At 59.8% G+C, this 57,671-nt stretch carries 49 protein-coding genes, 1 tRNA gene, 2 rRNA genes and 2 riboswitches (2 of these 54 cut by a window edge); of the genes, 22 read left to right on the top strand and 30 right to left on the bottom strand.

The genetic code is table 11. The features are described 5' to 3' along the window. From H4W29_RS11825 to H4W29_RS11810, 4 genes are all read right to left on the bottom strand, one after another. Window positions 1–383, bottom strand: the 5' portion of a protein-coding gene (locus H4W29_RS11825; RefSeq protein ID WP_192729071.1) for an efflux RND transporter permease subunit. Its footprint begins 2,767 nt before the window's first position; only the first 383 of its 3,150 coding nucleotides appear in the window; it begins with the start codon at window positions 381–383; the stop codon falls past the left edge of the window. 25 nt (window positions 384–408) lie between these two features. Then, on the bottom strand, window positions 409–1,548 hold the full coding sequence (locus H4W29_RS11820; protein ID WP_183735410.1) for an efflux RND transporter periplasmic adaptor subunit: 1,140 nt from the start codon (window positions 1,546–1,548) through the stop codon (window positions 409–411). A gap of 49 nt (window positions 1,549–1,597) precedes the next feature. Further along, a complete protein-coding gene (locus H4W29_RS11815) occupies window positions 1,598–2,206 on the bottom strand; it encodes a TetR/AcrR family transcriptional regulator (protein ID WP_183735411.1) in 609 nt (202 codons plus the stop codon). 149 nt (window positions 2,207–2,355) lie between these two features. Then, complete coding sequence (locus H4W29_RS11810) at window positions 2,356–2,787, bottom strand: OsmC family protein (protein ID WP_007820406.1); 432 nt, start codon at window positions 2,785–2,787, stop codon at window positions 2,356–2,358. A gap of 189 nt (window positions 2,788–2,976) precedes the next feature. Between H4W29_RS11810 and H4W29_RS11805 the strand changes: the two genes are divergently transcribed. From H4W29_RS11805 to H4W29_RS11790, 4 genes are all read left to right on the top strand, one after another. Next, the gene (locus H4W29_RS11805) at window positions 2,977–3,717 is read left to right on the top strand and encodes a FadR/GntR family transcriptional regulator (RefSeq protein ID WP_183735412.1); all 741 of its coding nucleotides are present in this window, start codon (window positions 2,977–2,979) and stop codon (window positions 3,715–3,717) included. Window positions 3,718–3,787: 70 nt separating this feature from the next. Continuing rightward, the gene (gene dgoD / locus H4W29_RS11800; protein ID WP_183735413.1) at window positions 3,788–4,936 is read left to right on the top strand and encodes a galactonate dehydratase; all 1,149 of its coding nucleotides are present in this window, start codon (window positions 3,788–3,790) and stop codon (window positions 4,934–4,936) included. 94 nt (window positions 4,937–5,030) lie between these two features. Continuing rightward, entirely contained in the window at window positions 5,031–5,426 is a 396-nt protein-coding gene (locus H4W29_RS11795) for a DoxX family protein (protein ID WP_183735414.1), read from the top strand. A 77-nt stretch (window positions 5,427–5,503) separates the two neighbouring features. Then, window positions 5,504–6,283 (top strand): SDR family oxidoreductase, encoded by a 780-nt coding sequence (locus H4W29_RS11790; RefSeq protein WP_192729070.1) that lies wholly within the window; start codon window positions 5,504–5,506, stop codon window positions 6,281–6,283. Window positions 6,284–6,624: 341 nt separating this feature from the next. Here H4W29_RS11790 and H4W29_RS11785 read toward each other — a convergent pair whose 3' ends face one another. Next, window positions 6,625–7,842 carry an adenylate/guanylate cyclase domain-containing protein gene (locus H4W29_RS11785; RefSeq protein WP_183735416.1) on the bottom strand — a complete coding sequence of 406 codons (1,218 nt, stop codon included), beginning with the start codon at window positions 7,840–7,842 and terminating at the stop codon, window positions 6,625–6,627. A gap of 71 nt (window positions 7,843–7,913) precedes the next feature. Further along, the gene (locus tag H4W29_RS11780) at window positions 7,914–8,936 is read right to left on the bottom strand and encodes a LacI family DNA-binding transcriptional regulator (protein WP_183735417.1); all 1,023 of its coding nucleotides are present in this window, start codon (window positions 8,934–8,936) and stop codon (window positions 7,914–7,916) included. A 107-nt stretch (window positions 8,937–9,043) separates the two neighbouring features. Between H4W29_RS11780 and H4W29_RS11775 the strand changes: the two genes are divergently transcribed. The 3 genes from H4W29_RS11775 to H4W29_RS11765 all read left to right on the top strand — a co-directional run bounded on the left by H4W29_RS11775 (window position 9,044) and on the right by H4W29_RS11765 (window position 12,154). Then, window positions 9,044–10,231 (top strand): phytanoyl-CoA dioxygenase family protein, encoded by a 1,188-nt coding sequence (locus H4W29_RS11775; RefSeq protein WP_192729069.1) that lies wholly within the window; start codon window positions 9,044–9,046, stop codon window positions 10,229–10,231. Between the two features lie 82 nt (window positions 10,232–10,313). Then, entirely contained in the window at window positions 10,314–11,135 is an 822-nt protein-coding gene (locus tag H4W29_RS11770) for an SDR family oxidoreductase (protein ID WP_192729068.1), read from the top strand. Between the two features lie 107 nt (window positions 11,136–11,242). Further along, entirely contained in the window at window positions 11,243–12,154 is a 912-nt protein-coding gene (locus H4W29_RS11765) for an SMP-30/gluconolactonase/LRE family protein (protein WP_192729067.1), read from the top strand. A gap of 10 nt (window positions 12,155–12,164) precedes the next feature. Here H4W29_RS11765 and H4W29_RS11760 read toward each other — a convergent pair whose 3' ends face one another. From H4W29_RS11760 to H4W29_RS11735, 6 genes are all read right to left on the bottom strand, one after another. Further along, window positions 12,165–12,443, bottom strand: coding sequence for a MurR/RpiR family transcriptional regulator (locus H4W29_RS11760; RefSeq protein WP_183735421.1), 279 nt, complete (start codon window positions 12,441–12,443; stop codon window positions 12,165–12,167). Window positions 12,444–12,512: 69 nt separating this feature from the next. Then, on the bottom strand, window positions 12,513–13,262 hold the full coding sequence (locus H4W29_RS11755; RefSeq protein WP_192729066.1) for a ThuA domain-containing protein: 750 nt from the start codon (window positions 13,260–13,262) through the stop codon (window positions 12,513–12,515). Between the two features lie 16 nt (window positions 13,263–13,278). Then, the gene (locus H4W29_RS11750) at window positions 13,279–14,361 is read right to left on the bottom strand and encodes an ABC transporter ATP-binding protein (RefSeq protein ID WP_183735423.1); all 1,083 of its coding nucleotides are present in this window, start codon (window positions 14,359–14,361) and stop codon (window positions 13,279–13,281) included. Window positions 14,362–14,380: 19 nt separating this feature from the next. Further along, complete coding sequence (locus H4W29_RS11745) at window positions 14,381–15,292, bottom strand: carbohydrate ABC transporter permease (protein ID WP_192729065.1); 912 nt, start codon at window positions 15,290–15,292, stop codon at window positions 14,381–14,383. A gap of 1 nt (window position 15,293) precedes the next feature. Then, window positions 15,294–16,181, bottom strand: coding sequence for a carbohydrate ABC transporter permease (locus H4W29_RS11740; RefSeq protein WP_192729064.1), 888 nt, complete (start codon window positions 16,179–16,181; stop codon window positions 15,294–15,296). Window positions 16,182–16,286: 105 nt separating this feature from the next. Continuing rightward, window positions 16,287–17,579 carry an ABC transporter substrate-binding protein gene (locus tag H4W29_RS11735; protein ID WP_192729063.1) on the bottom strand — a complete coding sequence of 431 codons (1,293 nt, stop codon included), beginning with the start codon at window positions 17,577–17,579 and terminating at the stop codon, window positions 16,287–16,289. A gap of 202 nt (window positions 17,580–17,781) precedes the next feature. Here H4W29_RS11735 and H4W29_RS11730 point away from each other — a divergent pair, with 202 nt between their 5' ends. From H4W29_RS11730 to H4W29_RS11720, 3 genes are all read left to right on the top strand, one after another. Continuing rightward, window positions 17,782–18,786 carry a Gfo/Idh/MocA family protein gene (locus H4W29_RS11730; protein ID WP_192729062.1) on the top strand — a complete coding sequence of 335 codons (1,005 nt, stop codon included), beginning with the start codon at window positions 17,782–17,784 and terminating at the stop codon, window positions 18,784–18,786. A gap of 10 nt (window positions 18,787–18,796) precedes the next feature. Then, the gene (locus H4W29_RS11725) at window positions 18,797–19,795 is read left to right on the top strand and encodes a LacI family DNA-binding transcriptional regulator (protein ID WP_192729061.1); all 999 of its coding nucleotides are present in this window, start codon (window positions 18,797–18,799) and stop codon (window positions 19,793–19,795) included. A gap of 103 nt (window positions 19,796–19,898) precedes the next feature. Next, window positions 19,899–22,142: a glycoside hydrolase family 2 protein gene (locus H4W29_RS11720; protein WP_192729060.1), complete on the top strand. Its 2,244-nt coding sequence runs from the start codon at window positions 19,899–19,901 to the stop codon at window positions 22,140–22,142. Window positions 22,143–22,148: 6 nt separating this feature from the next. On the opposite strand, the gene H4W29_RS11715 is transcribed toward H4W29_RS11720, so the two are convergent. The 4 genes from H4W29_RS11715 to H4W29_RS11700 all read right to left on the bottom strand — a co-directional run bounded on the left by H4W29_RS11715 (window position 22,149) and on the right by H4W29_RS11700 (window position 26,499). Then, entirely contained in the window at window positions 22,149–23,264 is a 1,116-nt protein-coding gene (locus H4W29_RS11715) for an ABC transporter ATP-binding protein (RefSeq protein WP_192729059.1), read from the bottom strand. Between the two features lie 3 nt (window positions 23,265–23,267). Then, window positions 23,268–24,215, bottom strand: coding sequence for a carbohydrate ABC transporter permease (locus tag H4W29_RS11710; protein ID WP_192729058.1), 948 nt, complete (start codon window positions 24,213–24,215; stop codon window positions 23,268–23,270). Further along, complete coding sequence (locus H4W29_RS11705; protein ID WP_192729057.1) at window positions 24,212–25,165, bottom strand: carbohydrate ABC transporter permease; 954 nt, start codon at window positions 25,163–25,165, stop codon at window positions 24,212–24,214. Before H4W29_RS11705 ends, H4W29_RS11710 begins: the two co-directional genes overlap by 4 nt. Window positions 25,166–25,239: 74 nt before the next feature. Next, window positions 25,240–26,499, bottom strand: coding sequence for an ABC transporter substrate-binding protein (locus H4W29_RS11700; RefSeq protein ID WP_192729056.1), 1,260 nt, complete (start codon window positions 26,497–26,499; stop codon window positions 25,240–25,242). A gap of 313 nt (window positions 26,500–26,812) precedes the next feature. Between H4W29_RS11700 and H4W29_RS11695 the strand changes: the two genes are divergently transcribed. Continuing rightward, entirely contained in the window at window positions 26,813–27,865 is a 1,053-nt protein-coding gene (locus tag H4W29_RS11695; RefSeq protein WP_192729055.1) for a LacI family transcriptional regulator, read from the top strand. On the opposite strand, the gene H4W29_RS11690 is transcribed toward H4W29_RS11695, so the two are convergent. The 7 genes from H4W29_RS11690 to H4W29_RS11660 form a co-directional block, all read right to left on the bottom strand. Next, entirely contained in the window at window positions 27,862–29,109 is a 1,248-nt protein-coding gene (locus H4W29_RS11690; RefSeq protein ID WP_192729054.1) for an adenylate/guanylate cyclase domain-containing protein, read from the bottom strand. The genes H4W29_RS11695 and H4W29_RS11690 overlap by 4 nt on opposite strands. 93 nt (window positions 29,110–29,202) lie before the next feature. Beyond that, a complete protein-coding gene (nrdF, locus tag H4W29_RS11685; protein ID WP_192729053.1) occupies window positions 29,203–30,177 on the bottom strand; it encodes a class 1b ribonucleoside-diphosphate reductase subunit beta in 975 nt (324 codons plus the stop codon). Between the two features lie 179 nt (window positions 30,178–30,356). Beyond that, a complete protein-coding gene (nrdE, locus tag H4W29_RS11680) occupies window positions 30,357–32,525 on the bottom strand; it encodes a class 1b ribonucleoside-diphosphate reductase subunit alpha (RefSeq protein ID WP_192729052.1) in 2,169 nt (722 codons plus the stop codon). Next, a complete protein-coding gene (nrdI, locus tag H4W29_RS11675) occupies window positions 32,504–32,905 on the bottom strand; it encodes a class Ib ribonucleoside-diphosphate reductase assembly flavoprotein NrdI (protein WP_192729051.1) in 402 nt (133 codons plus the stop codon). The genes nrdE and nrdI overlap by 22 nt, the downstream gene beginning before the upstream one ends. A 13-nt stretch (window positions 32,906–32,918) precedes the next feature. Beyond that, window positions 32,919–33,140: a glutaredoxin-like protein NrdH gene (gene nrdH / locus H4W29_RS11670; protein ID WP_113296768.1), complete on the bottom strand. Its 222-nt coding sequence runs from the start codon at window positions 33,138–33,140 to the stop codon at window positions 32,919–32,921. A 262-nt stretch (window positions 33,141–33,402) separates the two neighbouring features. After that, a riboswitch (cobalamin riboswitch) is annotated at window positions 33,403–33,629 on the bottom strand. 157 nt (window positions 33,630–33,786) lie between these two features. Next, window positions 33,787–36,108, bottom strand: coding sequence for a 5-methyltetrahydropteroyltriglutamate--homocysteine S-methyltransferase (gene metE / locus H4W29_RS11665; RefSeq protein WP_192729050.1), 2,322 nt, complete (start codon window positions 36,106–36,108; stop codon window positions 33,787–33,789). A gap of 107 nt (window positions 36,109–36,215) precedes the next feature. Further along, a riboswitch (cobalamin riboswitch) is annotated at window positions 36,216–36,421 on the bottom strand. Between the two features lie 40 nt (window positions 36,422–36,461). Beyond that, window positions 36,462–38,747, bottom strand: a complete 2,286-nt coding sequence (locus H4W29_RS11660) for a heavy metal translocating P-type ATPase (protein ID WP_192729049.1) — start codon at window positions 38,745–38,747, stop codon at window positions 36,462–36,464. Between the two features lie 71 nt (window positions 38,748–38,818). Here H4W29_RS11660 and H4W29_RS11655 point away from each other — a divergent pair, with 71 nt between their 5' ends. From H4W29_RS11655 to H4W29_RS11645, 3 genes are all read left to right on the top strand, one after another. Further along, complete coding sequence (locus H4W29_RS11655) at window positions 38,819–39,241, top strand: MerR family transcriptional regulator (RefSeq protein WP_192729048.1); 423 nt, start codon at window positions 38,819–38,821, stop codon at window positions 39,239–39,241. A 38-nt stretch (window positions 39,242–39,279) separates the two neighbouring features. Further along, window positions 39,280–40,491 carry a TIGR03862 family flavoprotein gene (locus H4W29_RS11650; RefSeq protein ID WP_192729047.1) on the top strand — a complete coding sequence of 404 codons (1,212 nt, stop codon included), beginning with the start codon at window positions 39,280–39,282 and terminating at the stop codon, window positions 40,489–40,491. Between the two features lie 256 nt (window positions 40,492–40,747). Continuing rightward, window positions 40,748–41,221, top strand: coding sequence for a P-loop nucleotide/nucleoside kinase family protein (locus tag H4W29_RS11645; protein ID WP_192729046.1), 474 nt, complete (start codon window positions 40,748–40,750; stop codon window positions 41,219–41,221). Window positions 41,222–41,419: 198 nt separating this feature from the next. Here H4W29_RS11645 and msrB read toward each other — a convergent pair whose 3' ends face one another. After that, on the bottom strand, window positions 41,420–41,908 hold the full coding sequence (gene msrB / locus H4W29_RS11640) for a peptide-methionine (R)-S-oxide reductase MsrB (RefSeq protein ID WP_192729045.1): 489 nt from the start codon (window positions 41,906–41,908) through the stop codon (window positions 41,420–41,422). A 411-nt stretch (window positions 41,909–42,319) separates the two neighbouring features. On the opposite strand from msrB, the gene H4W29_RS11635 reads away from it, so the two are divergent. The 8 genes from H4W29_RS11635 to H4W29_RS11600 all read left to right on the top strand — a co-directional run bounded on the left by H4W29_RS11635 (window position 42,320) and on the right by H4W29_RS11600 (window position 52,437). Next, window positions 42,320–43,279, top strand: coding sequence for a helix-turn-helix domain-containing protein (locus H4W29_RS11635; protein WP_192729044.1), 960 nt, complete (start codon window positions 42,320–42,322; stop codon window positions 43,277–43,279). Window positions 43,280–43,448: 169 nt separating this feature from the next. After that, entirely contained in the window at window positions 43,449–44,957 is a 1,509-nt protein-coding gene (gene adh, locus H4W29_RS11630; RefSeq protein ID WP_192729043.1) for an aldehyde dehydrogenase, read from the top strand. Window positions 44,958–45,030: 73 nt separating this feature from the next. Continuing rightward, a complete protein-coding gene (locus H4W29_RS11625; protein ID WP_192729042.1) occupies window positions 45,031–45,426 on the top strand; it encodes a DUF779 domain-containing protein in 396 nt (131 codons plus the stop codon). 86 nt (window positions 45,427–45,512) lie between these two features. Then, a complete protein-coding gene (locus H4W29_RS11620; RefSeq protein WP_192729041.1) occupies window positions 45,513–46,109 on the top strand; it encodes a DJ-1/PfpI family protein in 597 nt (198 codons plus the stop codon). 22 nt (window positions 46,110–46,131) lie between these two features. Then, on the top strand, window positions 46,132–46,482 hold the full coding sequence (locus H4W29_RS11615) for a ribbon-helix-helix domain-containing protein (protein ID WP_007820318.1): 351 nt from the start codon (window positions 46,132–46,134) through the stop codon (window positions 46,480–46,482). Window positions 46,483–46,656: 174 nt separating this feature from the next. Then, window positions 46,657–47,790, top strand: a complete 1,134-nt coding sequence (locus H4W29_RS11610; RefSeq protein WP_192729040.1) for a calcium:cation antiporter — start codon at window positions 46,657–46,659, stop codon at window positions 47,788–47,790. Between the two features lie 241 nt (window positions 47,791–48,031). Beyond that, the gene (locus H4W29_RS11605) at window positions 48,032–49,228 is read left to right on the top strand and encodes an efflux RND transporter periplasmic adaptor subunit (protein WP_192729039.1); all 1,197 of its coding nucleotides are present in this window, start codon (window positions 48,032–48,034) and stop codon (window positions 49,226–49,228) included. 41 nt (window positions 49,229–49,269) lie between these two features. After that, a complete protein-coding gene (locus tag H4W29_RS11600; protein WP_192729038.1) occupies window positions 49,270–52,437 on the top strand; it encodes an efflux RND transporter permease subunit in 3,168 nt (1,055 codons plus the stop codon). Between the two features lie 114 nt (window positions 52,438–52,551). On the opposite strand, the gene H4W29_RS11595 is transcribed toward H4W29_RS11600, so the two are convergent. The 6 genes from H4W29_RS11595 to H4W29_RS11570 form a co-directional block, all read right to left on the bottom strand. Next, window positions 52,552–52,881 (bottom strand): hypothetical protein, encoded by a 330-nt coding sequence (locus H4W29_RS11595; protein ID WP_192729037.1) that lies wholly within the window; start codon window positions 52,879–52,881, stop codon window positions 52,552–52,554. Continuing rightward, window positions 52,878–53,669, bottom strand: a complete 792-nt coding sequence (locus tag H4W29_RS11590; protein WP_192729036.1) for a DUF2092 domain-containing protein — start codon at window positions 53,667–53,669, stop codon at window positions 52,878–52,880. Before H4W29_RS11590 ends, H4W29_RS11595 begins: the two co-directional genes overlap by 4 nt. Before the next feature lie 154 nt (window positions 53,670–53,823). Continuing rightward, the gene (locus tag H4W29_RS11585; RefSeq protein ID WP_192729035.1) at window positions 53,824–54,624 is read right to left on the bottom strand and encodes a cysteine rich repeat-containing protein; all 801 of its coding nucleotides are present in this window, start codon (window positions 54,622–54,624) and stop codon (window positions 53,824–53,826) included. A gap of 499 nt (window positions 54,625–55,123) precedes the next feature. Beyond that, a tRNA-Met gene (locus tag H4W29_RS11580) sits at window positions 55,124–55,200 on the bottom strand. Window positions 55,201–55,502: 302 nt separating this feature from the next. Further along, window positions 55,503–55,617, bottom strand: a 5S ribosomal RNA gene (rrf, locus tag H4W29_RS11575). A gap of 240 nt (window positions 55,618–55,857) precedes the next feature. Then, window positions 55,858–57,671, bottom strand: a 23S ribosomal RNA gene (locus H4W29_RS11570); it runs 985 nt beyond the window's last position.

Genomic DNA, 57,671 nt, shown 5'->3' with positions numbered 1-57,671 from the left:
ATATCGCCGACCTTCTTGCGCACCTGGTAGAAGGCGTCTGCCACCTGGGCGGAATCCGTATCACCCTTTACCTGCACGGTGATGATTGTGCTGCCGGCACGCGTATAGGACTTCACCCAGTCGAGATGCGGGGTTTCCTGCAGCTTGCGCTCGATCTTGTTGGTGACCTGGTCTTCCATGTCCTGAAGGGAGGCCCCCGGCCAGAGCGCCTGGACGACCATGACGCGGAAGGTAAAGTCCGGATCTTCCTTCTGGCCCATGCGTGTCAGGCCGAGCACGCCGGTGATCAGGATCAGCCCGAACAGGAAGCGTGCGATGCCCGGATGGCCGATCGCCCAGCGCGAAAGATTGAAGGGCCGCTTTTCAGTGGTGTTGGCGTCCATGATCCTGTTCCCTCTCCCTATTCTTTCAGCGGACGGTTGCGTCCGTATCGGCCGAAGCCGATTGCTGATCGGGAAGCTTGACCTTCAGGTTTTCGCTCATGAATTGGGTACCGGCGGCAACGACGAGATCGCCATTGTCGAGCCCCTTGGTTACGCGCACGCCATCGCCGGTGAAATCGGCGACCTCGATGCCGCGGGAATGCACGGTTGCCGTTCCGCGATCGACGGTCCAGACGACCTTCCTGCCGTCCTTCTGCGCCAGCGCGCTGAGCGGGATGGAAACGTAGGTATCCATATTGCTGACATCGGCCTCGATCGTCGCCGTCATGCCGAGCAGCACACGCGGATCGTTCGGCAGGCTGACACGCACGGCGAAGGTACGCGACTGCTGATCGGCGCTGCCTGCGACCTCGCGAACGGTGCCGTCAAGCACAAGCTTGTCATCGGACCAAAAGCTCGCCTTCACTGTCTTGCCGGGCTTGAACTGGGCGATATCGTTTTCGGGCACCGCGATCTGTACTTCCTTCTCGCCATCGACGGCAACGGCAACGACGGGCGTGCCGGATCCCACGACCTGTCCGACATCGGCATTGATGGTGGTCACGATACCGCGGTGGTCAGCCTTGAGTTCCGTATAGCTCACCTGGTTCTTCGCCTGATCGAGCGCGGAAGCGGCAGCGTCGCGGCTCGAAATTGCCTGATCATGGCTGAGAGAAGCCTGCTCGACCTGTGATTTCGGCGCGACATTCTTGTCGAACAGCTGCTCGGCGCGGCGGTTGGCGATATCGGCCGTCTCGACGGCCTTTTCGGCAGCGGCGAGGTTGGCCTCGGCAGTCTTCACCGCAAGCTGATAGTCGGTCGAGTCGATCCGCGCGAGAACGTCACCCGGCTTCACCTGCTCGCCGATATCGACGAGACGCTCGGTGATCTTGCCGGCGACGCGGAAGCCGAGGTTCATTTCGGTGCGCGCCCTCACGGATCCGGAATAATCCAGTGTACGGGTATCGCTAGCCTTGGCGATCTCGACGACCTTGACTGGCCGGATAACGTCCTTGACCTCCGCCTTTTCTTCCGTGCAGCCGGCGACGCCAAGCGCGACTGCGCTTACGAGCGCGAGGCTCATGACGGACGGCATGCGGTTGCTGAAGGTCTTGAGCGAAAACATCTTTCGCACTCCTGATCGTTTCGGGTTTTCTTGACGGTTTTTGCCGCGCTTATTTTCTGAGTGCCCTGATCGCAAATTCGATCAGTTCGTCCACGGCCGCCCGGTTTGTCTTGGCAAGACATTGGGCAACCATTTGCGGGTGGCAGAGATTGATGGTCGCCGCTCCGAAGCAGCGGGAGGCGACCTCGGGGTCCTGGTCGGCGAATTCACCGGCAGCGATGCCGTCGCGGATAACGTCGGCAATCAATGCGTGAATGGAGTCGATGTGCTTCTCGATAACATGCCAGTCGCGTTCGATCGCGACGATCACCATCTCATGTACTTTCTGCTGATCGAGCATCATGTCGAGCGTCAGCTGGTACTGGCTGCGCACGTACTGGCGCAGCCGGTCGGAAGCGCTGATCTTCTGATGGCAGATATTGGCCGCAAGCTCATAGCTCATCGCCAGCATGCGTCCGCAGATCGCCTGGTGGATCTCAACCTTGGAGGCGAAGAAACGGTAGATATTGGCAGGCGACATGCCGAGGTCGCGGGCCACATCCGCGACGGTCGTCTTGGAATAGCCGTAGTGGCGGAAAAGCCGCTCGGCCGCATCCAAGATGCGGGTGATATTTTCCTGCCGTGTGACGTCCAGAGTGGTTTCCGCGATGTCATTCATGGTTTCAGGCCTGATATTTTACGACTGACGAATTTTGAATTTCGTCAGTCGTAAAATATCATCCTTCACTTGTCAATGATTTTGCGATGCAAATAAAATGCCGCAGCCTGGGCAGGCTGCGGCATCGGAACGAAAACAGGCTTGAAAGATCAGACGAGCTTAACGTCGAGCGTGATCGGAACGGCGGACAGCGCCTTGGAAACCGGGCAGCCGGCTTTCGCCATCCCGGCGAGCTCTTCGAACTTCGCCTGGTCGGCGCCTGGAATGCTGCCCGACAGCGACAGGTGGATAGCGGTAATGGCAAAGCCGCCTTCGACGCTTTCCAGCGTCACCTTGGCCGAGGTTTCCATATGGTCGGCCTTGAGGCCGGCTTCGCCGAGGATCAGCGACAGCGCCATGGTGAAGCAGCCTGCATGGGCAGCGCCGATAAGCTCCTCAGGGTTCGTGCCGGCAATGCCTTCGAAGCGGCTTGCAAAGCCGTAGGGATAATTGCTCAGCGCGCCGCTCTGGGTCGAGATCTGCCCCTTGCCGTCCTTGAGACCACCCGACCAATGGGCCGAAGCTGTACGATTGATCTGCATGCCGTCCTCCTGTTTCGATTGATTTTCGAAGCGTTGCGCCGCTCCACCGCGAAGGACACTCTGCCCTTACGACCGGCAATATAGTCCTCTATCCGCGGAAGACGACACCAGATTGAATGACAATCATCATACAAGAAGATTGCCTGTGTATGATGATTGCTTTAGAAGACGGGTCACGAGGAATTTCCGATGCAATCAGCACCGAGACGCGATGAAAAAGCCTCGGCGCCCGAGCGCCGGCCGCGCGTCCGCCGTAACGTCACGGCGGCGATCGCCGGCGATATCTGCGCCAATCGCTATCCCGCCGGCACGCTGCTGCCGCGCGAAAACGATCTCTGCGACCTCTATGGCGTTAGCCGCACCGTCATCCGCGAATCCCTGAAGGTTCTGGAATCCAAGGGGCTGGTGCGCGGCAGGCCGCGCATCGGCACTACCGTCTGCGACAAGGACGAATGGAACATCCTCGATCAGGATGTGCTGGAATGGATGGGACCGCATCTCGGCGATTTCGACCTGCTTGCCAGCATCCTCGAAGCCCGCCGCACCATCGAGCCGGCTGCCGCCGAATATGCTGCAAGCCGCGCCAGCACGCAGGAAATCGCCGATCTCGAAGAGGCCTGGCAGCGCATGCAATCGGCGAGCGACGATTCCGAGGCCTTCACCGAGGCTGATCTGCTCTTTCATACGGTGCTTCTGAAGGCGAGCCACAACCAGGTCTTCCACCGCCTCTCCAGCGCCATCCATGCCGCCCTGAAATTTGCGCTCCATGCCTCGAATGTCGCGATGCCCGATCACCGCGAGGCACTTGCCCTGCATGGCAAGGTGGTCGAGGCACTGCGCCTGCGGGATGCGTCGGGCGCGCGCGATTGCGTCAACCGAATCCTCGACCTCGCCAAACGCGACCTCACCGCCGCCGGCCGGACGAAATAACCGAACTCAGAACAATATCGGCGGCTCGGCCGCTGATGGGAACACGAAGCGAAACGAAAGCACGATTTCCATGAAGATCACCAAACTGACCACCTATATCGTCCCGCCGCGCTGGTTGTTTCTGAAGATCGAAACCGACGAGGGTATTGTCGGCTGGGGCGAACCTGTCGTCGAAGGCCGGGCGCTGACTGTCGAGGCGGCCGTCCACGAACTCGCCGACTATCTTGTTGGCAAGGATCCCTTCCTGATCGAAGACCATTGGACAGTGATGTATCGCGGCGGCTTCTATCGCGGCGGCGCCATCCATATGTCGGCGATATCGGGCATCGACCAGGCGCTCTGGGACATCAAGGGCAAGGCGCTCGGCCAGCCGATCCATTCGCTGCTCGGCGGCCAGGTGCGCGACCGCATCAAGGTCTACTCCTGGATCGGCGGCGACCGCCCCTCCGACGTCGCCCGCAATGCCAAGGACGTCGTCGCCCGCGGCTTCAAGGCCATCAAGCTCAACGGCTGCGAGGAAATGCAGATCGTCGATACCAACGAGAAGATCGATAAGGCGGTGGAAACCATCGCCACGATCCGCGAGGCGATCGGCCCGCATGTCGGTATCGGTGTCGATTTCCACGGCCGCGTCCACAAACCCATGGCAAAGGTTCTTGCCAAGGAACTCGAACCCTACAAACTGATGTTCATCGAGGAGCCGGTTCTCTCCGAACACCGCGAAACCCTGAAGGAAATCGCCAACCATTGCTCGACACCGATCGCGCTCGGCGAACGCCTCTTTTCCCGCTGGGACTTCAAGTCGGTTCTCTCCGACGGCTATGTCGATATCATTCAGCCGGATCTGTCGCATGCCGGCGGCATCACCGAATGCCGCAAGATCGCTGCCATGGCCGAAGCCTATGACGTGGCGCTCGCCCCGCATTGCCCGCTCGGTCCGATCGCGCTTGCCGCCTGCCTGCAGGTCGATGCCGTCTCTTACAATGCCTTCATTCAGGAACAGAGCCTCGGCATCCACTACAACAAGGGCAACGACATCCTGGATTACATCTCCAACAAGGAAGTCTTCCAGTATGCCGACGGTTTCGTCTCCATCCCGCAAGGCCCCGGCCTCGGCGTCGAAGTGGACGAAGCCTATGTCATCGAGCGCGCCAAGGAAGGCCACCGCTGGCGCAACCCGATCTGGCGCCACGAGGACGGCAGTTTCGCCGAATGGTAAGCGAAAGGGCCGCAAAAGCGGCCCTTTTTCATTCGCCCTGTCGGATAACGGACAGCTTGTCCGTCATAGTGGAAACTCAAAGAGGAGATTTCACATGTCCAGAGCAATCGCAATCCTTATTGCCCGCATCATCTTCAGCTTCATCTTCTTCATGGCGGCCGGCTTCAAATTCGCCGACATCGGCGCGACGGCAGCCTATATCACCGCGGCCGGCTTTCCGGCGGCGACATTCTTCACCTGGATCGCTGCTTTCTTCGAGACCGCGCTGGCGCTCGCCTTCATATCAGGCGCCTTCTTCAGCGAGGCCAGCCTGCTTGCCGGCATCTACGTGATCTTCCTCGCCTTTTCCTTCCATGGTCCGTCGCTCTGGCAGCAGAACCAGGCCGAGTTCGGCTTTTTCGTCGATCACTTCAGTTTCCTGGCGGGCCTGCTCTTTGCCGCCGTTCACGGACCGGAGAAATGGGCGCTGCGTCACAGCGTTCTGAAATAGCCGCCATCGCCCCGAAGTACGGAACCAAGAGCCGCCCTGATCATTGCCTTACCGGCAACCGCAAATAGGAGCGGCTCATGGAGTTGCAGGGAAAGACCGCATTGGTGACCGGCGCGGGCTCCGGCATCGGCAAGGCAACCGCATTGAAGCTCGCGGCCGAAGGCGCAAAGGTTGCGGTGCTGAGCCGCACCGAGAGCGAGGTGCGACAGACCTGCAAGGAGATCATCGCCGCCGGCGGCCAGTCGATCGAGCTGACCGCCGATACCAGTGACGAAACCCAGATGCGCACCGCCATCGGAAAAATGACCGAGACTTTCGGCGGCATCGACATCGTCATCGCCAATGCCGGTATCAATGGCGTCTGGGCGCCGATCGATGACCTCAAGCCCGACGAATGGGATCGGACCATGGCCGTCAACCTGCGCGGCACTTACATGACCCTGCATCTCACCGTGCCCTATCTGAAGATGAACGGCGGCTCGATCGTCGTGGTCTCCTCCATCAATGGCACACGTACCTTCACCACGCCGGGCGCCACCGCCTATACCGCAACCAAAGCCGGTCAGGTCGCAATGGTCCAGCAACTCGCGCTCGAACTCGGCAAACATGGCATCCGCGTCAATGCCGTCTGCCCCGGAGCAATCGAGACCAGCATCGCCGCCAACACCACCACACGTCATCGCGAAGAAACCGAAGTACCCGTCATCTGGCCGGAAGGCGAAATCCCGATCACCGGCGGCAAGGCGGGGTCGAGCGACGATGTCGCCGAAACGATCCTCTTCCTGGCCTCCGAGCGTGCCCGGCATATTACCGGCACGCCCGTCTGGATCGATGGCGGACAAGGATTACTGCGCTAGGAGCAATTCCAAGCAAAACTGCGCAGCGATTTTACGTCCGGAATTGCGTTAAAACAAGAAGATAGAGCCATTCTGGCGAGCAGCGAACATTGCTTGGCTCAAACGGATCAGTCCATCGCTCAGGCAATGAATTCGAGCCGCTGGGCATACCTCTGGCCAACAGGATCATCGGCAGAGTGCATAGGATGCATGGCTTGCATAGTTTTTTTATTACCTACGCGGAGAAATGTCAGACATCCATATGACACACAACGAATCTGACATTTCCCAGTAAGCGTAGAAAACTGCCTATGCACCCCCTGCACCCTATGCAGGCCCTGAAACTGAATGGGTCTTGCTGGTCAGCCGTTCAACCGCGCGCTTTCCAGCGTATAGAGCAGCTGCGGGCGCTTGACCCCACGCAGTGCATAGCGGCCGATACAGGCGAGAAGATTGCGCTCCGACTCGGGGATCGCCGCCTCGAAATCCGACGACATCAGCACGTTGAGATCGACCGACCGGCAGATCGAGGCAATGCGGCTCACCTCGTTGACGGCCGGGCCGATGACCGTGAAGTCCAGGCGGTCCTGGCTGCCGATATTGCCGTAGAAGACATCGCCGATATGCAGGCCGATATAGACATCCGTCGTCGGCCGCCGGTCCACTTCGCGTACGGCGTTGAGTGCTGCAAGCTTCTGCCGAAGCAGGCGCTCTGCCTTCAGTGCCGCAGAACAGCTTTCTGCCGGCTCCTCGCCCTTGAAGATAGCAAGCACCCCGTCGCCGATCAGCTTCAGCACGTTGCCGCCGGCCTCATGGATCGCGGTGATCACGGCCTCGCTATATTCGTTGAGCAGCGGAATGATCTCTTCCGGCGGAGAATTGTCCGAGATCTTCGTGTAGTTCAAAAGGTCGGAGAACCAGAGGGCTGCCGAAATGCGCTCGGTCTTGCCGCGCGAGATCTTGCCGTCCATCACCTGGCGCGCCGCATCCTCGCCGAGATAGACCTCGGCGATCGTGCGGGCGATACGGGCGAGCGCCACGCATTTGATTGCCAGCCCCAGCACCGGCACCAGTTTGCGCAGGATCGCAAGATCCTGATCGGAAAAGCCTTCCGGATGTTTGGTCGAGAAATGCGAGAAGAAGCAATCCATCTCGCCGATCGTGCCGGCCTCGGCAAAGCGATGCGCCATGGCGACGTAATCGGTATGACCGAGCTTATAGATCTGATCCAGCATGATGAAATCGGTCGGATCACCGAAGCCGATCCTGCGCCGCACCTCTCGATCTCCGCTGGTCCAGAGATGGTAGAAGGCCGACCGACGCCAGGTATCCAGCCCCTGACCCTCGCTCGAAGGGCCATATTCGAATTCGCCCTCGAAATCCTCGACACTATCCCAGCGAAAGGCGCGGCCTTCATGCACGGGGTGAAGCGTGTCCATCAGCGCCATGGCGCGATCGAGCCGCATGCCGGCATTGCGGCAGGCTTCGCAGAAGCCGGCAAGCAACTCAGCTTCGGTCGCACCGTTCAGCCCCTGTTCCGTCACCCATGCTGCGATTGTGCCGACGTCGCTGTGATCCATGCGCTCTCCTCGCTGTCCGCAAGCTGTAGCGTGAATCTGCCGCAGATGGAAAGACAATCAACCCGAACAGACTATTGGCTCGTCGGCATATTATAGGGCGTAACGATTTCGACGGCTGAAAATGACGCCGGCGCCGTCCGGATGACAGGGGTTACGCGGGCCATGATCGCGCGGAAAGCCGAACGCGCATCGGTTCTGAGATCGTGATGCAGCACGAAATCGATCCGCCGTTCCCCAAGCAAGACGCGATTATCAGCATCGAGATCATGCGCCACGAAGACCGAGATAGGCCGGCCTGCAGCCTCGAAGGCGGCGAGCACCGCGCGATTCCCGCCGCCGACCGAATAGACGGCGTTGATCGAGGGATCATCGGCAAGGGCTGCGGCAACGAGCGTGCCCGTCGCCGCATCGGTGCCATGCCCCTCGCTGACTTCGATGATGCCGATCAAGGGATAATGGGCGCGGATCACCCGGCGAAAGCCGATCTCCCGCTCTTCCTCGCCCCTGAACCGGCCGCTTGAGAGCGTCACCAGCGCCTTGCCGCCGGAAGCGCCGAGCAGCCGGCCGATGAGATAGGCCGCCGTCTCCCCCGCCGCCCTGTTGTCAGCGCCGGCATAGGCTGACCGCGCAGAATTCGGCAGGTCGGTGACAAGGGTGACAACAGGGATATCGGCAACATCGAGTCTTGCAACGGCTGCGACAATCTCAGGCACATCAGGCGCCTTCAGCACGATGCCATGCGTGCCGCGTAGCCGGATCCGGTCGAGAAGCTGCACCAGTTCCGCCGCCCGCATCACTTCCGCGAAATGGAAGCGGCAACGGAAAACCGTCGGCAGGAAAGTCGCAACCTCCGTTTCGAAGGCAGCCCGCACCGCCGTGCTGAACCTGTCAGGCGTCTCCATGACGATATCGATCGTAAGCTTGCGGCCGGCTACGTCGGCGCCCGCCTGCTTTTCCAACTCGGCAATAGCTGCCTTTACCCGCATCTCCGTCTGCCGCCGCACGCCGGGCCGGCCATTCAGCACCCGGTCGACGGTCGCCGTACTGAGGCCGGCCTGGAAAGCGATATCCTTGACGAGGAAGGGATGGGCCATGGCCGTCGTTACATCTTGGTGTTCTGATGGATTTTTGATGGATTCCTGATCTACATCAGGATCGCCGTCGGCGTATAGTCTCTTCATCGGACATGGAGGAGCACCCGATGAAATCAGACAACCAGCAGAAACTGCGCGCCGACCGTGTCTGGCTGACCGAAGACGCCTGCGACCTCAGCGATTTCCGCGCGCTTGCCGAAAAGACCACTGTACTGGCCGATTATCCGACGGCCGCAGCCGTCGAAAAGAACGTACTGATCTATGACAGCCGCAAAGTGATCGAGGCGGCCTCGACGCTGGAAGGCCGTCGCGCCGTTCTTGCCGAAATCTGCGAAGCCTTCGGCGTCGGCCCCGGCGTCGTCGTCTTCAAGCACGCCTATGAGGATACCGGCATCATCGACCGGGCGAGTGCGATCTTCGACGAGATCATCGAGGAGCAGCACCGTACCTCGACCGGCGGCGGCGATCATTTCGCCAAGCCGGGCGCCAATGACCGCATCTGGAACTCGCTGGAAAAGCATTGCCTTGCCGACCCCGAGAATTTCGCCCGCTACTACGGCAATGCCATCGTGGCGCTGGCAAGCGAGGCATGGCTCGGCCCGCACTACCAGATGACGGCGCAGGTCAACCGCGTGAACCCGGGCGGTGCGGCGCAATCGGCTCACCGCGACTATCACCTCGGCTTCCAGTCCTCCAAGGTGATTGAGCAATTCCCGGCCCATGTGCACCGCCTCTCGCCGGTGCTGACCCTGCAGGGCGCCGTTGCCCATTGCAACATGCCGCTTGAAAGCGGCCCGACGCTTTTCCTGCCGCACAGCCAGACCTACGAGCCGGGCTACCTCGCCCTCAAGCGCCAGGAATTCAAGGATTATTTCGAGCAGAACCATATCCAGCTGCCGCTGGAAAAGGGTGATGTCGTCTTCTTCAATCCCGCTCTCTTCCACGCCGCCGGCACCAACCGCTCGAAGGATATCAAGCGCGTGGCGAACCTCTTGCAGGTCTCCTCGGCTTTCGGCCGGGCGATGGAAACGGTCGATCGCGAGCGCATGAGCGCAAAACTCTTCCCCGCCCTCAAGGCCCTGAAAGCGAAGCTTTCGGCCGGCGAGATCGCCAATGCGGTGGCCTCCTGCGCGGAAGGCTATTCCTTCCCGACCAATCTCGACCGCGACCCGCCCCTCGGCGGCCTTGCGCCGAAGACCCAGGCGCAGCTTATGCATGAAGCGCTTTCGGAAAACTGGAGCGACGAGGCGTTCACCAAAGCCCTGGCCGAACAGGCAGCCAGGAAGCTGAGCTGACGCCGCCATCACCACGCCATCATCCCAGAGCCCCTTACCGCCGGTAAGGGGCCATTCGCATGTCATCAGGAGGAAAAGACATATGAGCACGGATTACGCCCGCCTCGACGGCAAGATTGCCATCGTCACTGGCGGCACACAGGGCCTCGGCGCCACCATCGCCCGCCTCTTCGCCGAACGCGGCGCCAAGGGCATCGTCATCTGCGGCCGCAACGAGGCCAAAGGCAAGGCCAAGGCCGAGGAGATTTCGTCCAGGACCAGCGCGAAGGTGGTCTACGTCAAGGCCGATCTCGCCAAGGTCGAGGATGCGCAGAAGGTCGTCCATGTCTGCGATCAGACCTTCGGCCGCGTCGATGCGCTGGTCAATGCCGCCGCCATCACAGACCGGGGCACGATCCTCGACACCAGCCCCGAACTCTTCGACGCCATGTTCGCCATCAACGTCCGCGCCCCCTTCTTCCTCATGCAGGAGGTGGTGAAGGTCATGCGTCGCGAAAAGATCGAGGGCACCATCGTCAATATCGGCTCCATGTCCGCCAAGGCCGGCCAGCCTTTCATATCAGCCTATTGCGCCTCCAAGGGTGCCTTGGAAACGCTGACCAAGAACACCGCCTACGCGCTCCTGCGCAACCGCATCCGCGTCAATGGCCTGAATATCGGCTGGATGGCCTCCGAGGGCGAAGACCGCATCCAGAGGGAATTTCACAGGGCCGACGATGACTGGCTCGCCAAGGCGGCCGCAAGCCAGCCCTTCGGCCGGCTGGTCGATCCGGAGGAAGTGGCGCGCGCCTGCGCCTATCTCTCCTCCGGAGAATCTGGCCTGATGACCGGCTCCGTCATCTGCTTCGACCAGTCGATCTGGGGCGCTTACGACGGCTCGCCGCATCCGATGTCGGCGCTCTGACGTGCCATTTCGAGGTTCCTGAGCCCGACGCTTTCCGTCTTCGGGCTCTGGCAGATTTCTCCGTTTGCCGCTACGAAGAAACAAGAGCGATCTGGGAGGAATCGGGCATGGCTGGAAGCGAGCTTTATGACATCAAAGACGAGCGTTTTCGCGCGCTAATCGCCGGCAGCGCCGTACTGGAAGAGCTTTACACGGGCTGCCGTTGGGCCGAAGGTCCTGTCTGGTTCTCGGATCTGAATTGCCTGCTCTGGAGCGACATTCCAAACGAACGCATGATGCGTTGGGTGCCGGATGGCTCAGTCTCCGTCTTCCGCTCGCCTTCCAATTACGTCAACGGCAACACCCGCGACCGACAGGGCCGCCTCGTCTCTTGTGAACATGGCGGCCGTCGCGTGACCCGCACGGAGCCTGATGGACGCATCACCGTGCTGGCCGACAGCTATAACGGCAAGCGCCTGAACTCCCCGAACGACGTCGTTGTGAAATCCGACGGCTCGATCTGGTTCACCGACCCGAGCTACGGCATCATGTCCGATTACGAAGGCCACAAGTCGCCGGAAGAGCAGGAAAGCCGGAACGTCTATCGCATCGATGCCGCGACCGGCGATATCGAAGCCGTCGTGACCGACTTCATCCAGCCGAATGGGCTGGCCTTCTCACCTGATGAACGGCAACTCTTCATCGCCGATTCCGGTTCCGCCAATCATGACGTCCCGCGCCACATCCGCGTCTTCGATGTCGTGGATGGCCGCAAGCTGACAAACAGCCGCTACTTCTGCTCGATCGACAGCGGCATACCGGATGGTTTCCGTTTCGATGTCTCCGGCAATCTATGGACGAGCGCTGCTGACGGCGTGCACTGCTTCGCGTCCGACGGGACGCTGCTCGGCAAGATCAAGGTACCGCAGACCGTGTCCAACATCACCTTCGGCGGCCCGAAGAAGAATCGCCTCTTCATCACGGCGACACAATCGCTCTACTCGATCTATACGACGACCAACGGCGCACAGTATCCGTAAGGCCTGACGATTATTTCTGCGCCGCTGCCCGCAGACCCTGCTGGAAGACCTGCTTCATTTCGGCAAAACCATCAAAGCCGAGATGATGCGCGAAGCGGATGACGCTGGTCTGCGAAACATTGCAGCGCTCGGCGATCTTCTGGCTGCTTTCGAAAGCGAAGACATCAGGCCGCTCGGCGGCAAGCCTCGCCAGTGCATCCAGCCGCTGCGGCAGATCGCGATGGATGGAAACCCAGAATGCCTTGCTGAGAAAGGCATCTCCATCCGCCTTCATCGAAACGGTCTGCATTCCCTCCTCCATCAAATATCGCCGCGGAAGCCAGGGCCATCATGGCCCAGCCCCCACGGAAGGAACTGTTTAAGCCTTTGCCTTATCGGGCCGGCCGTGCAGCGGCTCCTTGCGGTGCCAGTTTTCGAGGATGCGCCCATCCGTGTGCTTCTGTTGCGCCCAGCGGATGCCGTTCGAGATGACCTTGTGCACCGTCTTGTCGTGATAGATCGGATAGGTCTCATGGCCGGGGCTGAAGAAGAAGATGCGCCCGCGCCCGCGCTGGAAGGTGCAGCCGCTGCGGAACACTTCGCCGCCGGAATACCAGGAGATGAAGACCAGCTCATCCGGCTGCGGAATGTCGAAGGGCTCGCCATACATTTCCGAGGCATTGACCTCGAAATAGGGCGGCAAGCCCTCGGCGATCGGATGCGAGGGGTTGACCACCCAGACGCGCTCCAGATCGCCCTCGGGCGTCTCACGCCAGGAGAGATTGGCATTTGTGCCCATCAGCCGGCGGAAAAGCTTGGAGTGATGGCCGGAATGCAGGACCAAGAGCCCCGTGCCCTTCAGCACCCGCTGCTGCACGCGGTCGATCAGCCCGTCGCTGACCTCTTCATGGGCCATATGTCCCCACCAGAGCAGCACGTCGGTATCATTGAGCACGGAATCCGGCAGGCCTTCATCCGGATCGTCGAGCGTGCCGCGGCGGATCTCGAAATCGGGATGGGCGATACCGGCGGCAATCGCGCCATCGATACGGTCAGGATAGATCTCCTGGACCTCCTTGTGAACCTGCTCGTGGCGTCCTTCGTTCCAGATCGTGACCTTGATTGTCATGTCATTCCTCGATGTTTCAAGCTTGGGCCGAACGGACGACCCGGCCGGCGGAATCAAACAGATGGCAGGCGGCGCGCTCGGCTGTGAGCGAGACGCGATCGCCAGGACGGATGGTCATGTCGCCCTCGGCGCGCACGACGATCGGCTGTTGTTGAGAACCGACCGTCAGATAGGTCTCGACGCCGAGCCGCTCGACGATGACGACCTCGGCCGAAAAATCGCCCTGCCCTTGCTGTGCGAGCTTCAGATGCTCCGGCCGGATGCCGAGCTTCGCCTCGCCCTGCGGGACAGTGCCATTGTCATCCGAGAGATCGATCGCAAGGCCGAACGGGCTTTCCAGATGCACCTTGCCGGCATCCCGGCGCGTTGCCGTCATCGGCAGCACGTTCATTTTCGGCGAGCCGATGAAGGTCGCGACAAACTCGTTTTCCGGCTGATGGTAGAGCTCCATCGGCGCACCCTGCTGGGCGACGACACCTTTGTTGAGAACGACGATCCGGTCGGCCATCGTCATCGCCTCGACCTGGTCGTGCGTGACATAGACAACGGTCGCCTTCAGTTCGCGATGCAGGCGCTGCAGCTCGGCGCGCATCTGCACGCGCAGCGCCGAATCGAGGTTCGACAGCGGCTCGTCGAACAGGATGAGCGACGGCTTCTTGATGATCGCACGGCCGATCGCCACACGCTGCCGTTGGCCGCCGGATAGTGCTCCCGGCTTGCGGCTGAGATAGTCGGTCAGTTGCAGGATCTCGGCGACGCCTTCCACCTGCTTTTTGATTTCGGCTTCCGGCACCTTCTTGAGGCTCAGCGAAAAGCCGATATTCTCCGCGACCGTCATATGCGGATAAAGCGCATAGGACTGGAACACCATGGCGATGCCGCGCTTGTCCGGCGGCACGTCGTTGATGCGCTGGCCGTTCAGCACCAGATCGCCCTCGTCGATGCCTTCAAGGCCGGCAATCATGCGCAAGAGCGTGGACTTGCCGCAGCCGGACGGGCCGACGAAGACGGCAAATTCGCCGTCTTCCACCGTGATGTCGACGCCCTTGATGACTTCGAGCGCGCCATAGAATTTGCGAACGTTTCTGAGATTGATCATTCGTTTCTCTTTCTTGATCTCAGCCCTTCACACCGCCCGAAAAAGTCTGGACGAGGAAGCGCCGCGCAAAGCCGAAGGCGACGACGGCAGGCAGCAGGTAAATGAAGGCGAGCGCCGTCAGCAGGCCGTAGTCGATCTCGTTGATGCGCAGGAAAGCGCGGAAGAGACCGAGCGGCAGCGTCTGCAGCTCCGGCGACGATAGGAAGATCAGCGGCAGCAGGAAATCGCCCCAGGCCGACATGAAGGCGAAGAGACCGGCGGCCGCCAGCCCCGGCATGGCAAGCGGGATCAGCACGCGGCGAATGCGCTGCATCATCGTCGCCCCATCCATGACGGCCGCTTCCTCATAGTCGCGCGGCAACCCGTCGAAGAAGGTCTTCATGATCCAGAGCCCGAGCGGCAGCTGCATGGTGGCGAGCACCAGCATGATGCCGAGATAGCCATCGATGAAACCTGTCCAGCGCATGATATCGCGGGCATAGCTGCCGAAGATCGGCCTGAGAAGCGCGCCTTCAGCATTGTTAAGCGTCAGCAGGAACTTGTAGAGCGGCACGACGAGCGCCGTCGGCGGCAGCACGCGGATCAGCAGGATCGCGTAGAGGAAGGGCAGCTTCCACCAGGCGCGTGTGCGAGACAGCGCATAGCCGCCAAGCCCCGCCAGCACCATGACGATAAGCGTCGCGCCGCCAACCACGAAGAGCGAGTTGAACAGCCACTTCGCCCCATCCTCCTTGGTGAAGACGCGCGCATAGTTTGCAAGCGTCCACTGCTCCGGCCAGCGTAGGAAGAGCTGCGCATTGCCGTCGAAGGAGGCAAGCAGCACCCAGAAGAAGGGCACGGCACAGAAGATCGAGATGATCGACAGCGTTGCATAGGCGATGAGGTCGGAGCGGGTCTTGTTGGCACCTTCGCTCGGAGAAATAACGGCCATGTCAGACCTCCACCTTCATGGCCCGCACATAGCCGATGCCGAGGATCAGCGAGATGATGAGCGCGACGACCGCGACCGCAGCGCCGTAGCCGAGCTGGAAGGCCGTGAATGACTGGTTGTAGATGTAGATGCTGACGACCTCCGTCGCCCCGCCCGGCCCGCCGCGCGTCAGTGCATAGACGAGGCCGAAAACGGCGATGGTGGAGACGGCAGAGATCAGCATGTAGAGCAGGATCGTCGGCATCATCAGCGGCAGGGTGATGCGGCGGAACATCTGCGAAGGTGTCGCGCCATCCATGCGCGCCGCCTCGTAGATCTCGGAGGGAATGGTGCTCAGACCAGCCGTCAGCAGGATCATCGCGGTAGCAATGCCGCGCCAGGTATTGACGATGATGATCATCGACAGCGGAAAGGCGTTCAGCCAGTCGGCCGGATCGATGCCGAAGAAGGCGACGATACGCGACAGCGTCGCATGTTCGCCGCCAGCCAGCATCGAGATCCACATGAAGCCGGCAACGACCTCAGGGGCGGCATTCGGCAGAAGGATGATCGAGGAAAAGAACTGCCGGAAACGGATCGGCCGGCGCAGCGCCATCGCCGAAATCAGCCCGAGCACGAACTGCCCGATGACGGCCGACCCCATGACGAAGACGAAGGTGACGAACAGCGAATTCCAGAACTTCGCATCGTTGAACAGGCGCACATAGTTGCGAATGCCGACAAAGCGCGGCCGCAGCGCCGCAGCCCCCGTCAGCGCTTCATTGGTGAAGCTCAGATAGACGGAATAGAGGGCAGGATAGATCACAAAGGCCAGAAGCAGGATCAGCGACGGCAGCAGAACCAGCAGGAGTTGGCGCTCGGTTCGCTTTTCATGAGAGTTTCGGGCCATTGAAGCTCACAACCTTATCGAATGAAAGCGGCTTATCGATTGAAAGCGGGAAGACGCGGCTATCGTGCCGCGTCCCCGTCTTGGCGGGAGGAAGATATCAGTGGCTTACTTGACCATGTCATCGCCGAGCGTTTCCTTGACGTAGTCGACAAGGATCTTCTGGGCGCCGGCAGCATCGGTTTCCTTGCGCAGCAGGGCTTCAGTGGCGCGCGCCACACCTTCGGCAACCGTGCCGAAGCCGGAAGCCTGCTTCAGGAAGACGCCGTTTCCGGCAGCTGCATGGATCGGAACGAGTTCCGTCAGCTTCTGGAATTCCGGATCCTTGGCGGCATCCTTGCTGGCCGGAATGTTGCCGATGCGGGCAGCGTATGAGACCTGCGTTGCGACCGAGCCGATTTCCATCAGCGCCTTCTTGGCAAGTTCCACATTGGCGGACTTGGAGTTGACGGCCCACGGAGCAGCGAGGTTGGCAAGAACATACTGGCCGCCGCTCTGACCCGGAACGGTCCAGGTGCCGACGATCTTGGTCACGTCAGGGATGGGGTTCTTGCTCTCACGACCCCAATCGAAGATGTAGCACCAGGAGCCGCAGGTGGTGGCGGCAAGCTTGCCGGCCGGGAACATCTCATACTTCGGCACCACCCAGGGCTCCGGTCCGAGCAGCGGCTGCACCGGCATCAGATCCTTGTCGATCAGCGTCTTGTAGACATTGAAGACATCCTTCACGCCCTCACCGTTCAGATCGAGCTTGCCGTCGGCATCAACGAGCTGCGGCGTCTTGGAGCCGACGATAAGATGCTGGAAACCTTCGTCGAAGGCGCCGCTGCCCCAGGATACACCGGCCGGAAAGAGCAGGCCGTAGGAACCGGTCTTCTGCTTGACCTCGGCTGCGCGGTCGAGGAGCTCCTGCCACGTCTTCGGCTGTTCCGTGGAAATGCCGGCCTTTTCGAGAACGTCCTTGCGGTAATAGATTTCCTGAATGCCGAGCATGAACGGCATCACATAGGTTTCTCCGTCAGGGCTGACGGCAAGCTGCTTGGCTACGTCATAAAGGTTGGCATAGCCATCCCAGGCCTTGAATTCGGTGGTAACGGGCGCGAGGTAACCGGCCTCAACCATATCGGCAACGGCAGCCGTTGTCGGGATGGAGAAGAGATCAGGGGCGTTGCCGGCACCCAGTTCGGTCAGAAGCTTGGTGAGATAGTCCTTGTCCGGCGCCGGATATTCGACGACCTCGACCGTGACACCATATTTTTTCTCGATCCGCTCGACGGTCGACTTCATGGCGTCGATGCCGGCCTGACCGTGATTGGCGATACGAATTGTTTCAGCATGCGCCAGCGTCGAAACCGCGCTGAGCAGGATGGCGCACAGGCCACCGATAACCGTCTTCTTCAACGGAAGTCCTCCCTTTTTTAGAGCCACGGCGCCCTCCAGCACCGGTGACGAAAATGTACACGCATTCTGAATACTGACAAGATGATTTTTGAAACCTCAAATTTCTTAAAACTATCATATTGATTTTATATAGTTATTTATAACTTGCACCGATCGTGTCGTTTGTGTAATCGTTTGCACAACGATATCAGGGAGGATTTCGATGTCTCAGAAATTACGCCTCGGCGTCATCGGCGCCGGCTTGAAAGCGGCTGAATATGCAGAGAGCTGGGCAAGGATGCCGGAAATTGAATTCGTGGCGCTTGCCGACACCAGCGAAACCTCCCGCAAGCGCCTGATTGACGTCTGCACCGCGGCCGGTGCGCCGGAGCCGAAAGGCTTCGCCGATTACCGGGATCTCCTCACAAAATGCCGCGACGAACTCGACATCATCTATGTCTCGACTCCACACGCGTCCCATGCCGAGCAGGCAACGGCCGTTGCCGAAGCCGGCCTCGATCTCTTCCTTGAAAAGCCGATGGTGACCACGGTCGCCGAGGCCGAGAGGCTGATCGCGGCACAGAAGAAGAGCGGCGTCACCATCGTCACCGCCTTCCAGGGCGGGCTTTCGCCACTGGTGCTCGACACCCGCAAGCGCGCGCTGTCTGGCGAATTCGGCGAACTGATCGCCATTTCAGGCATGATCTGGGAAAGCTGGTCTTCGAATTATGAAGGCCACTGGAAGCAGAGGCCTGAAATCTCCGGCGGCGGTTTCATGTTCGATACCGGCGCACACATGATGAACACCGTCTGCCTGCTCGCCAATTCCGACTTCGACAGCGTTTCCGCCTATATGAACAACCATGGCAAAAAGGTGGATATAGCGACCGCCGTCTCCGCACGCCTGAAGAATGGCGCACTCGTGACGCTGACGGCCGCCGGCGAAGGCCCTCCCGGCTGCGCCTCCTACATTACCTTCTTCTATTCCAAGGCGATCGTGCGTATCGATGCCTGGGGCGGCTGGCGTGAAATCAGCGTCGGACGTACCAGCGAGCCGCGCGAAGAGGCCGAAATTCTCGGCAATCCGATGAAGAATTTCCTCGCCATCCGCGCCGGAACGATGGAAAACTCCGGCTCCGTTGAAATGGGTCTCAGATTCGCTAGGCTCTGGGATGCAATCAAGGAATCGGCAGCGGCCGACGGCACCCCCGTCAGGATTGCCGGATAGGCGCAAGACGATGAGCGGAACGAACAGACGGCGGATCACCTCGAAGGAACTGGCGAAACTCGCCGGCGTGTCCTCGGCAACGATATCGAGGGCCTTTTCGCCGGATTCGAGGATCGGCAGCGCCACGCGCGACCGCATCCTCGCCGTCGCCCGTGAATACGGTTACCAGCCGAATGCGATCGCCCGCTCGCTGAACAACCAGCGTTCGCGTTTGGTCGCCCTTGTCGTGAACGCCATCGGCAATCCCTGCGAGGCGGAGGAACAACAGCTCCTCGTCCACCGCCTGCAGGCCCGCCAGCTCCTGCCCATCATTCTCTGCTGCGCCGATCATTCGGATCGGCTGCAGCTGATGCGGCTTGCCTCGACCTATCAGGTCGATCACGTCGTCATCTTCTCCGACATGGTGTCGATGCAGGATGCGGTCGATATCTTCCATACGACCAAGCCGATCATCGTTTCCTTCGAGCCGCTGGAAAACGAGGATGTTTCCAACATCCGCATCGACGGCGCTGTCGGCGCCGGCGAAATCATCGACAAGATCGTCGGCGACGGCAAAAAGCGCTTCGCCTATCTCTCCGGCACCAAGTCTAGCTGGATCGACAAGCTGCGCCGCAAGTGGTTTGCCGATGCGCTCGCGCGTCACGGCCTCGCCTTCGAAGCGGAAGCCTTCGGCGATTATTCCTATGATTCCGGTTTCAAGGAAGCCGTCCTCCTGCTGCACCGTTCCAAGGTCGACGCCGTCATCTGCGGCAATGACGTGATGGCGATCGGTGCGCGCGATGCCGCCCGCCGCGTGCTCGGGAAGAATACGCCCGAGGATATCGCCATCGTCGGCCAGGACGGTATCGCCATGGCCGCCTGGGACTGCAACGACCTGACGACGCTGAGCCTCGACCACGTGGCCTTCATGGACGCGGTCGTTGAGGTGATCGAACGCCATGAAGCCGGCGATGAAGGTCCCCACAGCATCACACTCACTTGCACGCCCCGCTGGGGCTCGACCGCCTGAGAGACGGTCCGTCATTCGCATCGAGGAGGAATACCGATGTTTATCCGTTCACGCGCCGCTGTCAGGCGCCGCCGCTCCCATGCCGCCTGCCGGGGAGCTTGAGATGCGTTCTGTCGTTTCCCTCAACGAATCCTGGAGCTTCCATGAAGGCTTTGGTCATCGCCTGACCGAGGCTTTCGACGGCACCCACATGGTCAGCCTGCCACATACGGCGGTCGAACTGCCCTTCAACTATTTCGACGAGAAGCGCTACCAGCGCGCCTTTACCTATCAAAAGGTGCTGCGCTGGCTGCCGGAATTCGAAGGCCGCGAAGTCTCCATCCTCTTCGACGGCGCCATGGCCGACAGCGTCGTCTATCTGAACGGCGAGGAGATCATCGCCCATAAGGATGGCTATACGCCCTTCGAAGCCCGGCTGACCGGCAAACTCATCAAGGGCGAGAACCTGATCACCGTCAAGATCGACGGCAGCGAGAACCCCGCCATCCCGCCCTTCGGCGGCCGTATCGACTATCTGACCTATGCCGGCATCTATCGCGACGTCTGGCTGAAGGTCACCGATAAGGTTTCGATCCGCAACATCAAGATCGAAACGCACGACATCCTCTCCGACAGAAAATCGGCGACAGTGCGTGTCGATATCGCCAACCCGCAGGGCCTCACCTATGCGGCAACGGTCACCGGATCACTGCGGGACGCGCATGGCAACATTCTGGCAAGTGCTGCCGGCGAGACGATCGGTACCAGCACCACGCTTTCCTTCGGCGGCCTGAGCGATATCGAACTCTGGGATCTGTCGAACCCGGCGCTCTATGAAGTCTCCGTCGAACTGAAGACGGAACATGGCGCCGACCGGACCACCGGCCATTTCGGCTTCCGCACTGCCAAATTCACCCCGGAAGGCTTCCTGCTCAATGGCCGTCCCGTAAAGCTCCAGGGCCTCAACCGCCATCAGGCCTATCCCTATGTAGGCTACGCTGCCGGCCGCTCCGCGCAGGAGCGCGATGCCGATATCATGAAGAAGGTGCTGAAGTGCAATATCGTGCGCACCTCGCATTATCCGCAGTCGAAATGGTTCCTGGACCAGTGTGACCGCATCGGCCTGCTGGTTTTCGAGGAAATCCCCGGCTGGCAGCATATCGGCGATCTCGACTGGCAGCAGGAATCCATCGAGAACGTGCGCCGCATGATCGAGCGCGACTGGAATCACCCCTCGATCGTCATCTGGGGCGTGCGCATCAATGAATCGCTCGACAGCCACGATTTCTATACCGCGACCAATCGGCTGGCCCACGAACTGGATTCCACCCGCCAGACCGGCGGCGTGCGCTATCTGACCGAAAGCGAGTTGCTGGAAGACGTCTACACGATGAACGACTTCATCCTCGGCAACGAGGAATTGCCGGGCGCCAACCGCCCGCGCACGGCACTTCGCAGCCAGCAGGAAAATACCGGCCTGTCCTACAAGGTCCCCTACATCATCACCGAGTTCAACGGCCACATGCATCCGACCAAGATGTATGATGCCGAGCAGCGCCAGGCCGAGCATGTACGCCGCCATCTCGAAGTGCTGAACGCGGCCTATGGCGATCCGGATATTTCTGGCGCGATCGGCTGGTGCATGTTCGACTATAACACGCACAAGGATTTCGGCTCCGGCGACCGCATCTGCTATCACGGCGTCATGGATATGTTCCGCGAACCGAAATTCGCGGCCTACGTCTACGCCAGCCAGTGCGATCCCTCAGATGAAGTGATCATGAAGCCGGTCACCTTCTGGGCGCGCGGCGAACGCAGCATCGGCGGCGTGCTGCCGCTGATCATCCTGACCAATTGCGACGAGGTGGAGCTGACATACGGCTCGCTGACGAAGCGCATCGGTCCGGACCGCGAAAACTATCCGCACTTGCCGCATCCGCCGGTCGTGCTGGACCACCGCCATTTCACCCAGGACGAACTCGGCCGCTGGGGTCTGGAATGGATCGATGGCGAATTCACCGGGTTCATCAATGGCGAGCCCGTGGCAAGGCTGACGCTCGCAGCCGATCCACTGCCGACCAGACTGGAAGTCGCGCCCGACAGCACCACGCTGAAGGCTCGCGAACGCGACACGACCCGCGTCATCATCCGCGCGCTCGACCAGCGCGGCCAGCGCCTGCCCTTCCTGAACGATGCTGTAACGCTGACGGTCAAAGGCCCTGCCAAGATTGTCGGTCCGACGAGTGTCCCGCTGCAAGGCGGCACGGCTGGCTTCTGGCTGGAGGCAACGGGCCTGACGGGCGAAATCACCATCGAAGCGGCATCCAGCCACTTCGCAACTGTTAGCATTTCCGTGGCTGCCGTCTGACGGCCTTTACGCGATCCTGAGTTGGCTGGCAGGATCGAAGAACACCGCCTTGTCGAGATTGAAGGCAAGGCGAGTGTTCTGACCAGGCAGAATGCCGGTATCGGCGCCGAGACGCGCCACCACCGACTTGCCGCCAAGCTTGGTGACAGCAAACGTATCCGAACCGGCCGGTTCCACGACTTCGATGGCACAGTCGCCGTGAATGACCGACTTCGCCTTGCGGTCGGCACCATCGGGGTCGGTCAGTGCTTCGGGACGGATGCCGAAGATCACCTGCTTGCCCGCGTAGCCGGTAAGGCTGTTGTTGCCTGCATTGACCGGCAGCTTCAGCGGCTCGGCATTGGGCCGCTCCAGCGAGACCTGCAGCCCGCCGTCGCCGTTTTCGACGGTGGCGTTGAGCAGGTTCATCGCCGGCGATCCCATGAAATCAGCCACGAAGACATTGGCCGGGCTGTTGTAGATTTCGGCCGGCGTGCCGAACTGCTGCAGCACGCCATCCTTCAGCACCGCAATCTTCGTCGCCAGCGTCATGGCCTCGATCTGGTCGTGCGTGACATAGACGATCGTCGTTCCCATGCGCTGGTGCAGGCGCTTGATCTCCGTGCGCATGTCGACGCGCAGCTTCGCATCGAGATTGGAGAGCGGCTCGTCGAAGAGGAAGACCTGCGGATTGCGCACAAGCGCGCGGCCCATCGCCACGCGCTGCCGCTGACCGCCCGAGAGCTGCGATGGCTTGCGATCAAGCAGATGGCCGATCTGCAGCATGTCGGAGACCTGCTTGATCGCCTTCTCCCGCTCGTCCTTCGGCACGCCGCGGATTTCCATGCCGAAGGCAATGTTGCCGGCAACCGTCATGTTCGGATAGAGCGCATAGCTCTGGAACACCATGGCGATATCGCGCTTGGACGGATGCAGGTCGTTGATGGCGCGGCCGTCGATGCGAATTTCGCCTGAGGTGATTGCCTCAAGCCCGGCAATCGTGTTGAGCAGCGTGGACTTGCCGCAACCGGACGGGCCGACCAGCACCAGGAAGCCGCCCTTTTCGAGTTCCAGATCGATTCCCTTGAGGATGTCGACGGCGCCGAAGCGCTTCTTGAGACCGGAAATTTCAAGGAAAGCCATGGATCACCCTTTGACGGCGCCCGCCATCAGACCGCGCACGAAGTAGCGGCCGGCGAGGATATAGACGATGAGCGTAGGAACGGCCGCGATCATCGCCGCAGCCATGTTGACATTGTATTCGACCACGCCGGTCGAGGTATTGACGACGTTGTTCAGCGCCACCGTCATCGGCATGGAATCGCCCGTGCCCGCATAGGCCGAGGCAAACAGGAAGTCGTTCCAGATATTGGTGAACTGGTAGATGACCGTCACCACGATGATCGGCAGCGAATTCGGCAGCATGATGCGGCGGAAGATCTGGAAGAAGCTCGCCCCATCGACCTGCGCTGCCTTTACCAACTCCGTCGGAAAGGCCTCATAGAAATTGCGGAAGAACAGTGTCGTGAAGCCCAGACCGTAGACGACGTGGACGAAGACCAGATTGACCGTCGGATTGCCGAAGCCGAAGTTGAAACCCGTGGCGTTCTGCAGCATGACGCCGAAGCGACCCAGCGAGCCGAGAATGGTTGCCATCGGCAGGAGCACCGACTGAAACGGGATGAAGCACGCAAAGAGCATCAGCCCGAAGACCAGTGTATGACCGGGAAACCGCCACTTCGTCAGCACATAGCCGTTGAGCGCACCGAGAACGGTCGAAATGGCAACTGCCGGCACGACCATCTTGATGGAATTCCAGAAGTAGCCCTTGATGCCTGCACAGGTGAGACCGACGCAGGTCTCGCCCCAGGCCTTGAACCAGGGATCGAGCGTGGGCGCCTGCGGCAGAGCCAGCATGTTGCCGTTCTGGATCTCGTCCATCGTCTTGAACGACGTCGTCAGCATGACGAAGAGCGGCATCAGATAGAGAACGGCGAATATCGCCAGCAGGCCGTATATGATGACGCGGCCGATCCAGCGGCCACTATTGCCGCCCTGCGAGCTCGCGATCTCGGAGGATGTAATGCTGCTCATCGCCCCTTCTCCCTGAGTTCGGAATAGAGATAGGGAACGATGATCGCCGAGATGGTCATCAGCATGATGATGGCGCTTGCAGAGCCGACGGCCATTTCATTCCGCTTGAATGTGTATTCGTACATGAAGTTGGACGGCAGCCAGGCAGAGCCGCCGGGGCCGCCTGAGGTCAACGCCACCACGAGGTCGTAGGACTTGATCGCCATATGAGCGAGCACGATGAAGGCCGACAGGAAGATCGGCCGCAGCATCGGGATGACGATCCGCCGGTACATCTGGAAGGGCGATGCGCCGTCGATCTGCGCCGCCTTCATGATCTCGCCGTCGATACCGCGAAGCCCCGCAAGAAACATCGCCATGACGAAGCCCGAGGCCTGCCAGACACCGGCGATGACGACGGTGTAGATGACGAAATCCTTGTTCTTGATCCAGTCGAAGTGAAAGCTCGTCCAGCCGAAATGATGCAGCGTCTGCTCGAGCCCGAGGCCCGGATCGAGAAACCATTTCCAGGCAACGCCCGTCACGATGAAGGACAGCGCCATCGGGTAGAGGAAGATCGGCCGCAAGATGCCTTCGCCACGGATCTTCTGGTCGAGAAGGATTGCCAGCAGCAGGCCGAGTCCAAGGCAGATGAAGATATAGAGGAAGCCGAAGATCCCCATATTGGTGATCGATGTGTACCAGGAGGACGGCGGATCGCTTTCGAAGGTCCAGCGCCAGAGCCGCTGATAGGCGCGCGAGCCGGTCAGCGCATAGGACGGAAAAGTCTTGGAATTGGTGAAGGAGAGATAGGCCGTCCAGACGATGAAACCGTAGACGAAGATCACCGTGATGAGGAAACTCGGCGCCAATACGATTTTCGGCAATGCATCCTGCAGTCGGCCGCGAATGGACATGCGAGTTGAGGGCTTCGACGTCAGCGCCGGATCCGTGGTCGCAACTGTACTCATGTGATCATCTCCTCCCCGCGCAGCAGGGCCGTGGGCTTCCCCGCAAGGGTGCGGGAAAGCCTTTGTCGTTAGAATTAGCGAGCGTCGTCGATGGCCTGAACGAGCTGGGTAACAGCTTCATCGGAGGTCTTGATCTGACCATGGACGAACTTCGAGACAACGTCCTTATAGGCGTTGGCGATCGCCGGAGGAGCACCATAGCCCTGAGCGAGCGAGCCGAACAGCGTGCCGCCTTCGTTGGCAGCCTTCAGGTCGGCAATGCCCTTCTTGCCGCAAGCGTCGAAATCCGTATCCGGAACGTCGGTGCGGGCCGGAACCGAACCCTTGACGACGTTGAAGGCGGACTGGAAGCTCTTCGACAGCGTTGCTGTGGCGAGCGCCACCTGAGCGGCCTTGCGGTCGTCAGGCACGTTGAACATGCCGAACATGTCGGAGTTGTAGACCACGCTGCCCTCGGTGCCCGGGAAACGATAGCACAGGAAGTCGGTATCGGGGGTCTTCTTGGCGGCAACGAATTCGCCCTTCGCCCAGTCGCCCATGACCTGCACCAGAGCATCGCCCTTGATGACCATGGCGGTCGCCAGGTTCCAGTCGCGGCCCGAGAAGTTCGGATCGACATACTTGATGATCTTGGCGAGGTTATCGAAGGACTTCTTCATCGTGTCGGACTTCAGCGATTCCTCGTCGAGGTCGTTGAAAGCCTTCTTGTAGAATTCCGGACCGCCGGTCGACAGCACGATGGAGTCGAACATCGTGGCTTCCTGCCAGTTCTGACCGCCAAGCGCGAGCGGGATGACGCCGGCTGCCTTTGCCTTGTCGAGCAGGGCGATCAGGTCGTCGAAGGTCTTCGGCTGCGTGCCGCCGATCTTGTCCATGACCGACTTGTTGATCCACAGCCAGTTGACGGAGTGAACGTTCACAGGGGCTGCGACCCACTTGCCGTCATAGACGGAGAACTTCTGCAGCGCTGCCGGAACGGACTTGTCCCAGCCCTCCTTCTTTGCCGTCTCGGTCAGGTCACCCATGACGCCAGCCTGGGCATAGTCGAGAACGGTATAGCCGAGCATCTGAGAAGCGGTCGGATAGGTGCCCGCGGCAACCATCGCCTTCAGCGCGGTCATGGCTGCGTCGCCGCCACCGCCGGCCACCGGCACGTCCTTCCAAGCAAAGCCTTCCTTAGCGAGGTCCTGCTTCAGCACGTTGAGCGCCGCGGCTTCACCGCCCGACGTCCACCAGTGCAGCATCTGGACTTCCTTGACGTCAGCCGCGTGAGCGCTGCCGAAACCAGCCATCATCACGACAGCAAGAGCTGCCGAGCTCAAAAACTTGCGCATGAATATCCTCCCGTTCGTAAGTGGCGGCGAGACCCACCTCGCCCGCCCCGATGTCTTCCGCCGTGAGGGCGGCCAAACATCACGCTACACCGCACCTCCCAGCGCGGTTAACAATTTAAAACGTTATAAACGCTGTTACGTCAAGTCCTTCCTCGACTCCCGAGAAAAATATGATTAGTTCGATAAATATTGATTTTATTTGATTTTTTCTGAACGCTTAAGAAACCGTAAAAATTTAAATCGTTTGCATTGATTGATTGCGTGCCGGTTTCATCGTGTTATTGTAGCCGCGATCCAGCATGGAATGTCTCCAGTGACCGAATCGTCCCAACTGCAACGCGGTGAAAATCCGGATGGTGCGCAAAAGCGCGGCAAGCCGACCTTGCGTACCATCGCGACATTGACCGGTCTTGCGGTGACGACGGTTTCGCGCGCACTCAGCGACGCGCCGCAAATATCGGTTGAAACGCGCGAGCGCGTCCATCGCATTGCCCGCGAGATCGGCTACTTGCCGGACCGGGCTGCCCAGCGCCTCAAGACGGGCCGCACCAACGTCATCAGCATCCTTCTCGATCCGCATCAGGAAGTGGTCGGCTTCGGCACCGCGATCATGTACGGCATCGCCAAGGCGTTGAAAGAGACATCCTATCACCTCGTCGTCGCCCCGAACTTCCTGTCGACGACGGATCTCGAAGCGGCGGAATATATCGTCCGCAACAATTTCGCCGACGGCCTGATCTTCACGCGGACGGAACCCTTCGATGCGAGGGTGCGGATGCTGCAGGAAGTCGGCTTCCCCTTCGTGTCTCACGGGCGCACGGAGTTTTCGACACCGCATGCTTATGTCGATTACGACAATTACGCCTTCGCCTACGAAGCCACCCGGCGCCTGATCGCCAAGGGCAGGAAGCGGGTCACGGTCGTCATGCCGCCGAAGCGGCTGACCTTCAGCCAGCATATTCTGCATGGTTTCATGACCGCCGTGCGCGAGGCCGGCGTCGCCTATGAGATATCGGAAGCGGTCACCCTCGATTCACCGGCCAACGAGATCAGGGATTTCTTCCGCGCCCGCGCCGCAGCACCCGATGTTCCCGATGGCTTCGTCTGTCCGGGCGAGGTTTCGGCGCTGGCTCTTGTTACGGCCATGAGCGATGCCGGCCGCGTTCTCGCTGAAGACTATGATATCGTCGCCAAGGAGACGTCGCATCTCCTCACCCATCTTCAGCCGAAGATCGAAACCATCTATGAAGATCTTGTGGAAGCTGGCGAACATCTCGGTCAGATGCTTCTTCAGCGCATCAGCAATCCGGCAGCGGAGAGCCAGAGCCTGCTCCTGCCGCCGCAGATCAATTTTCCGGTAGCCTAAGCTGCGTCACGACCGGCTGTCGGCTTTTCGCGGAAAGCGAAGACTTCGACCGGCTCGCCAAGCCCGCGCAGAGGAAAAGTGCCGAGATTGTCCATCTCTTCCGTGCAAGTGGCCATCTCGACGAAAGCGCGCGACAAAAGCACCGGTCGCCTGACCTCCTTGGTCAAGGTTTCAAGCCTCGAGGCGACGTTGACTGCCGGGCCGATGACCGTGAAATCCAGCCGCCGACGCGAACCGATATTGCCATACATGACATCGCCGACGTGGACGCCGACACCATAGCGCAGGGGATTACGCCCCAAACGCTGATGCTGCTCATTCAGTTTCGCCATCGCCTCTTGCCCTTCACGGATCGCCGTCAGCAGATCCTCGCAGGCCGAAGGCTTCGACAGTGGGAAAATGGCAAGCAGTCCATCGCCCATGAATTTCAGGATTTCGCCGCCGTGCCGCTCGATCGGATCGGACATGGCATCGAAATAGTCGTTGAGCAGATGAATGACGTCATCACGCGGCCAGAGATCGGAGATCGCCGTGAAATCGCGAAGGTCGCAGATCATGATCGCCGCGCCGACGGTCGTGCCGCTGCCGCGAGTGATGACGCCGGAGAGAATTTGTTCGCTTGCATGCGGCCCGACATAGGTCTGCAACAGCGTACGCGCCATGATGTTCTTCAGCCGGATTTCACTGACCAGCGTCAGGGCGGGCAAAAGATCGCGCAGGAAATCCACGTGTTCGCCGGTAAAACCGCCTGGCCTATTGGTGGAGAACGTAACGACGTGGCGCTTGTCGAACGTATGATCGATCGGCCAGGCAATATATTCGGAATAGCCGTCGTCGCGCAGTTCCTGGTAGAAGGGATAATCGTCGCCCTCCCATAAATCCTCCAGGTTCTTCCGCACCTCGTTGGCGCCTTTGTGGATCTCGTTGACCGGGCTGTTAAGGAATTGCGGCGTGGTTTCCACCCCGTAGGCAAAGGTGTCGATCTTTGCCTCTTCCATGCCTTCCACCCACAGGATGCGAGCGCCGATCCACTGCGGATGGTTGGTGCGGAAATGCAAGCTCGACCGGTTCACCGGCACGCCGGCTGCCAGCAGCCGCTTGCACATCTCCACCAGGATATTGTCGATGAAACGCTCGTTGCGGGTCTCGTTGATCAGCCAATCGAGAATTCGGCGCCTGCGGATTGGCCAGACGCCTTCGGCAGCTTCGCTTGCCGGATCAGTCGCTTCGAAAGAGGGCCTCATAAAAAACTCCCGCTACGCCACATTCAAGGAATACATCGGGCTGAATGTGGGCGATAGCGGGCCAAATGATAAGAGGCTTCGCAAAGATAAACCTCAGAAATCCCAGTCTTCGTCCTCGGTCGCCACCGCCTTGCCGATGACATAGGAGGAGCCGGAGCCCGAGAAGAAGTCGTGGTTTTCATCGGCATTCGGCGAAAGCGCAGACAGGATCGCCGGATTGACCTTGCAGGCTTCGGCCGGAAACAGCGCCTCGTAACCGAGGTTCATCAGCGCCTTGTTGGCATTGTAATGCAGGAACTTCTTGACGTCCTCGGTCAGCCCGACGCCGTCATAGAGCGCTTCGGTATATTTCGCTTCGTTGTCATAGAGTTCGAGCAGCAGGTCGAAGGCGAAATCCTTGATCTCCTGGCGGCGCTCTTCAGAGAGCTTTTCAAGTCCGCGCTGGAACTTGTAGCCGATATAATAGCCGTGCACGGCTTCGTCTCTGATAATGAGGCGGATCATGTCGGCTGTGTTGGTAAGCTTGGCGCGGCTCGACCAGTACATCGGCAGATAGAAGCCGGAATAGAAGAGGAAACTCTCCAGGAAGACGCTTGCGACTTTCTTCTTCAGGGGATCGGCCGAAGCATAGTGCTCCATGATCAGCGCCGACTTCTTCTGCAGGAATTCGTTCTCCTCCGACCAGCGATAGGCATCGTCGACATCGGGCGTCAGGCAAAGCGTGGAGAAGATCGAGGAATAGGAGCGCGCATGCACCGCTTCCATGAAGGAGATGTTGGAAAGCACTGCTTCCTCATGCGGGGTGACCGCATCCGCCATCAGCTTCACGGAGCCCACACCGTTCTGGATCGTGTCGAGCAGCGTCAGCCCTGTGAAGACGCGGATCGTCAGCTGCTGCTCGGCCGGCGTCAGCGTTCCCCACGAAGGAATGTCGTTCGACAGCGGCACCTTTTCCGGCAGCCAGAAATTGCCGGTCAGACGGTTCCAGACCTCGAGATCCTTGTCGTCCTCGATACGGTTCCAGTTGATGGCGCGTACGCGGCTGACCGGTTTGATGGATATGTTCATTGGGTGGTCTTTCTTCCACAAATTCTAACGGAGTGCGGAGCCCCCTCACCCTGCCCTCTCCCCGCTGGGGAGAGGTGAGCGCCGTGCAATCGGCTTGTCTCTTCTCCCCATGGGGGAGAAGGTGCCGGCAGGCGGATGAGGGGGCTACAAGCTCGAAACTCTCGGCCAGCAGCCCAAAATCAAAGCGTACAAGACACGCAGCCCTGCACCTCAGTGCCGGACAGCGCCATCTGGCGAAGCCGGATATAGTAGATGGTCTTGATGCCTTTCTTCCAGGCATAGATCTGGGCACGGTTGATATCGCGCGTCGTTGCCGTATCGCGGAAGAACAGCGTCAGCGACAGACCTTGATCGACATGCTGGGTAGCTGCCGCATAGGTGTCGATGATCTTCTCAGCGCCGATCTCGTAGGCGTCCTCGTAATAGTCGAGATTGTCGTTGGTCATGAACGGCGCCGGATAATAGACGCGGCCGATCTTGCCCTCCTTGCGGATCTCGATCTTCGAGACGATCGGATGGATCGAGGAGGTCGAGTGGTTGATATAGGAGATCGAGCCCGTGGGCGGCACAGCCTGCAGGTTCTGGTTATAGAGGCCGGAGGCCATGACCGCCTTCTTCAGCTCGAGCCAGTCTTCCTGCGTCGGAATATGAATGCCGGCATCGTCGAACAGCGACTGCACCTTTGCGGTCGCCGGCTTCCATTCCTGCCCGGTATATTTGTCGAAATATTCGCCCGAGGCATATTTCGAATTCTCGAAACCCTTGAAGCTCGCGCCGCGCTCGACTGCCAGACGATTAGAAGCACGCAGCGCATGATAGGTCACCGTGTAGAAATAGATATTGGTGAAATCGACGCCCTCTTCCGAACCGTAGTGGATGCGCTCGCGGGCGAGGTATCCGTGCAGGTTCATCTGTCCCAAGCCGATCGCGTGGCTGTCGTCATTGCCCTTTTCGATCGACGGCACCGAGGAGATATGGCTCATGTCGGACACGGCCGTCAGCGCACGGATCGAAGTTTCGATCGTCTTGCCGAAATCGGATGAATCCATCGCCATCGCAATGTTGAGCGAGCCGAGATTGCAGGAAATATCCTTGCCCATCGTCTTGTAGGAAAGGTCGTCGTTGAACTCGCTCGCTTCACTGACCTGCAGGATTTCCGAGCAGAGGTTGCTCATGCTGATACGCCCGGCGATCGGGTTTGCCCGGTTCACCGTGTCTTCGAACATGATGTAGGGATAACCACTCTCGAACTGGATTTCGGCAATCACCTGGAAGAATTCGCGCGCCTTGATCTTCTTCTTGGTGATACGGGCATCCGCCACCATCTCGCGATATTTCTCCGTCACCGAGATTTCGGTGAAGGGCACACCGTAGACCCGCTCCACGTCATAGGGCGAGAAGAGGTACATATCCTCGTTGTTCTTGGCGAGCTCGAAAGTGATGTCGGGCACAACGACGCCGAGTGACAGCGTCTTGATGCGGATCTTCTCGTCGGCATTTTCTCGCTTGGTATCGAGGAAGCGCATGATGTCGGGGTGATGCGCGTTGAGATAGACGGCGCCCGCGCCCTGCCGCGCGCCAAGCTGGTTGGCATAGGAGAATGAGTCCTCCAGCAGCTTCATCACGGGAATGATGCCCGAAGACTGGTTTTCGATCTGCTTGATCGGCGCACCCGCCTCGCGAATATTGGTCAACGAGAGCGCCACGCCGCCGCCGCGCTTGGAAAGCTGCAGCGCCGAATTGATGGAGCGGCCGATCGATTCCATATTGTCTTCGACGCGCAGCAGGAAGCAGGAGACGAGCTCGCCGCGCTGCTTCTTGCCGGCATTGAGGAAGGTCGGCGTTGCCGGCTGGAAACGGCCGGCGATGATCTCTTCCATCAGATCGCGGGCAAGCTGCTCATTGCCCTCGGCAAGTGCCAGCGCCACCATGCAGATGCGATCTTCGTAGCGCTCGAGATAGCGCTTTCCGTCGAAAGTCTTCAGCGTATAGCTGGTGTAATATTTGAAGGCGCCGAGAAAGGTCGGAAAACGGAACTTCTTGGCATAGGCCTGGTCGAACAGGTCGCGGACGAAATTGAAGGAATATTGGTCGAGAACTTCCTGCTCGTAATAACCTTCGGTCACCAGATAATCGAGCTTCTCCCGAAGGTTATGGAAGAACACCGTGTTCTGGTTCACATGCTGCAGGAAATACTGCTTGGCCGCCATGCGGTCCTTGTCGAGCTGGATCTTGCCCTCATCGTCATAGAGGTTCAGCATCGCGTTCAGCGCGTGATAGTCCAGCGCTTCCACGGCCTTTAGCGGTTTTGCGCCCGCATCCCGCGTCAGATTTGTTCCCGTGTCCAAAATCGTCCCATCCCGTCTTTGACATTGGCGACATCCTCGGCAGTTCCCAGAAGCTCAAACCGGTAGAGGTACGGCACCTGGCACTTCTGCGAGATCACGTCGCCGGCAAGCCCGTAGGTCTCGCCGAAATTGCTGTTGCCCGCAGCAATCACGCCGCGGATGTTGGAGCGGTTTTCCGCATCGTTGAGGAAACGGATCACCTGCTTGGGCACGGCCCCTTTTCCCCCGTCCCCGCAATAGGTGGGCGAGATCAGCACATAGGGTTCGCGAATGTCGATGTCTTCAGCGCCGAGGGGAATGCGCGCCGCGCGCAGTCCCAGCTTCTCGACGAAACGATGGGTATTCTCGGACCGGCTGGAATAGTAGACGATCAGGCCCATCGCTCTTCTCCGATCAGGAGAGCGCGCTGATCATATCAGGGCGGAAGCCCGCCCAGTGGTTCTCGCCGGCAACGACGACCGGAACCTGCATGTAGCCCATGCCGCGCACGCGATCGAGCGCGTCGGCATCCTCGGAGATATCGATGATTTCATAGTCTACGCCCAGACGGTCGAGGGCGCGGTAGGTGGCGGTGCACTGAACGCAGGCAGGCTTGCTGTAAACGGTAACGCTCATCATGTTCCTCGTGATACCGATGGATTCCGGACGCAATACTGGGATCGGGCGCCTTGCGGCGTCCGAGGCAACGCTTGATATTGATCTGACAAAGTTGGCGCTTTAGGCGCCGAACACTCTTCCCTGCAGGACCTGCACGGGCGGCGGTTTTGATGCTTTCGACATGACTTCAACCCCGAAGTGTTCAGCGGACGTTCGGGGCAGCGCAACAGGCTCGGATTTTTTCCTCCTGCATAGACGCGACCTTCCGGACACCCCGCCCGTGGACATCTAGTTCAAGGCAGGTCTCCTGGCTCGCGGGTCGAAGCACCCTGCCCCCAGCCTTCCCAAAGCGTCATGCCTCAGTGACCTGAAATCGGACAGTTGCTCACCGCTTACAGTTGCGGGGGCAGCTCCGGCCTTGTCGCGCCGTCATGACGAAACGCACCGTATTCCCATCTTAGCCCCTAATCCTTGCGAATCAGGGAAACCTCGAACGCTATATATAGTAGCTCAATGAGCCGGGTCGATCAACGACTTGTAGTGCCTTCCGTAGCGTGAGGCACTAGATAAAGGTCCGATCATGGTTAACGGCGGATTAATCAAGGTCCATCCGATGTCATTGGGGATTAAGGAGAGCCGACGTCTTGTCAGCTCTCCACTTCTCCTATCGCCGAATCGGCCCGATTGACCGAAGCGCCTTGGCGGCGGCAACCATGTTGACGAGCGCCGGACGAACCTCTTCCCACTTGCGCGTTTTCAACCCGCAATCCGGATTGATCCAGAGCTGCCCGTCCGTCAGACGCTGGCGCGCCAGTGTTAGAAGCTCCGTCATTTCCTCAACGTCGGGAACGCGCGGCGAATGGATGTCGTAGATACCTGGGCCGATCTCGTTCGGATATTTATAGCTGCGGAAGGCTTCCAGCAGTTCCATCTTGGAGCGTGACGTCTCGATCGAGATCACGTCGGCATCCATTGCGGCAATGGCATCGATGATCTGGTTGAACTCCGAATAGCACATATGCGTATGGATCTGCGTTTCGTCCGCCACGCCGGAGGCGCACAGGCGAAAACTCTCGACCGCCCAGTCCAGATAGGTCTTCCAGTCGGCCTTGCGCAGCGGTAGGCCTTCTCGAAGGGCAGCTTCGTCGATCTGGATCATCGCCGCACCGGCCTTTTCGAGATCGAGCACCTCGTCGCGGATCGCCAACGCGATCTGCCGGCTGACATCGGCACGGGAAAGATCGTCGCGGACGAAGGACCAGTTCAGGATCGTCACCGGTCCGGTCAGCATGCCCTTGACCGGCTTCTCTGTCAGCGACTGCGCATAGCACCACCACTCGACCGTCATCGGCTTCGGCCGGGAGACGTCGCCGAAGATGATAGGCGGGCGCACATAACGGGAGCCATAGCTCTGCACCCAGGCATGCTGCGTGAAGGCGAAGCCGGAAAGCTGCTCGCCGAAATACTGCACCATGTCATTGCGTTCGAATTCGCCATGGACGAGTACGTCCAAGCCGATTTCCTCCTGCCAGCGGATTGCCGCTTCAGTCTCTTTTTTCAAAAAGGCATCATAATCCGCCTCGCTGATCGTCCCCTTGGTGAAAGCGGAGCGGGACTTTCGAACATCTGATGTCTGCGGGAAGGAGCCGATCGTCGTCGTCGGGAAGAGCGGCAGGCGAAGCTTGCGCTCCTGCAGGCCGGTCCTCTCGGCAAAACCGCTGCTCCGCGTCATCATCGTCTCATCGATTGCCGCGACCCGCTGCCTGACTTTGAGATCGTGCACACGTGGCGAAGCTGCGCGAGAGGTCACAGCCTCAGAGGCTGCAGCAATCGCTTGAGAAGCCCCGCCGGGACTGCCGAGTGCAGAGAGTTCATCAAGTTTCTGGGTGGCGAAAGCAAGCCACGACGTCAGCTCCTCATCCAACCCGGTTTCCAGATCCAGATCGATCGGCACATGCAGCAGCGAGCAGGACGGTGCGATCTGCAGCCGATCCGCACCGATGCGCTGAACGAGTGGCTCGATCTTTTTCAGGATCGCAGCAAGGTCCGCTTTCCAGATATTGCGTCCGTCGATGATGCCGAGCGACAGCGTCAGATCAGCTGGCGCTTCGAGAAGGACATCAATCTGCTGCGGAGCACGAACGAGATCGACATGCAGGCCGGAAACCGGCAACGAGAGCGCCGTCGGCAGGTTGTCGCCTATATTGCCGAAATAGGTGGCGAGCATGATCTTCAGGTTCGGCACCAGCTCATGCAGCGCGCGATAGACGTGCTTCAGCGCTGCCTGCTCTTCTCCTGAGAGATCAAGCACCAGGCATGGTTCGTCGATCTGCACCCAGTCGGCACCGGCTGCACTCAGTTCCGCAAGCACCCTCGCATAAACAGGCAACAGGCGTTCCAGCAGGGTGATCGGCGCAAAACCTTCCTCGGTTCCCTTGGCGAGCTTCAGGAAGGTGACCGGACCGAGGATGACCGGCCGTGTGTGGATTCCGAGCGTCTTCGCCTCGATGAAGGCATCGAGCGGCCTGTTTGCGGTCAGCGCGAAGGATTGATCGGGACCGAGTTCCGGCACCATGTAGTGATAGTTCGTGTCGAACCATTTCGTCATTTCCAGCGCTGGCACGCCATGCCCGTGATGGTGCTGATGGCCGCAATCGACATGCGCCTCTTCGCCGGTCGAGCCGCGCGCCATGGCGAAATAGGTATCAAGCGCAACAGGCCCGTCCTTCCAACCATAGGCCGAAGGTATGGCGCCGATCATGACAGTCGTGTCGAGCACGTGGTCATAGAACGAGAAATCATTGGAGGGGATGATATCGATCCCCTTCTCTTTCTGCAGGGCCCAGTTTTGCGCCCGCAGCCGCTTGCCGATATCGAGAAGCGCGCCGGCATCGGACTTGTCGGCCCAATAGCTTTCAAGTGCGAATTTGAGTTCACGATGCTTTCCGATCCTGGGAAAGCCGAGATTTGCAGTCTTGATGGTCATTTCCTTACCCCGAAGGTTATGGGCAAGGCTGCGGCGCAACGCATCGACGAGGTGCGGCCACAGAAGTGCCGTCTCGCGCAAAGCGGCACACCGGGACACCCCGCCCGTGGACGTTATCTATCGCGGCAGGTCTCCTGGCTTGCGGGTCTTCAACACCATCCAGTCTTCCCGGGCGTCTTCCCAGTGACGTCTTAGGACGGTGTCTCTCCGCTTACAGTTGCGGGGGCAGCTCCGGTCTTGGCGATGGCCGCACCGGATTCCCTCTTAGCTTGGGATCAATAGACCCCAAGAACCAACGATGCGGCAAGCATGCACCCGCCGCATCGTAACGTCAAGATGATATAAAGAAATCTTTATGTCTTTATCTGAAGAAGCCGAAGCGCATTCATCGTCACCAGCACCGTCGCACCCGTATCCGCAAGAATCGCCGGCCACAGGCCGGTAATGCCGGCAATGGTGGTAATAAGGAACACGGCCTTCAGCCCGAGAGCCATGGTGATGTTCTGCATGATATTGCGCATGGTCCGCTTCGAAAGCTCGATCATGCGCGCCACGTCGCCAACGCGCCCGTGCAGCACAGCCGCATCCGCCGTTTCCAGCGCCACGTCGGTGCCGCCGCCCATGGCGATGCCGACATCGGCAGCGGCAAGTGCCGGCGCATCATTGATGCCGTCGCCCACCTTGGCGACGAACAGACCTTCCTTCTTCAACTCGCCAACAATGCGCTGCTTGTCCTGCGGCAGGAGTTCGCCGCGCCAGTCGATGCCGAGATCGCCGGCAACGGCAGCCGCCGTGCGCTTGTTGTCGCCGGTCAGCATGATGGCGCGCACGCCAGCAGCTTTGAGTGTCGCAAGCCCGCTCTTTGCGTCTTCACGAGGCTCGTCACGCATGGCGATGAGACCGGCTGCAACACCATTGACGAGCAGTACCGAGACGCTCTTGCCCGCGCCGTTCAGCACCGCGACCTGCTCGTCCTGCTCCGCATTCAGCGCACCGCGCTCGCGCGCAGCCGGCGGCGACAGGAGATCGAGCGTTTCGCCCCCCACTTTGCCGGTCATGCCCTTACCAGGCAGCGCTTCGACTTCGAAAGCCGGCGGCACGGGCACGCTATCGGCCTTGGCCCGGTTGAGGATTGCAAGCGCCAACGGATGGCTGGAGCCCTGTTCGAGAACGGCAGCACGCGAAAGCACCTCTGCCTCAGTGCGTCCGTAGGAAATTATATCGGTGACCTGCGGCTTGCCCTCGGTCAACGTGCCTGTCTTGTCGAAAGCAACGGCTGTCACCTGGCCGAGCGATTCCAGAACCGCCCCGCCCTTCATCAGCAGACCGCGGCGCGCACCCGCCGAAAGCGAGGCGGCAATCGCCGCCGGCGTGGAAATGACCAGCGCACAGGGGCAGCCGATAAGAAGGATAGCGAGACCCTTGTAGACCCATTCACCCCATGCCCCACCCATCAGCAACGGCGGCAAAACAGCCACCAGAGCCGCCACGACGACCACACCAGGCGTATAATAGCGGGAGAAGCGATCGATGAAGCGCTCCGTCGGCGCCTTCGATTCCTGAGCCTCTTCTACCAGCTTGACGACGCGGGCAATCGTATTGTCCTTGGCAGCGGCTGTGACACGAACACGCAAGGCCGCATCGCCATTGACCGTGCCGGCAAAAACGGTCGCGCCCGTGCCCTTGCGCACCGGCGTACTTTCGCCCGTCACCGGCGCCTCGTCGATCGCGCTTTCACCGGACAGAATAGTGCCATCGGCGGAAATCCGGTCTCCCGGCCGTACAAGAATGACGGAACCGACCGCAAGCGTCTCGGCCGGCACTTCCTTAACCTCGCCGCCCGTCTCGAGCAGCGCATTCTTCGGCACCAGCGTCGTCAGCGACTGGATGCTGGCGCGCGCCTTGCCAGCGGCCACCCCTTCCAGCAATTCGCCGACGAGGAACAGGAAGACGACCGTCGCCGCCTCTTCCCCGGCATTGATGATGACGGCGCCGACAGCAGCAATCGTCATCAGCATTTCGATGGAGAAGGGCGTTCCGGAAAGAGCAGCCATGACCGCACGGCGTGCGATCGGCACCAGCCCGACCAGCATGGCGACAATGAAAGCAGAGGAGGCAATCGAGGGCACTAGATGGCCCACGACATAGGCAACGACGAGTGCAAGGCCTGAAAGGATCGTCAACCGGCCCTTCTTGCTCTGCCACCAGGGACCAGTCATCGGTCCATGATCATGGCCATGAAGGCCTTCGACTTCCTCGGCGCCGTGCTGATGCGCGTGACCGGAATGATCACGCGCATCATGATCGTGATCGTGGCCAGCGTGATCGTGATCATGGCCTTCGTGATCATGGTCGTGGTGATCGTGATCATGATGCGCATGATCATGGTCGGCCTTGCTCTCGCGAGCAGGTGCCTTGCCGGCGAGCGGAGCAACAGAATAGCCGAGGCCGGTCACCTTCTTCTCGATTGCCTTGAGATCGCTGCTGCCGTTATGGCGCACCGTCATCGTACCGGCCGTAACCGAAACGGAGACGTCCTCGACGCCATCCATACGCCTGACGGCCGTATCGATTTTCGTTGCGCAGGAGGCGCAATCCATGCCGCCAACCCGGTATCGTGCCTGTGCTGCTTCACCCATGATTTCGATCCTTGCTTGTAAGCAGTATCCTTCCTACATCCTCTAGCGACTAGAGGTGCAAGAGGAAAATCATGAAAAAGATCACGATCGGTGAAGCTGCCCGCCAGAGCGGCGTCAAGGTGCCGACGATCCGCTACTATGAAGGCATCGGCCTGCTGTCGGCGCCGAGCCGCAGCGAGGGCAACCAGCGCTCTTACGAGCCTGATGATCTCAACCGCCTCACCTTCATCCGCCACGCCCGCGAACTCGGCTTCGAGATCGACGCGATCCGCACGCTGCTTCAGCTTCAGGACGATCCGCACCAATCCTGTGCTTCCGCCGATGCCATCGCCAAGGCGCGCCTGATCGAGGTCGAGCAGCGCATCCGCAGCCTCAACGCCCTAAAGGCGGAACTGCAACAGATGGTCGAGGGCTGCGGCCATGGCCGCGTCGATCAATGCCGGGTCATCGAGGTGCTCGCCGACCACGGCAAGTGCGCGCATCCGCATCACTGAGGCTTGCACCGAAACGCGCCCCGCGCCAAGAAGGTGCAATGAACCAGAAGAAAATCGCGATCATCGGCGGCGGCCCCGCCGGCCTTTCGGCAGCCGAAATGCTGTCGGCAAGCGGCCATGCCGTTTCCGTCTACGACGCGATGCCAACCTTCGCCCGCAAATTTCTGCTCGCCGGCAAGTCCGGCCTCAACATCACCCATTCCGAAGATTACGAGCGCTTCGCCACCCGCTTCGGCGATGCCAATCCCCGGCTTCGCGCTGCCCTCGATGCCTTCACCCCGGCCGATATCCGCGCCTGGGCGGCCGGCCTCGGCACCGAAACCTTCGTCGGCTCCTCCGGCCGGGTCTTCCCCAATGTCATGAAGGCCTCGCCGCTGCTGCGCGCCTGGCTCGCCCGTCTGGAAGCCCGCGGGGTCAGTTTCTTCACCCGCCACCGCTGGATCGGTTTTGCCGAAAGCGGACATGTTTTCGAAACACCCGACGGCCGCAAGACCATTTCCTGCGACGCGACACTGCTTGCACTCGGCGGAGCCAGCTATCCGCGCCTTGGCTCGGATGCTGACTGGGTGCCGCTACTCTCCGATCGCGGCATAATGATCGCACCGTTTCAACCGGCCAATTGCGGCTTCGATGTCGCTTGGAGCGAGATCTTCCGCGATCGCTTCGCCGGAGAGCCGCTGAAATCCGTGACGGCAACATCACGCGCCGGGACATTTCCGGGCGAGTTCGTCATCAGCAAACACGGCATCGAAGGCAGCCTCGTCTATGCGCACTCGGCCGTCTTGCGGGACGACCTGCTGCAGAATGGCAAAGCAACCGTCGCGATCGACCTTGCTCCCGGCCGCACGCTGGATCGCCTGTCCCGTGATCTCGCCCGTCAGGATGCCAAGACAAGTTTCTCCAACCGCTTGCGCAAGGGAGCCGGCATCGACGGTGTAAAGGCAGCACTTCTGCGCGAGTTAGTGCCGGAGACCGATCGCAACGATCCGCACAAACTCGCCGCCGCCATCAAGGCCTTGCCTGTCCCATTGCTGCGCCCACGCCCCATCACCGAGGCCATATCCTCTGCCGGCGGCATCGCCTTCAGCGAAATCGACGAGACCTATATGCTGAAACATTTCCCCGGCACTTTTGCAGCCGGAGAGATGCTGGACTGGGAGGCGCCGACGGGCGGCTATCTGCTGACAGCTTGTTTCGCCACGGGCCAGGCTGCAGCGAAAGGCATCGAGGCCTGGCTCGGCCGAAGGTGAAGGCGAAAGCCTGCACGCCCGGATCGAAGAAATGGATCTCGAACCTGTGGTCACCGACCGGACCGGCTTCACGCAGACGACCTCACCTGTGAGCTCACCATCCGCTCCGTCTTGACCCCCGAGCAGCGCGATCCTACAAGATAGATTATGGCAACACACCTCTGATTGGCCGCGCCTTGCGGCATTGAGCGAAGCGCAGTCCTGCAAGACACCGCGGGACCACTTCCCTTGCCAAGCCAAAATCAGAGATTTTCCAATGCCCACGCTCTATCTCACTTGCGGTCTTCCCGGTTCGGGGAAGACGTCGCTCGCCAAGATAATCGAATATGAAGCATCTGCTCTGCGTCTGACCGGAGACGACTGGATGCACAAGCTTTACCCCGGCATCTCTACTCCGGAAGCCGAAACTGGTCCGTGCCGAGATAGAGTCGAGAGCCTACAATGGCAGATCGCCCTGCGTGCCATCAGGCTTCAGTGTAACGTTGTCGTGGATTGGGGAGTGTGGTCACGGGTAGAACGCGACACCTGCCGGCAGGAAGCTCGCGCAGCTGGTGCCCGCGTCGTCCTCTGCTTCCTCGACGTTCCCTTTGATGAGCTTTGGGACCGGGTCTCCCGGCGAAACGCCGAGCTTCCAGTCGGCACGTTCGATATCTCGCGGGCGGACCTGCTTAGGTGGTCGAAACTGTTCGAGCCGCCAACCGCCGAGGAGTTGGCGCTTTACGATCGATAAACACATCAAGCCATCACCGCCCTTAGATGAAACGCCACAGCGTCAGTGTGTTCTCAGATTGTCGAGCACCTAATTGAGATCGGCGTGGCGAAACGACCGCCGCCGACGCCTGCCCACGCCGAACGTCGCGAACTGCTGGGCTGCCGCAGCCATTCGCCGACTTCAAGAGATCGCCTCGGCATCGCAATAATCCGTCGATCAGGCAGAAGCCGCGTGGAAGGTCATGGCCACGCCGTTCATACAGTAGCGCAGGCCCGTCGGCTTCGGTCCGTCGTTGAAGACATGGCCGAGATGCCCACCGCAGCGGCCGCAATGAACGGCATCGCGCACCATGCCGAAGGACGCGTCGCGCGTCGTGCCGACGACCTTGTCGTCGAGCGGCGCCCAGAAGCTCGGCCAACCAGTACCGCTGTCGAATTTCGTGGTCGAGGAAAAGACCTCCTGATCACAGCCCGCACAGGCGAAATTGCCCTTGCGCTCTTCATGCAGCAACGGGCTTGTGAAGGGATATTCCGTTCCCTCCTGCCGCAGCACCGAATATTGATCCGGCGTCAGAAGCTTGCGCCACTCTTCGTCGGTATGGGTAACTGCGAAGCTCTCCTTCGCCATGGCGTGGCTGCCGAAACCGAAGCGCAGGCCAAAGGCGCCAAGTCCGGCAGCGGTCAGCAGCAATCGTCTGTTCATCATCGCTTTGCTCTCCTAGTCAGCAGCGGCGACAGATTCATCTCGTCTGGTAGACAACGCCGGCTGGGATTTATTCCCGGCATCCCGGTTTTTCTTTCACTATTGCCTACAAAGGGAACTACGAAGCCACGCAACGATCTGTTTCACTGTCGCGAGCGCAAACACTGAAATGTGAAGGCCGCGACATCAGGAGCCGGCGCCCGGCGGGCGCTATATCCATTGAAATACGGCGAGCCGGCAACCAGCTGGTCATATTATCGCGATCACGATGCTCAGGCGGACAGCGCAACTGTCTCAGGAATGCGACACTCGCCATCAGGCAAATTCCATCCGCGCAATCTGCCGTCATGCCGGCCTGATTGCAAAGCTGCCATATTTACATCAGAATATGCGCAAGTTCTGGGAGGAGCCTCAATGCACGAACAATCCGCGCATGCGGAGCATGTCTATACGTGCGCCCAGCAAAATTCCGCTGCGGCCAGCTCTCCAATCGTGGCTTCCTGGCGGCGCTGCATGACAATGTACCAGCTGGCACCGGAAGATAAGCGCGCGCCGCTACGCCTCACCGAGCAGGAATTCGGCCTGGCGCGGGAGCAATCCGAACAGTTGATCGCCGATGCCCGGGAGGAACTCGACCGCCTCTTTGCAACCGTCGGCAGGGCCGGCTGCTGCTTGCTGCTGACAGATCGCAACGGCATCGCGCTGGAACGCCGCGGCGCCGCCGGCAACGATAAGGAATTCCACGATCTCGGCCTCTGGACCGGTTCCGTCTGGACCGAAGCCAGCATCGGCACCAACGGTATCGGCACGGCACTCGCCGATGACCGCGCCGTCGCCGTTTTCCGTGACCAGCATTTCTATTGCTCGAACATCAAGCTGAGCTGCACCACGGCGCCGATCCGCGATCACCGCGGCCTGCTGGCCGCCGCGCTGGACATTTCTACCTGCCGCGACGACGTCAATGAAATGACGCTCAGCATCCTCTCGCAGGCCGTGCGCGATGCGGCGATGCGCATCGAGCTCAACCTCTTCCGTTCCGCCTTTGCAGGTGCCCGCTTCGTCATGGTGCCGGCCGGCGTCAATTCCGCCAACGCATTGCTCGCCGTCGACCGACATGACCTTGTCCTTGGCGCCACGCGGGCCGCCCGCCTTGCCCTCAAGCTTGACGACAGGCACATCGCAGCCGGCATTCCGGCCTCCGATGCGCTGCATGAAGGTCGGGTTTCGCAGGAAGAAGAGATGGCCGAAGCTGAGAAGGCGGCGCTGCTGCGCGCGCTCTCACGCACGCACGGCAATGTCTCCCAGGCCGCCGTTGCCCTCGGGATCAGCCGCGCTACACTGCACCGGAAGATGAAGAAGCTCGACCTGCACTGACATCGGGCTAGAGGTTCAATCACAATCTCGTGGTACCGCGGGAACCTGTCGCAACTCTGCGACACTGTGCGCTGCGGTATTGCGGAGCTACCCTGTTCCATCAGCCAAAAGCGACACAGATTTCCTCTCACCGGTTCGATCCGGAACCCGTTCATCAAGGGAGGATGACATGCTTCATCAGAAAATCGTCGAGTCACCGTACAAGCTGAGATACGGCAACTATATCGGCGGCGAATGGCGCGAGCCGATCGGCGGCAAATATTTCGACAACGTCACGCCCGTCACCGGCGGCAAGCTCTGCGAAATTCCGCGCTCGGATGAAAAGGACATCAACGCCGCGCTCGATGCCGCCCATGCCGCGAAGGAAAAATGGGGCCGCACTTCCACCACCGAGCGCTCCAACATCCTTATGAAGATCGCCCAGCGCATGGAAGACAAGCTGGAGCTTCTGGCGCAGGCCGAAACCTGGGACAACGGCAAGCCGATCCGCGAAACCATGGCGGCCGATATCCCGCTCGCCATCGACCACTTCCGCTATTTCGCCTCCTGCATCCGCGCACAGGAAGGCACGATCGGCGAAATCGACCATGATACCGTCGCCTATCACTTCCACGAACCCCTCGGCGTCGTCGGCCAGATCATTCCCTGGAACTTCCCGATCCTGATGGCAGCGTGGAAGCTGGCGCCGGCTCTCGCCGCCGGCAACTGCGTCGTCATCAAGCCGGCCGAACAGACCCCCGCCTCACTGTTGTTCTGGGCGGAAATCGTCGGCGATCTCCTGCCGCCCGGCGTGCTCAACATCGTCAATGGCTTTGGCCTCGAAGCCGGAAAGCCGCTCGCTTCCAGCCCGCGCATCGCCAAGATCGCCTTCACCGGCGAGACGACGACAGGCCGCCTCATCATGCAATATGCTAGCCAGAACCTCATTCCGGTCACGCTCGAGCTCGGCGGCAAGTCGCCCAACATCTTCTTTGCCGATGTGGCAGCTGAAGACGACGATTTCTTCGACAAGGCACTCGAAGGTTTCGCCATGTTCGCGCTGAACCAGGGCGAAGTCTGCACCTGCCCGAGCCGCGCTCTTATCCAGGAATCGATCTATGACCGCTTCATGGAACGGGCCGTCAAACGCGTTGAAGCCATCACGCAGGGCAACCCGCTCGACCCGGCAACGATGATCGGCGCGCAGGCCTCCACCGAGCAGATGGAAAAGATCCTCGCCTACCTCGATATCGGCAAGCAGGAAGGCGCGCAGGTGCTCGCCGGCGGCTCGCGCAACGATCTCGGCGGCGAGCTGTCCGAGGGCTATTACATCAAGCCGACCATCTTCAAGGGTCACAACAAGATGCGTGTGTTCCAGGAAGAAATCTTCGGACCGGTCGTCTCGGTCACCACCTTCAAGGATGAGAAGGAAGCGCTCGAGATCGCCAATGACACGCTCTATGGCCTCGGCGCCGGTGTCTGGACCCGCGACGCCAACCGCGCCTATCGCTTCGGCCGGGAAATCCAGGCCGGCCGCGTCTGGACCAACTGCTATCACGCCTATCCGGCCCATGCGGCCTTCGGTGGTTACAAGCAGTCCGGCATCGGCCGTGAAACGCACAAGATGATGCTCGATCACTACCAGCAGACCAAGAACATGCTGGTCAGCTACAGCCCGAAGAAGCTCGGCTTCTTCTGAGAAGCAGTCGATCGTGCTATTATCGCGCCTCCTCCCTTCACGGGGAGGAGGCATTGTCTTGGAGGAGGCAATCATGGAACAAATGGTCAATGGCGAACCGCGCGTGCTCGCAACCAATGCAGCGCTCGACCTCATCAAAGAAATCCAGCGGGATTATCCTGATATCCTCTTCCATCAGTCCGGCGGCTGCTGCGACGGCTCTTCGCCCATGTGTTATCCGACCGACGATTTCATCGTCGGCGACCAGGACGTGAAGCTCGGCGAGATCGGCGGCGTGCCCGTCTATATCAGCGCCAGCCAGTTCGAGGCCTGGAAGCACACCCAGCTCATCATCGACGTCGTGCCCGGCCGCGGCGGCATGTTTTCACTCGATAACGGCCGCGAGAAACGCTTTCTCACCCGTTCGCGCATGTTTGGCGGCAGCGAGGCCTGCGCCATCCCCGATATCAGAGCCCGCGAGACGACCTGATCGGGAATTCCGTGTAGTATTCCCTTAGTACCCGCGGCCCGCGATCCTTTGTTAAAGTCCATCTGTTGGTTTTACGGGAGGAAGAAATGCCAGCGTCCAAGATACTGATGATCACAGGCGATTTCACTGAAGATTACGAAACCATGGTGCCGTTCCAGACGTTGCTTGCCTGCGGCTATACGGTTCATGCCGTTTGCCCTGGTAAGACCGCTGGCCAGACGGTTGCCACCGCCATCCACGATTTCGAGGGCGACCAGACCTATTCGGAAAAGCGCGGCCATAATTTCGCGCTGAACGCCACCTTCGAAAGCGTGCGCGCCGAAGATTACGATGCGCTCGTCATTCCCGGCGGTCGCGCGCCGGAATATCTCCGCCTCAACCCCGATGTCATCAAGGCTGTCAGGCATTTCTTCGATGCCAACAAGCCCGTCGCAGCCATCTGCCACGGCGCCCAGCTTCTGGCCGCTGCCGATGTGCTCAAGGGCCGCACCTGCTCGGCCTATCCCGCCTGCCGTCCGGAAGTCGAGCTCGCCGGCGGCACCTATGCCGATATCGCCATCACTGACGCCGTTTCCGATGGCAATCTCGTCACTGCACCGGCCTGGCCGGCCCATCCCTCGTGGCTGCGCCAGTTCATGACGGTGCTTGATGCGGCAACGGTCCTGGAGACCAACGCCGCCTGAGAGTATCAGCGGGAGGAACGTGATGTGTGAACTGTTCATCAAGGCAGATGCCAGGCTCTGGGAAAGCACGACCCGGTCGCTGCGCATCGACGGCATGGTCACCAGCGTACGGCTGGAGAATTTCTTCTGGTCGAAGCTTGAGGAGATCGCCACCCGCGACGGCATGAACGTGGTCCAACTCATCACCAGGCTGCACCACGAGTCGATCGACGCCGGTCATGACCTCGGCAACTTCACCTCGTTCCTCCGCGTCTGCTGCGCCCGCTATCTGGATCTCCAACTCGCCGGCGATATCCCCGCCGATCTCTCGAGGCCGATTGCCGGCCTCAACGCCCCGGAAATTCTGGGGCGAGAGAAGCGGAAATACCATTAAATGCGCGTCACCCATGGTGAGATGATTTTTAGATAGGCGGAATGCCCCGCTGCGTGAGACAATCGACTTCGTCGCCTTGAAACCGCGCTGCTCGGTTTGACCGGGCGGAGGGAGTGGAGGGGAAAATGACAGCGGTCGTAGCGCGACGGTATTTCGTGGTTCTCGGTGGTCCTGATGACTGAGAGTTCCACATTGCGGACCGCAAGTGTGACCGGGCTGGCTCGGGAGGAATGGTTTCTCGGCGTCAGCATAACAACCAGCCTGATTTTCCTCGCCTTCTCAGAGAGGATATTTAGCCGGCTTTCCGAGCCGCTCTGGTTCATTCTCATTTTCTGCTGGCTGTTCGCCGTTGTCCTGGGCTCGGCTTTGTCGGTTGTTCGCCATGCCGACCATCTTGCCGAGCAGCTTCAGGAGCCGTACGGAACCCTTATTCTTACCCTTGCCATTACCTCGATCGAGGTTATGGCGATCTCGGCCGTCATGCTGCATGGGGAGAACAACCCGACACTGGCGCGCGACACGCTGTTTGCCGTCATCATGATCATCCTGAACGGTATGGTCGGACTGTCACTGCTCTTTGGCGCATGGCGGCGCGAGGATCAGCAGCATAATTTGCATGGTGCCAACGCCTATCTCGGCGTCATCGTACCGCTCGCCACCCTCAGCCTCGTCATGCCGACTTTTCTGGCCGGACCCGATGGGCCGCACCCCTCGACACCGAGACAGATGTTCCTCGGCATTGTTTCAATCGGCCTTTACAGCATATTTCTTTTACTGCAGGCTGGCCGTCATCACCGCTACTTCGCTGACGACAGCGACCACCGTGAATCACCCGCAGTCACCATGCGGCGCCATCGATCGGTATGGCATCACGCGGTTTTACTTCTTGCCAATATGGGACCGGTCGTCTTTCTGGTCGAACAGCTTGCCCGGCCGATCGACTACGTCATTGAAACCCTGCACGCGCCGGCAGCCTTTGGCGGCGTGATCATGGCTGTACTCGTCGCGACACCCGAAGCCATCAGCGCAGTGCGCGCTTCCGTCGCCAACCACCTGCAGCGTGCCATCAACATCTTCCTCGGCTCGGTTCTATCGACGATCGGCCTCACCGTGCCGGCCATGCTGGCGATCAGCCACCTATACGGCCACCCGGTCACCTTGGGGCTTCAAGGCCCGGATCTCGTCATGTTCACACTGACCCTCGCCGTCAGTATCATTACTTTCTCAAGTGGCCGCACAAATCTGATGCAAGGCGCAGTCCATCTGGTGCTGTTTCTCGCTTATGTGCTGCTGATCACCCAGCAGTGAATATGGTAGCTCGCAAAGCATCGCCATGAGGGTTGAGTGCCTCAAAATCCCTGGACCAGGCTCTCGTTGAGACTGCCGCTCATCAATCATTTAGGCACAGCTAAATTGCATGCCATAAGCTATTGCAATTTCGGACAATCCCGCGACATAGTACCGCATGCCCGACATATCCGGCGATTTATGGAGTCGCTGTCGAGGCACGCATGAAGACCGGGGCACATTGATTGTCGGGGCAGTAGCAATGCGTGAGGGATTGCATCGGGGTCTGCAGGTTTTCGTAGCGCTCTTCGGCATGTCGGCTCTCGCCGCATGTGATGGCAGCAATACCTACGTTCCGCCGCCACCGCCGCCCGTGCGCGTTGCGCAGCCTATTCAGCAATCAGTGACCCTTTACTTCGATTTGACCGGCAATACGGCGGCCCTCAACGCGGTCGACATAGAAGCACGCGTCCAGGGTTATCTCCAGTCGATCGATTACCAGGACGGCATGGCGGTGACGAAGGGGACCAAGCTTTTCGGCATCGAGCAAGACACCTATCAGGCGCAACTCGATCAGGCCAAGGCATCGCTCGCTTCGCAACAGGCATCTCAGGTAGGCGCCAAACAGGAATACGACCGTCAGGTCAACCTGATGAAGCAGGAGGTCACCACGCAGACGGCGGTCGACAGCGCCAAGGCGACGCTCGATGAAGCCAACGCCGCCATCCTCAACGCTCAGGCCAATCTCGAACTCGCGACAATCAACCTCGGCTATACCGAAGTGCTTGCCCCCTTCGACGGCACGGTAACCAACCACCTCGTCGATATCGGCACGCTCGTCGGCGTCTCAGGTCCGACCAAACTTGCGAGTATCGTCCAAACGGATCCGATCTACGCCTATTTCAATGTCAGCGAATCCCAGGTGCTGCTGATCAAGGACATGCTGAGAAAGCAGGGACGCACGTTCAAGCAGACGGACCTGCCGAGTATTCCCGCCGAACTCGGCCTGCAATCCGAGGAAGGCTATCCCCACAAGGGACATCTGGACTACGTCTCGCCCCAACTCGATGCATCGACCGGCACGCTTCAGGTCCGGGCTCTGTTCGACAACAAGGACAAGGCCATGCTGCCCGGCCTCTTCGTGCGCGTTCGCGTGCCGATCGGCCACAATGACAAGGCGCTGCTGGTGCGCGACGATGCGATCGCCACCAACCAGCTCGGCAGCTACCTGCTCGTGCTCGGCAAGGATGACACGATCGAGCAGAAACAGGTCAAGACCGGCCAACGCGAAGGTGCGCTCCGCGTCATCGAATCCGGTCTCGATCCGGCCGATTGGGTTGTGATCCAGGGCATTCAGCAGGCGATCCCCGGCAGCAAGGCTGCACCGGAGAAAATTGACATGAACATGCAGCCGGCAGCAGCCGGCGCTGATGCAAAGGCTCCGACTACGACGCAATAAATCCGCCACCACGCTTCATCTGAACGTCCAAGGACAGCAGCATGATCTCGCGCTTCTTCATCGAACGGCCGGTGCTCGCCAATGTTCTGGCGTTGGTCTTCGTTCTCATCGGCGCGGTGGCCCTCTTCCAGCTGCCGGTGGCGCAATATCCGAATGTCGTTCCTCCGACAGTGCAGGTGACGACCCGCTTTCCGGGTGCCAGCGCCAAGACACTTGTCGATACGGTCGCCCTACCGATCGAGCAGCAGGTCAACGGTGTGCAGGACATGCTCTACATGCAGTCCACCAGCGCGAGCGACGGCACCTACTCGCTGACCGTGACTTTCGCCATCGGCACCGATCCCGATCAGGCACAGGTTCTGGTGCAAAACCGCGTTGCGATCGCCATGTCGTCGCTTCCACAGTCAGTACAGGTTCAGGGCGTCAGCACCCAGAAGAAATCGACTGCGATCCTCGGCTTTGTCACTCTGACCTCACCGGACAGCCGCTATGACAGCCTGTTCCTCTCCAACTACGCCGTCATCAACCTTCAGAATGAACTTGCCCGCCTGCCCGGCGTCGGCAACGTCACGGTCTTCGGCGCCGGCCAATATGCCATGCGCATCTGGATGGATCCGAACCTCTTGCAGGCCCGCGGGCTGACGCCGCAGGATATCGTCAACGTGGTGCAGCAGCAGAGCCAGGAGGTCACGGCCGGCCAGATCGGCATTCCGCCGGTACCCCAGGGGCAGACATTCCAATACACGCTGAACATCAATGGCCGGCTGAACGATGCTGTCGACTACGAAAACATCATCGTCAAGGTCGATGGCGCGGATGGCGGCCGGGTAACGCGCATCCGCGATATCGGCCGGGTCGAATTGGGTGCGCAGACCTATAGCCAGACCTTCATGCAAAATGGCCGACCGGCTGCGGGCATCGGTATCTCCCAATTGCCGGAAGCAAACGCCATTGCTGTGGCCCAGGCAGTCGATGTAAAGATGGCGGAACTGGCGAAGGCCTTCCCGCCGGGCCTCGAATATCATCTCCCCTTCGACACGACCAAATTCGTCAAGGCGTCAATCAACGAAGTCTATGTCACGCTGATCGAGGCAGGCGTTCTCGTTCTCATCGTCATTCTGCTGTTTCTGCAGGACTGGCGGGCCATGCTCGTGCCGGCGACGACCGTTCCGGTCACCATCATCGGCGCTTTCGCCGCGATGGCGGCCATGGGCTTCACCGTCAACCTCTCCACTCTGTTCGCAATCGTCCTCGCCATCGGCATCGTCGTCGATGACGCCATCGTCATTGTCGAGGGTGTCGCGAGACATATCGAAGCCGGCATGTCCGGCAGGCAGGCGGCCGAAAAGGCGATGGACGAACTGCTCGGCCCTGTCATCGGCATTACGCTAGTGCTGATGGCGGTTTTCATTCCAGCCGCCTTCCTGCCGGGGCTGACGGGCCAGCTTTACCGGCAGTTCGCTCTTGTGATCGCCGCAACGGCGCTGATCAGCGCCATCAATGCTGTGACGCTGAAACCGACGCAATGCGCCCTCTGGCTGCGCACGCCGGTGCCTCCCGAAAAGCGCAACTTCGTCTATCGCGGCTTCAACAGGATCTACAACTGGGGTGAACGCGGATACGTCCGGCTAATCGGCTCGATGACGCGCCACGCCGCGGTCATGGTTATTCTGGCGTTGGCGCTGATGGGCGTGGCTGTCTGGGGGCTCACACGCGTGCCGACCGCGTTCCTGCCGATCGAGGATCAGGGCTACGTGCTGATCGGCGCTCAACTGCCGGATGGTGCCTCCAAGGAGCGCACCGATGCCGTCATGGCGGATGTCGGCAAGATCGCCCAGGAGACGCCGGGCGTCGATCAGGTCCTGACGATCAGCGGCATATCCGTTCTCGATAACAATGCCAGTCTGCAGAACGCCGGCGTGGCCTATGTCGTGCTGAAGGACTGGGATGAAAGGCTGAAGGAAAAGGGCCAGGATCTTCTGTCCATCTACCAGCATCTGAATGGCGCGCTGCAAAACGTACTGGTCGCGAAAACCCTCGTCATCGTGCCGCCCCCCATCCAGGGCGTCGGCAATGCCAGCGGCTTCACGATGCAAGTTGAGATCAAGAATGGTGTTTCCGACTATGCACTGTTGCAGTCCCTTACCGATACGATTGTGAAAAATGGCGAAGCCCAGTCATCGCTGCAAAGGCTGAGCACGTCGTTCCGCTCGAATGTGCCGCAGCTCGAGATCGTGGTCGACCGTATCAAGGCCGAGACATTGGGCGTCACGGTCGGACAGGTTTTCTCTGCACTGTCGGGCTATGTCGGATCGAGCTACGTGACACAGTTCAACAAGTTTGGCCGCACGTTCCAGGTCTATGCCCAGGCATCTCCGGAATTCCGCGTCAGCCCTGACGATATCCGCAATCTGGAAGTCAAGGCCGGCGATGGCACGATGGTGCCGCTCGGTACCGTTGTCGATATCAAGCCGATGCAAGGCCCCTCGCTGATCAGCCTCTACAACCTCTACCCGTCAGCAACCATCGTTGGCGGGCCTGCCGCCGGCTTCAGCTCCGGCCAGGCACTCGACGTCATGGAACAGATCGCCGACCAGACCTTGCCGACAGGAACCGGCTATGAGTGGACGGCGCTCTCCTATCAGGAAAAGGCGGTCGGTGGACAGATCTACTATATCTTCGCGCTCGGCATGCTGCTCGTCTATTTCGTGCTTGCGGGTCAATATGAAAGCTGGATCCTGCCGCTTGCCGTGCTGCTGGCCGTCCCGCTTGCCCTGCTCGGCACCGTCGGTGCGCTGATGGCGGCGGGTGTCGCCAACAATCTCTACACCCAGATCGGCCTGATCCTTTTGATCGCGCTGGCATCGAAGAACGCCATCCTGATCGTCGAATATGCGCGTGAAAAGCGCGAGGAAGGCATGGAAATACTGGATGCGGCGGTCGAAGCGGCCCGCCTGCGCTTCCGCCCGATCCTCATGACGTCCTTCGCCTTCATTCTCGGCGTACTGCCGCTCGTCCTGGCAACGGGAGCCGGTGCATCCGCCCGCAAGTCGATCGGCATATCGGTCTTCAGCGGCATGATCGCATCGACCTGCCTTGCCGTGCTGTTCGTCCCTTCCTTCTACGTCGTGCTGCAGCGGCTTGAGGAATTCAGAAGGCGCCGCGGCAAGGCCCCTGCAACGGCAGATGCAGAGATGAAGGTTCAATAGAGCAATCAGCAAAAATGCGCAGCGGTTTTGCGTCAGGAATTGCGCGGAAACAAAGAGATAGAGCACTTCCGGGGTCCGAAGAAGAACGGAAATGCTCTAGGTTCGCATATCAGCCTACTGCACGATCACCTGAACATAAACACCGCCACTCTTGGCGTAGTACAAACCGCCGCAGCGATAATAATAGCCGCCGTAATAAGGGCCGTAGATACAGCCGGGAGGCAGGACGGCAATGGTCGTGGCCGTTCGCCGGACGACCCGACGCGTTGTCCGGCGAGCAACGCCGGCGTATGAGAGCGGCGTCAAAGGCCGTCCGATGACGGCGCCTGCCGGTGTAGCAAAACCGATCGATACCGGCAGCGGACCGTCCCCTTCGAAGTGAAAATCGGCGAAGGTCATCACGCCGACGAGAGTGAGGGCAAATGCGAGCTTGCTGAAGGTCATTTCATCTCTCCCATATTGGCAACAGGCGCCGGAAGCTCGTCGATTGACTGAAGTTCGCTGAGATCCACTGTCTTGGCATTGGCCGGAATCTCGATGTTGTAGGAGGTGGCAGCAACCTCTGCCCCGCTTTTGAAGTCGCTGATCTCAAGCGTGTACTGCGGCGCCTGAACGACATGTTTGCTGGTGATCACGTAGCGTCGGGGTATCGGCTGCGGACCGGTTTGGACCCATATCTGCCAGTCGAGTTCCGGTGTTCGGAAGGCTAGATATTCGCATTCCACGCCATCGACGAAGGCACTCGAGATGTGTTTTGCCTCGGTCACGTCGGACATCAGTATGTCGTAGACATGAGACGAGAGGAGATCGGCGCCGGGTGCCTCCGCGCCGGCATCAGCGAGCCTGTCGATCAGATCATCGACCGAGCCCTTGCCGGCGATTTTCGCATAGGCATCGAGGTTCTTGCCATGCACGATCAGTGTCGAACCGTCGAAGCTGACATCGATATCGGCAAAGCCGCCGGTTCTCGTAACGCGCAGCTTGTCGGGTCGGGTGATGTTGGCCGTGCCCGAACTTACGAACTGCAGTTTCTCGAAGTCCGGGGTCACCGCCTCGAGCGATGACTGGTAGTTGAAGGATATCGTCTTCTGGGCCACCAGAAAATCGGACATGGCCTTCAGAAGATCTTTTGCATCATCTGCCCACGCATGGGTTGGCAGGACAAGGCCGGCGGCAAGAACGGAATAGGTCAGTATTCGTTTCAATCGCGATAGATGAGAAGTCGATGACATGGCAATTGCCTTTCGCTTGTGTCGTCATTGAATTCATCGGATGCGGAGATTTCGGATCGTGCCGCGACCGCTGCGGAACGGCTGTGCGGAACCGTCAGGAGAATGCCTGACTGTTCAGGCATTCTGGCGGAATCGGATAGGAATTGAGAAGCTGCTAAAGTCCCGAGGTCAGCACCTTGTGGCAGGCTGGCGATACGCGCTGCAGATTGTCCCGCAGGCACGAGATGACCCGTCCGCCGCCAACCGGCACCATCCGGCAAAAAGCCCGGAAGTCCGGCCCGCAGCTCTCACGCACGATCATCATCTCCTCGCGCGGCGAAAAAACGGGCATGGCGGCCGGCGGTGCGGCTGCTGTCGCAGCACCGGCACCAGCGGCCGGCGCACCCGCTGCTCCGCCCGCAGCACCAATAGCCGCAACCGCCTGCTGGCAAGGTGCCGACAGACGGGCGCTGTGCTGCTGCAGGCAGGAGAGTGCCGCAGCTCCGCCGGGCGTCACGCCTGAACACTGCGCCATGAAATCGGAACGGCATGCCGACTTGACGGCATTGCGCTGTGCATCGGTCGGCTGCGCAGCCGCCTGAGCACCGGCCGCCGGCGCGGGCGTCGTCGCCCCCGTTGTAGCGGGCGCGGTTTGAGTCGGTTCTGCCGAGGTCGATTTTGGCTTGGCGGTGATCGCCGATACCGCCTTGCGGCAAGCAGGGGAAAGAGTGGAATCGTGCTGCTGCAGGCAGTTCAATGCCTCCATGCCGCCTGGCTGCACCCCTGAACATTGTGCTATGAAATCGGACCGGCACGCCGATCTGACGGCGCTTTTCTGCTCATCAGTAGGCGCTTGCGCCATGGCAACGCCTGCAAAGAGACTGGCAGCGCAAAACAGACTTGATATCGATAGCCAGATCGGAAACCGGCGCTCCCCGCGCCCAATTGCCGGTCGAGAAGATGCACATTTTCGCATTATTCCCCTCCCTGGAAAGTTCATCGATTTACGGCATGAAAAGAAATACTCCGGCTGAACGAAACAGCAGACCTCGTAAGGTCAATAGAGGTCGAGGCGCGGAAACTTAAAGCTCCACGCGAAATTACTTTAGCACGTTCGAAATTTAGATAGTAGAGTTGAATATAAGAAGCAGGATAGCCCACTATGCTTAGGGCACCGGAAGCACAAACCTGTGGGCCGATGACCGGCGGCTGCCACTAGTCTCCCGGCACCAACTTCTCCCGACCACCATGCACAAAAAAAAGCCCGCTGAGCGGGCTTTGACGTTTTCAACATCTTGGAAACTGATGGATCGAAAGGAGTTTAGTTTTGGTTTGGAGCTTTGATCTGTTGTTTGGAGGTTTGCGGTTCTGGTGATGTTTAGGGAATGAGGAGCTATTGATTGCTCAGGGCAAGGGAAGTCCTTGCGCCCGCGATAGGCTATTTGCGGATAGATTTCGGGGGAGTTTAAAAGACTTGGTTGCGGGGGCAGGATTTGAACCTGCGGCCTTCAGGTTATGAGCCTGACGAGCTACCGGGCTGCTCCACCCCGCGTTATCCAGGCGACACTTGTGTCGTCCGTCCAGGTATTTTGCCGATTGGCAAAATACCGATTGCGCAAATCCGTAGGATTTGTCGCGATAGAGTAGACCGCTTGGCGGTTTACTCTCACTGCCGGAGCAACTTGGCAAAGCCGAGTTGTCTCCTGTAAGGGACGCACCATTATCCGGTGCACCAATTTTTCAGTCTGCATATAGGGCACCAAACACAAAAGGCCGCTTTGATAGCGGCCCTTTGGTCGGCTTTGGGCCGTAAGATTTCGTTTTGAGAAGATATTCACGAGTTGCGTTTAGCAGACCTGGCAGCGACCGACTCTCCCGCGTCTTAAGACGAAGTACCATAGGCGCTGGGGCGTTTCACGGCCGTGTTCGGAAAGGGAACGGGTGCAGCCACCCCGCCATAACCACCAGGTCAGCGAAGCGCAACTTGTGTGAGAAGCTGGCAGGCGTTAGCCTGTTTTCTTTTTTCTTTTGAACACGTCTTAAAACCTTTCGCGAGGCACTGCCGGCCAGAGGCCGCAAGCGCAAGGCGCGTCGCCGGAAGTCCGGCGCGCCGTCCGCAGCGCCTTTGGCGCGTGAGGACAGAAGGTCAAGCATCATCGATCCGGACAAACACTTCGTGTTTGCCGGGAGATGAGCATAGTCAATGAGAACGATCAAGCCAATCGAGCTATTAGTACCGGTAAGCTTCATGCGTTGCCGCACTTCCACACCCGGCCTATCAACGTGGTCGTCTTCCACGGCTCTGATAGGGAACACTCGTTTCCAGGTGGGTTTCCCGCTTAGATGCCTTCAGCGGTTATCCCGTCCATATATAGCTACCCTGCTATGCCCTTGGCAGGACAACAGGTCCACCAGAGATATGTCCATCCCGGTCCTCTCGTACTAGGGACAGATCCTGTCAATATTCCTACACCCACGGCAGATAGGGACCGAACTGTCTCACGACGTTCTGAACCCAGCTCACGTACCGCTTTAATTGGCGAACAGCCAAACCCTTGGGACCTGCTCCAGCCCCAGGATGCGATGAGCCGACATCGAGGTGCCAAACAACCCCGTCGATATGGACTCTTGGGGGTCATCAGCCTGTTATCCCCGGCGTACCTTTTATCCGTTGAGCGATGGCCCTTCCACGCGGGACCACCGGATCACTATGACCGACTTTCGTCTCTGCTCGACTTGTCAGTCTCGCAGTCAGGCGGGCTTATGCCATTGCACTCGACGACCGATTTCCGACCGGTCTGAGCCCACCATCGCGCGCCTCCGTTACTCTTTCGGAGGCGACCGCCCCAGTCAAACTACCCACCATACACTGTCCCGGACCCGGATGACGGGCCGCGGTTAGACATCCATGACGATAAGGGTGGTATTTCAAGGATGGCTCCACAGAAACTGGCGTCCCTGCTTCAAAGCCTACCACCTATCCTACACATGCCGACACGAATGCCAGTGTAAAGCTATAGTAAAGGTGCACGGGGTCTTTCCGTCTGACCGCAGGAACCCCGCATCTTCACGGGGAATTCAATTTCACTGAGTCTATGTTGGAGACAGCGGGGAAGTCGTTACGCCATTCGTGCAGGTCGGAACTTACCCGACAAGGAATTTCGCTACCTTAGGACCGTTATAGTTACGGCCGCCGTTTACTGGGGCTTCGATTCAAAGCTTGCACCTCTCCTCTTAACCTTCCAGCACCGGGCAGGCGTCAGACCCTATACGTCGTCTTGCGACTTCGCAGAGCCCTGTGTTTTTGATAAACAGTCGCTACCCCCTGGTCTGTGCCACCCCACCATAGTTGCCTACAATGGGGTCACGCTTCTTCCGAAGTTACGCGTGCAATTTGCCGAGTTCCTTCAACATAGTTCTCTCAAGCGCCTTGGTATACTCTACCTGACCACCTGTGTCGGTTTCGGGTACGGTCTATACGGTGGAGCTATTTCCTGGAACCGCTCCGCTGCCCTGATAATCCAATAAACCAGAACAACTTGTGCGATCCGTCACTTCCACCAGGCCCACGAATATTAACGTGGTTCCCATCGACTACGCGTGTCCGCCTCGTCTTAGGGGCCGGCTAACCCTGCTCAGATTAACTTTAAGCAGGAACCCTTGGTCTTTCGGCGAGAGGGTCTCTCACCCTCTTTATCGTTACTCATGTCAACATTCGCACTTCCGATACCTCCAGGAGCCCTCACGGGTCTCCCTTCATCAGCTTACGGAACGCTCCGCTACCACTCCTCAAAGAGGAATCCTCAGCTTCGGTGCATGGCTTTAGCCCCGTTACATTTTCGGCGCAAAGACCCTTATTTAGACCAGTGAGCTGTTACGCTTTCTTTAAATGATGGCTGCTTCTAAGCCAACATCCTGGTTGTTTTGGGATCCTCACATCCTTTCCCACTTAGCCATGACTTGGGGACCTTAGCTGGAGGTTAGGGTTGTTGCCCTTTTCACGACGGACGTTAGCACCCGCCG

This window comes from Rhizobium viscosum (assembly GCF_014873945.1).
Lineage (GTDB): Bacteria > Pseudomonadota > Alphaproteobacteria > Rhizobiales > Rhizobiaceae > Rhizobium > Rhizobium viscosum.
Note: the sequence above shows the minus strand (reverse complement) of the source record. Positions and strands in the feature narration are given on the sequence as shown.

Excerpts from the sequence above, each read along its gene's own strand:
- H4W29_RS11820 (WP_183735410.1), bottom strand. The coding sequence starts at position 1,548 with ATGTTTTCGCTCAAGACCTTCAGCAACCGCATGCCGTCCGTCATGAGC.
- H4W29_RS11815 (WP_183735411.1), bottom strand. The coding sequence starts at position 2,206 with ATGAATGACATCGCGGAAACCACTCTGGACGTCACACGGCAGGAAAAT.
- H4W29_RS11810 (WP_007820406.1), bottom strand. The coding sequence starts at position 2,787 with ATGCAGATCAATCGTACAGCTTCGGCCCATTGGTCGGGTGGTCTCAAG.
- H4W29_RS11805 (WP_183735412.1), top strand. The coding sequence starts at position 2,977 with ATGCAATCAGCACCGAGACGCGATGAAAAAGCCTCGGCGCCCGAGCGC.
- dgoD (WP_183735413.1), top strand. The coding sequence starts at position 3,788 with ATGAAGATCACCAAACTGACCACCTATATCGTCCCGCCGCGCTGGTTG.
- H4W29_RS11795 (WP_183735414.1), top strand. The coding sequence starts at position 5,031 with ATGTCCAGAGCAATCGCAATCCTTATTGCCCGCATCATCTTCAGCTTC.
- H4W29_RS11790 (WP_192729070.1), top strand. The coding sequence starts at position 5,504 with ATGGAGTTGCAGGGAAAGACCGCATTGGTGACCGGCGCGGGCTCCGGC.
- H4W29_RS11785 (WP_183735416.1), bottom strand. The coding sequence starts at position 7,842 with ATGGATCACAGCGACGTCGGCACAATCGCAGCATGGGTGACGGAACAG.
- H4W29_RS11780 (WP_183735417.1), bottom strand. The coding sequence starts at position 8,936 with ATGGCCCATCCCTTCCTCGTCAAGGATATCGCTTTCCAGGCCGGCCTC.
- H4W29_RS11775 (WP_192729069.1), top strand. The coding sequence starts at position 9,044 with ATGAAATCAGACAACCAGCAGAAACTGCGCGCCGACCGTGTCTGGCTG.
- H4W29_RS11770 (WP_192729068.1), top strand. The coding sequence starts at position 10,314 with ATGAGCACGGATTACGCCCGCCTCGACGGCAAGATTGCCATCGTCACT.
- H4W29_RS11765 (WP_192729067.1), top strand. The coding sequence starts at position 11,243 with ATGGCTGGAAGCGAGCTTTATGACATCAAAGACGAGCGTTTTCGCGCG.
- H4W29_RS11760 (WP_183735421.1), bottom strand. The coding sequence starts at position 12,443 with ATGCAGACCGTTTCGATGAAGGCGGATGGAGATGCCTTTCTCAGCAAG.
- H4W29_RS11755 (WP_192729066.1), bottom strand. The coding sequence starts at position 13,262 with ATGACAATCAAGGTCACGATCTGGAACGAAGGACGCCACGAGCAGGTT.
- H4W29_RS11750 (WP_183735423.1), bottom strand. The coding sequence starts at position 14,361 with ATGATCAATCTCAGAAACGTTCGCAAATTCTATGGCGCGCTCGAAGTC.
- H4W29_RS11745 (WP_192729065.1), bottom strand. The coding sequence starts at position 15,292 with ATGGCCGTTATTTCTCCGAGCGAAGGTGCCAACAAGACCCGCTCCGAC.
- H4W29_RS11740 (WP_192729064.1), bottom strand. The coding sequence starts at position 16,181 with ATGGCCCGAAACTCTCATGAAAAGCGAACCGAGCGCCAACTCCTGCTG.
- H4W29_RS11730 (WP_192729062.1), top strand. The coding sequence starts at position 17,782 with ATGTCTCAGAAATTACGCCTCGGCGTCATCGGCGCCGGCTTGAAAGCG.
- H4W29_RS11725 (WP_192729061.1), top strand. The coding sequence starts at position 18,797 with ATGAGCGGAACGAACAGACGGCGGATCACCTCGAAGGAACTGGCGAAA.
- H4W29_RS11720 (WP_192729060.1), top strand. The coding sequence starts at position 19,899 with ATGCGTTCTGTCGTTTCCCTCAACGAATCCTGGAGCTTCCATGAAGGC.
- H4W29_RS11715 (WP_192729059.1), bottom strand. The coding sequence starts at position 23,264 with ATGGCTTTCCTTGAAATTTCCGGTCTCAAGAAGCGCTTCGGCGCCGTC.
- H4W29_RS11710 (WP_192729058.1), bottom strand. The coding sequence starts at position 24,215 with ATGAGCAGCATTACATCCTCCGAGATCGCGAGCTCGCAGGGCGGCAAT.
- H4W29_RS11705 (WP_192729057.1), bottom strand. The coding sequence starts at position 25,165 with ATGAGTACAGTTGCGACCACGGATCCGGCGCTGACGTCGAAGCCCTCA.
- H4W29_RS11700 (WP_192729056.1), bottom strand. The coding sequence starts at position 26,499 with ATGCGCAAGTTTTTGAGCTCGGCAGCTCTTGCTGTCGTGATGATGGCT.
- H4W29_RS11690 (WP_192729054.1), bottom strand. The coding sequence starts at position 29,109 with ATGAGGCCCTCTTTCGAAGCGACTGATCCGGCAAGCGAAGCTGCCGAA.
- nrdF (WP_192729053.1), bottom strand. The coding sequence starts at position 30,177 with ATGAACATATCCATCAAACCGGTCAGCCGCGTACGCGCCATCAACTGG.
- nrdI (WP_192729051.1), bottom strand. The coding sequence starts at position 32,905 with ATGGGCCTGATCGTCTACTATTCCAGCCGGTCCGAGAATACCCATCGT.
- nrdH (WP_113296768.1), bottom strand. The coding sequence starts at position 33,140 with ATGAGCGTTACCGTTTACAGCAAGCCTGCCTGCGTTCAGTGCACCGCC.
- metE (WP_192729050.1), bottom strand. The coding sequence starts at position 36,108 with ATGACCATCAAGACTGCAAATCTCGGCTTTCCCAGGATCGGAAAGCAT.
- H4W29_RS11660 (WP_192729049.1), bottom strand. The coding sequence starts at position 38,747 with ATGGGTGAAGCAGCACAGGCACGATACCGGGTTGGCGGCATGGATTGC.
- H4W29_RS11655 (WP_192729048.1), top strand. The coding sequence starts at position 38,819 with ATGAAAAAGATCACGATCGGTGAAGCTGCCCGCCAGAGCGGCGTCAAG.
- H4W29_RS11650 (WP_192729047.1), top strand. The coding sequence starts at position 39,280 with ATGAACCAGAAGAAAATCGCGATCATCGGCGGCGGCCCCGCCGGCCTT.
- H4W29_RS11645 (WP_192729046.1), top strand. The coding sequence starts at position 40,748 with ATGCCCACGCTCTATCTCACTTGCGGTCTTCCCGGTTCGGGGAAGACG.
- msrB (WP_192729045.1), bottom strand. The coding sequence starts at position 41,908 with ATGATGAACAGACGATTGCTGCTGACCGCTGCCGGACTTGGCGCCTTT.
- H4W29_RS11635 (WP_192729044.1), top strand. The coding sequence starts at position 42,320 with ATGCACGAACAATCCGCGCATGCGGAGCATGTCTATACGTGCGCCCAG.
- adh (WP_192729043.1), top strand. The coding sequence starts at position 43,449 with ATGCTTCATCAGAAAATCGTCGAGTCACCGTACAAGCTGAGATACGGC.
- H4W29_RS11625 (WP_192729042.1), top strand. The coding sequence starts at position 45,031 with ATGGAACAAATGGTCAATGGCGAACCGCGCGTGCTCGCAACCAATGCA.
- H4W29_RS11620 (WP_192729041.1), top strand. The coding sequence starts at position 45,513 with ATGCCAGCGTCCAAGATACTGATGATCACAGGCGATTTCACTGAAGAT.
- H4W29_RS11615 (WP_007820318.1), top strand. The coding sequence starts at position 46,132 with ATGTGTGAACTGTTCATCAAGGCAGATGCCAGGCTCTGGGAAAGCACG.
- H4W29_RS11610 (WP_192729040.1), top strand. The coding sequence starts at position 46,657 with ATGACTGAGAGTTCCACATTGCGGACCGCAAGTGTGACCGGGCTGGCT.
- H4W29_RS11605 (WP_192729039.1), top strand. The coding sequence starts at position 48,032 with ATGCGTGAGGGATTGCATCGGGGTCTGCAGGTTTTCGTAGCGCTCTTC.
- H4W29_RS11600 (WP_192729038.1), top strand. The coding sequence starts at position 49,270 with ATGATCTCGCGCTTCTTCATCGAACGGCCGGTGCTCGCCAATGTTCTG.
- H4W29_RS11595 (WP_192729037.1), bottom strand. The coding sequence starts at position 52,881 with ATGACCTTCAGCAAGCTCGCATTTGCCCTCACTCTCGTCGGCGTGATG.
- H4W29_RS11590 (WP_192729036.1), bottom strand. The coding sequence starts at position 53,669 with ATGTCATCGACTTCTCATCTATCGCGATTGAAACGAATACTGACCTAT.
- H4W29_RS11585 (WP_192729035.1), bottom strand. The coding sequence starts at position 54,624 with ATGCGAAAATGTGCATCTTCTCGACCGGCAATTGGGCGCGGGGAGCGC.